This is a genomic window from Pseudoalteromonas sp. SWN29, from assembly GCF_015864465.1.
Classification (GTDB): domain Bacteria; phylum Pseudomonadota; class Gammaproteobacteria; order Enterobacterales; family Alteromonadaceae; genus Pseudoalteromonas.
Genome location: NZ_JADYXE010000037.1, coordinates 1 through 49,703, shown reverse-complemented (window position 1 = coordinate 49,703; position 49,703 = coordinate 1). Strand labels below are relative to the sequence as shown.

Here is a 49,703-nt window from a genome sequence, read left to right as displayed (position 1 = left end):
ATTGAATTGACTGTGCCGAATAATTACCGAAATAACTATTCTGTTGGTCACTCAGTTTTCAATTGAGACTCTAATTTGTTTGCCTCGCTACCTAAGTAGGTTGGCTGTTAGAACTCAATCTGTACGAGTGCCCACACAGATGATTGCTTTATATTGTTAAAGAACGTTTTGAGACGCTTTAGCGTCTCAAGGGATGCGAATAATACACCCTTTATTTTTCGAGTCAACACTTAGTTTTAAACTTTCTTTCGACAATTTAAAACCGAAGTTTTATTTAACTCTCTGAGGTAGTTCGTGCCTCGCTATGCGTTGTCCGCTGCGCGTCGCCATATCCCGTCTCAGTGGGGTCGCATTATAGGGAGCGACGGATTTTACGCAAGCGTTATTTGCATTAAATAGTAATTAAAATTAAGCCCCAAGCAAGCACACATGATAAGCACAAGTTACCCACAAAACCCTGTTGATAACTCTGTTTTTACATAGCTAAACCATGCTAAAGCTTTTAATTAAAACCCTAAAAATGCAAAAAGCACCTTATATAGGTGCTTCTCAAAAGTAATAGTTAGTAGAGTCTAATATAAAATACTATATAACTTGCGACGATATTTCGCTGCAAGTGCATCGCCATCGGGTAAAGAGGCGATAATTGCTAAAAAGCTTGGTTTTGCTTCGTTGAAGTTCAGATCTTTTTGTAGCACTGTAAATAGTATATCCAATGCTTCTTCTTTTCTGCCTGCTTCATTGAGTAAAATACTGAGCTCTTCTTTTAATTCTAAGTCATTTGGATACTTTTCTACTTGTTGTTGCTTTTCTTTAATCTCTGGTGAGTCTTTTGCTTCAAGCGCAGCTTCGCATTTTGCTTTTATATTATTAAAGTAAGCATCTTGCTCTTGTACGTCTATTGTATTTATAAGCGCTTGCGCTTCATCTACCTTGTGAATTTGAATACATATGTCTGCAAGCACTAATTTGATGCGTGCGTTACCGCTGTCTATTTCATAAGCTTGCTTTGCATAGTTAAATGCAGCATTTAGATCCGACTTTAATAACGCTTGCTTCGCTTGCTCTAACAGTAAGTCTTGTTGCGCAGGTAAATGCTTTGCTAGGGCTTCGCGTATTTGTACCTCACTTTGAACACCTGCAAGTAAATCTACTGGTGCAGAGTCTTTTAATAGTACAAGCGTAGGCAGAGTTTGAAGACCAACTTGTTGCGCAAGTTGAGAAGCGAGTGCTTGCTCTGCATCGCAATCTAGGTTTGCTACTACTATATAGCTTGCATATTCAGCCGCTACTTTATCTAAAATTGCAGCCTGTCCGATGCAGTCAGGACTTTGAGGAGAGAAAAAATTAAGCAACACCAATTTTTGCTGTGATGTTTCACCGAGTACTTGTTGAAGGTTTTGCGCATTAATACTAACTATGTTGCTCATTGAATTGATTGCCATATTCATCTATTTAGGTTTTTATATGGTGGTGAACATAATAATTACAAGTCATATACCTAAATCACTCGGTATACATATTCAACTATGAGGGAAAACATGAAATTAACTTACCTAAGTGCAATACTTTTATTAGCAAGCCCATTTGTACAGGCAAATGGGCTTGATTTAAATTTAAGCAAAACCATGCCAGCTATAGAAAAGTTTTACCTCGATTTACACCAATCGCCAGAGCTTTCTTATCACGAACAAAAAACGGGTAATAAAATAGCGAATAAATTAACTCAGCTGGGTTTTAAAGTAACAAGTAATGTAGGTGGTTTTGGTGTTGTTGGCATTTATAAAAACGGAAGCGGTCCAACCGTGATGATCCGTACTGACACCGATGGTTTACCTATTATAGAGCAGACAGGAAAGTCCTATGCCTCAAAAGTTAAAGTCATAGACGAGCATGGTGCGAAAGTAGGTGTAATGCACGGTTGTGGCCACGATATTCACATGAGCTCTTTTATTGGTACTGCTGAGCAATTAATAGCACACAAAGATCAATGGAAAGGCACTTTGATGATGGTTGCACAGCCTGCCGAAGAAGTGGGCGGTGGTGCTAAAGCAATGCTAAGCGAAGGACTATTTAGTAAATATGAAAAACCTGATCATATAATTGCTTTGCATGTAAGTGCTAGCGTCCCCGCTGGTAAGGTATCAATGAAAAATGAATACACTATGGCAAGTGTAGATTCTGTTGATATTACAATAAAAGGTAAAGGTGGTCATGGTGCTTATCCGCATACAACTATAGACCCTGTGGTTATAGCTGCACGCACTGTACTTGCTCTACAAACAATTACTTCCCGAGAACTGTCACCGCTAGAGCCTTCAGTTATTACGGTTGGTTCTATTCATGGTGGCTCAAAACATAATGTTATTTCGGATGAAGTAAAGTTACAACTCACTCTCAGAAGCTATAACCCCGATGTAAGAAGCGCTCAAATAGCTGCAATAAAACGAATCACGGCAGGTATTGCACAAAGTGCTGGCCTAAATGAATCAAACTACCCTGTAGTATATGTACATGAAGATGAATCTATTCCATCTACTTATAATAACCCTGCACAAACAGACATTGTTAGACAGTCTATCGCAAGCGCAATTGGTGATACTAATGTGCTTGAAACACAAGCTGTAATGGCTGGTGAAGACTTTGGCCTATACGGACGCACCAATGAAAACATCCCTATTACCTTATTTTGGCTAGGTGGTGTAAACCAAGCACAATACGCGGATTCAATAAAAACAGGTGAAATACTCCCTTCCCTACACTCTAGTAAATTTGCACCTGATTACAAAGTTGCAATTCCTACCGGAATAAAAGCAATGAGTAACGCTGCTGTTGCTTTGTTTAACCAATAAAACGTTGTTTTAAATAGCTCAGCGTTAAGTTGCTGCTGAGCTTTTTTTATAACTCGATTTTTTAGACGTTGCTTTTCCACTTCGTTTAGCAAAACGTTTTTTAGCTGAGGTTTTTGGTAACCTTGCGAATGCATTGCTATCGCAGTTTGCTGCTAATTGTACAAACCCATTTAGCTCAGCAAGTAAAGGCTGTAAAAATTGCTGATAACTCATTACTTGCTGCGCGATATCACCTAAGCTCGATTCCCACTTTGCGGTTAAATCAGGACTCGCTAAACCTTGTGGTAATACGCTAATAAGGGCAAGTCCCGTTTCGGTCGCTCTAATTGACTTACCTTCACGTTTTAAAAAGCGCCGCTTGAATAGCAACTCGATTATTCCCGCACGTGTTGCCTCAGTCCCTAAACCATCAGTGTCTTTTAATACTTTTTTAATTTGTGGATCTTTAACATAACGGCTAATGCCCGTCATCGCAGCCAATAATGTAGCGTCGGTAAAATAAGCAGGAGGTGATGTATGCTTTTCGACCACTTCGCCTTGCTCACAAAAAAGAGGCATACCTTTAGTTAAAGGAGGTAACGTAGCTTCATCTTTTAATTCAGACTTACCCATTAATACCTTAAAGCCCAGGCTTACATCTTGTTTTGCATTTGCTTTAAATAATCCGCCAGCGATTGTTATCTCTGCTTTAGTTTCGTTATATATATAGTCGGGATAAAACTGAATTAGGTAATGGCGGCTTATTAATTGATATACCTTCGCTTCGTCACCGTTCAAACTCGCTGACTTTAACTGCTTAGCCGTAGGCACAATGGCATGATGCGCAGCCACTTTTGAATCGTTAAAACATTTACTACGCTTTTTTACATCAGCCCCGTTTACTAATTCACTGCTTTGCCCACCATTAGCACTTATAGCTTTAAAAATAGCTGATGCATCTTGATGGTGATCTTTAGGTAAATAACGATTATCCGAGCGTGGGTAAGTAATTAATTTATGACGTTCGTAAAGTATTTGGCAAATATCCAACACTTTTTGAGCTGGCATACCAAATGCTTTAGCCGCATCTATTTGCAGTGCAGATAGGTTATACGGTAATGGAGCACTTTGTTTTTTTTGTTTTTGGTCAAGTGAAGTAAGCTCAGCACTTTGCTTTGTAATGCGTGAAGCAACATTTTGTGCGAGTGCTTTGTTAAGTATTCGCCCTTCTTCATCTTGATGTGGCTCACATGCTTTACTAGGAACCCACTTAGCTATGAATGGCTGGTTATCTGGAGTAAGTAAATGCGCCAGTACATCGTAAAAAGGCTTAGATACAAAGTGTGCTATTTCGTTATCTCTATTAACAACAAGACCTAAAATAGGGGTTTGTACTCGCCCTACCGAAAGCACATTACCAAACCCTGCTTTTTGCCCAGCTAGTGTGTATGCACGTGTTAAATTCATACCAAATAGCCAATCAGCACGAGAGCGCGCTAAAGCAGATACACTTAACGGAATAAAATCTCGATTAGAACGCATAGTACCCAGTGATTTTTTTACCGCCGATAAGTTTAAATCACTAATGAGTAAACGTTGCGTACTCTGCTTTTTAGCCTGACTTATTTTAGCTTCTTCAATTACTTGATCGACTAGTAGCTGGCCTTCACGGTCTGGATCGCCAGCGTGAATAAGTTGCGAGGCTTGTTTAATTAATTTTTTTAAAACAGTGAGCTGTTTGCGAGTTTTGGTTTTGGCTTTTAACTTCCACTGTTCAGGTATTATAGGTAAGTGTTCAAACTGCCACTTTTTAAAGCGCTCATCGTAATCATCGGGTTCTGCTTGTTCTAGCAAATGTCCAATACACCACGACACACAATCGCCATTAGCGACTTCTATATAACCATCATATTTTTTATGTGGTTTTGGTAACGCATCAGCAATAGCGCGTCCAAGTGAAGGTTTTTCTGCAATGTAGAGTTTCATAGCCTGCTCATCACTGTTTATATAAACAGTAGTCTAGCACAGCTATTTTAAAGGAGGGAACTTTTTGTAACTATTGGCTAGCTGGGCTTTTTTTGTCTTTTGTTAAAATATAAATAAGCGGAAGATAACAAACAACAACGGTGCCTATATTAATAAATGGCAATAAGGTTTTATAAATGTATGTACTATAAGAAAGATCCCATAAATGGCGGTCGACTAATCTAAATAGCTGTAAAATTGGTGCCATAATAACAACCAATTGACCTAATACGCATTGCCATAAATAAACCTTATCTTTTAAACCCAGATATGCGATGAGTGCCATCCAAGCAATATCATTAAAGGCCCAAACAAGGTATCGATAAACATAAATCCCATTATCAAACTCTTTCAAGTAAGGATGAATAATGGTTCCATATAAAAAAAAAGCGGCTGTAATTAAAGCGAAACGCAGGGCCAAATAATCTTTTCTAAAATAAAAGATGAAAATAGCAGGGCTTAAAATAAACACCCAACTAGTATCTAATATCAATATAGTCTTTAAAAACCATTCAGGCATTAGAGTTAATCAAGTTTTTTTTCATCATCGTCATTACCACCGCCATTTCCTGGCATATGACCAAACTTATCGACCTTTTTCATAAACTATTCCGTTACATTTGTTAAAGAAAGCATACTTTATGATAAATAAGTGTGTTTGCCAATAAAAGTTATCTTACATCTATAGGAGCTGACTCTTTTGCTTTACCTTGTAATATAGATATTTCTACTCGGCGATTCCTGCGGCGATCTTCATCGGTGTCATTAGGCACTAATGGCCTTGTTTCAGCTCGACCAACCACCATCATTCGGGTTTTATCAAAGCCTTGAACTTTTTGCAGTTCACTTGCAACGGCTACTGCCCGTTTTGACGATAAATCCCAATTGTTAATATATAACTCATTCGACACCTGAAAATCATCAGTATGGCCAGATACTGTTATTTCACCAGGTACATCTTTTAACAGCACACCAATATCTTGAATTATAGGTTTAAACTTAGGTTGTAAAAATGCACTACCTGAAGGAAATGAACCATTTTCCCTAATTCGAATAATTATTTGCTGCCCTAATGATTCAAGTTCTATTGCGCCATCAATTATTTGCTTTTCAAGCTGTTGTGCAATTTTTTTAACAAGCTCATTAGTTTGTTCCTGATCGGCTGCTGAGGTTGCTTGCTCCGATGATTGTTCTTGAGAAGTACTACGAGACTCGCCACCGCGTTTATCTCCGCGTTGCTCTTGCCTGCCGCCAGCTGAGCTTTCATCGCCAGCCTGAAACTCTAACATTTGTTGAGTCATTTCGACTGTTTGCTGCTGAATGGTTTCTATTGGGGTTGGCTCTGGTTTACCTGGGGTAAACTCCATGGCAATAACAGAGGTCCCTTTAGGGATGTCTTTTACTTCAATTTTATTCTGCACACCAAAAGCAAACTTCATAGAGCCCGCAATTTGTTTAAACTTAAGTACATCCATTTCTGAAAACGCGAGCAAGAGTACAAAAAAGCACATTAACAGTGACATTAAATCGGCAAACGTTCCCATCCATGCAGGTAGACCTGGTGGTGGGCATTTGCACTCTTGATCAGACATAGTTACTCCTCGGTATCTACTTTGCGTTTAGATTCAGCTAAGTAATTTTTCAAAATACCTTCGATTACTTTTGGATTCTGACCATCTTGTATACCTAAAATAGCATCCAAAATTAAACGCTGATTCATAGCTTCCTCATCTTTACGCAGTTCAAGTTTTACCTGAATAGGAATTGCCACTACATTGGCTAAAAACGCGCCATATAAAGTTGTTAATAGTGCTACTGCCATTGCAGGACCAATTGCCTTCGGGTCATCCATGTTAGACAACATTGCAACCAAACCAATTAGAGTACCAATCATGCCCATTGCAGGCCCTATATCAGCTAACGACTTAAATAAACCCGCGCCCAATTCATGGCGAGTCGTAGTTAGAGAAATATCTTTTTGAAGTGTAGCGCGAACTACATCTGCGTCGTGGCCATCAACGAGCATATCGACGCCTTTGCGCATAAAGGGGTTTGGAATTTCAGCTTCTTCGAGTGCTAAAAAACCGCCTTTACGAGCTGAATCAGCAAGTTCTACTGCTTTTTCGATAAGTATTTCTGGCGTTTCGATTTTAAACATAAACGCTTTGGCAACAACTTTACCTATCCCCAAAAATTGCGACATAGTGAAGTTTGATAAAACAATAAAGAGTGAACCACCAAATACAATAACCACAGACGGGGTATTGTAAAACATAGCCATTTCACCGCTACTACTCATAAACATAGACATGACAATTAAGCCAATTGCGCCTAGGATCCCGATTATGGTTGCTAAATCCACATTTCCTCCAGAAGTTTCATGCTTAATGGCCTTATCATAAACTTTTATTATTAACTGCTTATCGGCAACATATTGAATTGCTTAAGCCATTTTTATAAATAAACATAAAAAGCAGCCTTTAGCACTATCTTAGATCAAGTTATAAGGGCTACCTAATTATCAATTGATTTATTAAACCAACAGACCGCTATTAAGGCTTTATTAATGCACTTGAAATATAATTTAACGTTATAAAGGTAAAAAACCAATATCATCCTTTGACCTAGTTTAGCATTCCCCCTAAAATTGACCCTAAATTTATTATGTAAGCTGAAATAAAGATGGCGACTAAAAAACCTGAAAACTTAAGTTTCGAACAAGCACTAGAAGAATTATCTACAATCGTTAGTGACATGGAACAAGGTGACTTATCGCTTGAGCAATCGTTAAAGCAATTTGAGCGTGGAATTGCATTAGCAAGTGCTTCATCAGGGAAATTACAGCAAGCAGAACAAAAAGTATCAATTTTGATGGGGAATGGCGAAAAGTCAGTACTTACAAATTTTGATAATGATATGGAATAGCTGTGAGCATAAAAAATCATATTGAACGTGCTCAAAAAGATGTAGTAGCGACCTTACAACAGCATTTTAACCAGCCTCTAGATACAGAAGAAACGGTAAAGAACGCCACCCAGTATGGATTATTTAATGGCGGTAAAAGATTACGTCCATTTTTAGTTTATGCCACAGGTAAAATGCTCGGCGCAAACCATCAAGACTTAAACGTACTTGCTGCTGCAATTGAGTGTATTCATAGCTATTCGTTAGTCCATGATGACTTACCAGCAATGGATGATGACGACTTACGCCGCGGACGCCCTACTTGTCATATAGAGTTTGGCGAGGCAAATGCAATTTTAGCCGGTGATGCTCTTCAAACTCTTGCTTTTGAGCTTATTGCGAATCACAAATTTGAATGCTCATCGCAAACACAAGTAAAAATGATTGCTACACTTGCCCATGCATCAGGCCTTCAGGGTATGGTTGGCGGACAAGGCCTTGATATAGCAGCAACTGATAAAGTAATTACCGTACAAGAGCTTGAGCGAATACATAAGCTAAAAACCGGGGCTCTAATTAATTGCGCAATTACACTTGGTGCACTGTGCAGTGAAAAGGCTGATCAACAAACCTTAGAAAATTTAAGTGTTTTTGGGTATGCTATAGGGCTAGCATTTCAAGTACACGACGACATTTTAGATGTTGAAGGCGATACAGTTATTTTAGGAAAGCCACAAGGCTCCGATATTGCCGCGAATAAAGCGACATATCCGGCGTTATTAGGTATGCTAGGCGCTAAAGAAAAGGCGCAAAATTTAATACAACAAGCCCATGAAGCGTTAGCAAATATAGATGCTGACACAACACTTCTTGCGTCGCTAGCAAATTACCTAATTGAGCGTGACCACTAATTTTTGCTCATACGTATTGCAATTAGCACTGACATTATTACTCAACATTAATTATCCGTAAAAGCTTTGAATTAATTAATGTTAGCGAAGGATATATATAAAACCATGACACTTGATAGTAGCAAGTATCCATTACTTAATTTGGTTGACGAGCCAGCCCAATTGCGTGACTTAGCGCAAGACAAACTCCCTGCATTTAGCAATGAGCTGCGCGATTATTTACTCAACTCAGTATCGCAAAGTAGCGGTCATCTAGCGTCTGGTTTAGGGACGGTTGAACTAACCGTTGCGCTGCATTATGTTTATAACACTCCAGACGATCGCCTAGTTTGGGATGTGGGTCATCAAGCTTATCCGCATAAAATTCTTACTGGTCGTCGCGAGCAAATGCACACCATTCGCCAAAAAGACGGTTTACACCCTTTTCCTTTTCGCGATGAAAGCCAATACGATACGTTTAGCGTAGGCCATTCAAGCACCTCTATTTCAGCTGCCTTAGGTATGTCTATTGCTGCACAAAAAGAAGGTAAAGGTCGAAAGTCTGTAGCCATTATTGGTGACGGAGCTATAACCGCAGGCATGGCATTTGAAGCGATGAATCATTTAGGTGATGTAAAATCAGACATGCTTATTATTTTAAATGATAACGAAATGTCGATTTCTGAAAATGTTGGCGCATTAACAAATCACTTTGCTCGAATTTTATCAGGTAGCTTTTATACTAACATTCGTGAAGGTAGTAAAAAGTTACTCTCAGGAGTGCCTCCGGTAAAGCAACTTGCCAGTAAAATGGAAGAGCACATTAAAGGCATGATGATCCCGGGTACCTTCTTTGAAGAATTAGGCCTAAATTACATTGGTCCCATTGATGGTCACGATGTAAACATGCTTGTAGATACATTACGTAATATGCGTAATTTAAAAGGCCCACAGCTTTTACATATAAAAACGCAAAAAGGTAAGGGCTATAAACCGGCTGAAGCCGATCCTATTGGCTATCATGGTGTACCAAAATTCGATCCGAGCACAACTAGCCTACCTAAATCTAAACCTAGTGCTGCTACTTTTTCAAAAGTATTCGGCGATTGGTTATGTGATATGGCCGAACAAGACAGCAAGTTAATGGCTATCACGCCTGCAATGCGCGAAGGTTCAGGCATGGTACGTTTTTCTAAAGAGTTTCCAGATCAATACTTTGATGTGGCCATTGCTGAGCAGCATGCGGTTACTTTAGCTGCTGGCTTTGCCTGTGAAGGTTTAAAACCTGTTGTTGCTATTTACTCAAGCTTTTTACAACGTGCGTATGACCAATTAATACATGATGTTGCACTGCAAAACTTACCTGTATTATTTGCCATTGACCGCGCTGGTATTGTGGGAGCCGATGGTGAAACTCACCAAGGTGCGTACGATTTAAGCTTTATGCGCTGCATTCCAAATATGGTAATTATGGCACCAAGCGATACCAACGAGTGCCGTCAAATGCTGTACACCGGCTATAAAGCAAATTGCCCAGTTGCTGTTCGTTACCCTCGCGGTAGTGCAGGTACTGCAGACATTGAAAGCACTATGCAACTGCTTGAAATAGGTAAGGCAGATACAATTAAGAACGGCAGTAAAATTGCCATTTTATCGTTCGGTACATTACTTGAAAATGCACAGCTTGCTGCAGATGAATTAGATGCAACGCTTGTTAATATGCGTTTTATTAAACCACTTGATACCGCACTTTTAAATGAGCTTGCAACTAGCCACGATGTAATTGTTACGCTTGAAGATAATGCGATTGCTGGCGGTGCCGGCTCTGCAGTTAACGAATTCTTAGCAACGCAAAAAGCTGATATTAATATCCTTAACTTAGGTATTCCTGATGAGTTTATTAAACACGGCACCCAAGATGAAATGCACGATGAAATGGGGTTAGGCGAGCAAGGAATATTAACCGCTATTAAAGCGTTTATTAATTAACTTCCTATACATCTAAAGTTGAGCATATTAAAAAAGGAGCCTAGGCTCCTTTTTTAATATCAAATATTGCTGATCAGCGCATCCACACTTTAATATCAGCTAGGCCATTGCTTTGTAAAATACCTAATTGTTGATCAACGTTAGAATTTTGTTCAAACTCAAATGCATCAAGCTGATCATCAAACGTAATATTTGCAACACCATCACCACCGCGCTTTTTAACTTGGTGTAGTGAAATATCAGCTAGGTTAATAGATGTTTCCCAGCTAATTACCTGCCCACCCAAAAGTGGTAATGGATAAAATGACCAACCAATTGATGCCGTGATATTAGTTGTTTTTCCATTTGGTAATTGGAATAAATTAGCCGCTATTACTTTACAAAGATCTGAAGCATAGCTGTCTATTTTATTGCATTTAAAATCACGTAATAATAGTAAAAACTCATCACCACTCCAACGTGCCACATAGTCAGAGCCCTGCGTACGCGAATTTAATAATGCAGCCATTTGCTGTAAGCAGCTATCACCTGCAATTGGGCCATAGGCATCATTGATACGGCTGAAATTATCAAAGTTAATAATTACCAGCACCAGTGACTTGCCTTGTGCCTGCAGCGATTGTGAATTACGTTGAAAGTGTTCAATATCTTTTGGAAGTTGATCAAACAAAAAGCGGCGGCTACGCAGCCCCGTTAGCTCATCTGAGTGACTAACTAATTTAAGCTGTGAATTCACTTGCCCTAATTTATCATTAGCTTGACGAAGCTCTAAGGTACGCTCGGTGATCAAGCCCTCTAATGCTTCTTGTTTTCTACGCTCTTGCGCTCTAAATACCCAAAAAATGAGATAAAAAAGCAAAATAAAGCCACTGGTAATTAAAAGCCTAAAGTAAATAGTTTCGTCAAAGCGCTCAGGCACTACAAAACCGTATTCTACTTCTTGCGCTTTAGTCCAATCTTCACCTTGGCGCTTCGCTTCTAATTGAAACAAAAACGAGCCTGGAGGCAAGTTAGTATAAATAGCTTCACGTCGCGTATTAGCATAGCGCCAGTCACTATCTAAGCCACTTAGTTTATATCTAAATTCAATACTGTTTGGTGCATAGTAATCAATAGCTGTGTAAGTTAGCGTTATATCACGCTCGTCTGTTTCTAATGATGGTTTTTTACCAAGCGCAGCGGTGGTTAAATGACGAAGTGGTGTTGTTATTGTTTCTATTGTTGGCTTTAATGCAAGCACACCAAATAGCTCTACATTTTTAGGTATTTCAACAACACCTTGTAAGCTTGGGTACCAAATAGAATTACCGGTGTCTGCTACCGCATCATGCCCAAGTCCACTACAACATTGATTTGCTTTACCATCGAGTTGACGGTCAAAAGATGAAATTACTTCTTCTACTTTTAAGCTTTTTATCTCTGTTTTAAATTGCTCTACAGGCATTCTGTAAACACCTTTCATGGTGCTTACCCAAACATGCTTTAACTTTTCATCATATTCTAGGCTAAATATAGAACCATACGGTAAACCATTAGCTGCATCGAGTTGACGCCATTGCCCTTGCGTACTTCTGTAAAAAAGCCCATCGTTAAGAGAGCCGATTAAAATACCCACGCCATCTATATGTAGCACGCTAGTTACGTATGCGCTTTCAAGTGTTGTTTGGTCGCCAATTTTTTCAATGCCACGGTCTGTAAAATAATATGCGCCTTTACTAGTACCAATTACACCAAAGTTTGTTTTATCCAACACGTAGGTAATAAACTTACTACCTAAAAATGCGTTATAAGCAAAAGGCGTTAAACCAGCATAGTTTAATCGATATAAACCGCGTCCGGTGCCAATCCAAAACCCGCCTTTACTAGAGCGACTTATTGCAAATACCGGATTATCGCGAAGTGCTCGACCTGGAACGGTATAAAGTGTCTTGTTTTCAAAAACAAATAATCCACGTCCTGTAGCTATATATAATCGTTCACCATCAAATTGTAGATCGTGTACTGACGCGTACCCATATTTACTACTTGGGACTAAATTAATAAAACTTTTATCTAAATCGAAATAACCGATGCCGCTTTTGTTAGCAACCCACAGTTTTCCATCAGGAGCTTGACTGATAGCCATAACAGATTCGGTCATATCTGAAACCGCAGAATGCCTTTCCACTCGCCCTTCATGAGCAAGCCATAAACCTTCACTAAAACTTGCTAACCAAACGTTATTTTTATCATCTCTAAAAATATCAGCAAACCATATACTTTGATCAAGCTGGCTAGGCTCAACCCACTGCCACTCACCGGTTTTATCTCTGAATAATAAACGTCCATAAGTCGAAACCCATAAGCCACCATCGGTATCACTCATAAACTTATAAACGGCTGAGTTATTTGCATTAGGTAAAGGAAAAGGTCTTAGTTCGTCATCTAAATCTAAAAAGTATGCACCTAGCTCAGAGGCTATATACAAATTACCGTTTAAGAATGATAAATCGTGCACTATGGTTTGCGCTAAGCGCTCTGGTAACGATATTTTAGCGGTAAGCTCTAAACGTAGTTTAGAAAAATCTGATGAATTTTTTGTAAGGCGTAATAAATGACGATCGTTAACCAGCCAAATACCTTCAGGAGAGAGTGCCATTTGGCTAACAGAGCCCACAATTTGGGTAATTACTGTAGCATTTACAATAGGTAGGGGACCATTTACTTCAGTGCGTAAATCAACTTGCCCTCTATCTACATAGTATAAGCCGTTGGCCGCAATCCATATACTGCCTTTAGAGTCCTCAAGAATATCTCTTACAGGACCTTTAATATTAAATTCTTGTGCTGCAAATGTGGCAGGGTTAATAACTACCAAGCCACTTTTAGTGCCTACCCATAACAAGCCACTAGAATCGACTAAAAGCTTATTAACAGCGTTACTAGGCAAAAATGGGCTATTTTGCGTGTTGTAGTTTGTAAATGTTGTACCATCAAAACGACTTAAACCAAATTGAGTACCAAGCCACATATATCCTTGCTGGTCTTGTACTACGCTTTTAAGCGACTGTGATGGCAAACCATCTTTTATATTCCATTGCTTAACTACGTAATCAGTAATTGAAGCCCAACTTGGCGTCGCGCACAACATAAGTACACAAACCAGTAAAAATCGCATCATATTGCTGCCACCTAGTTAAACAAATCAAATATAAAAATTAAAAGGGTAATAAACCCGCTTTTATTAACGCTTGTAAACATATAAGCGAAAAAATACCCGCCAGTATATCGTCGGCCATTATACCTAAACCGCCATGCACTCGCTTGTCTAGCATACGGATTGGGCCAGGTTTTGCTATATCAAAAAAGCGAAATAACAAAAAGCCAACGAGTAATGTTTGCCAGCTAAGTGCTGCGCCAATCATGGTAATGTAATAACCTGCCACTTCATCCCATACAATAGCAGGATGGTCATGCACGCCTAAATCATCAGCCGTTTTACCACACGCCCATATACCAAATATGCTGATCACTACAGCAAATACAATTTGCAGCCATAGCGGATAATACATAGTCATAAAAATGAATGGCAGTGCAGCAAAAGTGCCAAATGTACCAGGCGCTTTAGGCGCAAGCCCAGTACCAAAACCCAAACCAAAAAACTGGTGTGGACGCTTTAAATTAAACTTTCGGTTATTGTTCAAACCAGCTCCTTTGCAAAGTGCTCAAAACCTTGCTGCTTAAAATCAAACTTTTCACCGTTGTGTAAAAGTTCAATTTGGCCATCGCCACTCTTAATTTGGCCTATGCATGTTGCATCTACACCATATTGACGCAGTTTTATATCTAGCATACTTTTATTACTATCAGGTACAGTAAAAATTAATTCGTAATCATCACCGTAACTTAGAATAAATGGAAGTTGCTGATTAAAATCAAGGCTTGCTTTCATTGCGTCTGAAGTCGGAATACTTTCAATATTGACCACTGCATTTACTTGCGACATATCAAGTATATGGCTTAAATCAGCGATTAAACCGTCCGATACATCAATAGCCGATGATGCAAGGCCTCGTAACACCTGCCCTGCAGCAACTCGTGGTGTTGGAAAGTCAAAGCGTTTATTTAAGTACTTTAAGTGCTCAGGCTCAATACTTATATCTTGTTTGCGAGACTCAATTGCAAGTCCAGCGTCACCAAGCGGACCCGTAACATAAATCCAATCACCCACTTTTGCGCCACTACGACGAAGTGCAGTACCTTCGGGCACAGTCCCTTTTGCACAAATAGTAATAGTTAATGGGCCTTGCGTGGTATCGCCACCAATGATTTGCACATTAAAGTATTCTGCAATTTCATGCATGCCTTCAGTAAACTCTTCAATCCACTGTGGGTCAATACTTGGCAAGGTTAACGCAACTGAAACCCACGTTGGCTCAGCGCCCATTGCCGCTAAGTCACTTAAATTAACAGCAAGCGCTCTGTGACCTAATGCACGAGGAGAAATATCATCAAAAAAGTGTACGCCAGCAACAAGAGTGTCTGTTGTAACGGCAAGTTGGCAGTTTTGTGGAACGGTTACTAAAGCGCAATCATCCCCTATACCTAGGTTTACATCACGACGGGTGATCCCGCGACCTTTAAAGTAGCGGTTAATTAATTCAAATTCCTTCATACACAAAAAAGCCGGCCTATGCCGGCTCTCCTCTTTAACGGTTTACTTACTTGCGTAAATGCTTAACAGCTTTATCAAGTACACCGTTTACAAATTTATGGCTGTCTTCAGCGCCAAATATTTTGGCCAGCTCAATACCTTCGTTGATAGCAACTTTATAAGGTACATCTTCACGGAACTTAAGCTCATAGCTGCTTAAACGTAAAATTGCGCGCTCAACCATATCTAAGTCATTAAACGGACGTGTTAAATGTGGTGATACAGCTTCGTCTAGTTGCTTATAATTTACAGCAACACCCGTCGCTAAATCTTTAAAGTATTCAACATCAATTTTAGTAACGTCTGTTTCGATCAACATTTGTTGTTCGATATCGGCAATTAAATTGCCACTTATTTGCCAAGAATAAACGGCTTGGAGTGCTAAGATACGTGCTTTACGTCTTGCTGCTGGTTTCACAAAAATTCCTTAAACTTAAATTTTATCTAACACATTAACCATTTCAAGCGCGCCTAAAGCAGCTTCGCCGCCTTTATTGCCCATTTTGGTGCCAGCACGCTCAATTGCTTGTTCAATGCTTTCTGTGGTTAATACGCCAAATGCAACCGGGATATCATACTCAAGTGATACTTGCGCAAGACCTTTGTTTGATTCGCCAGCAACTAGGTCAAAGTGTGGTGTACCACCTCTGATCACTACGCCTAATGCGATGATTGCATCATACTCTTTTTTTGCCGCAACGCGTTTAGCCGCTAAAGGTAATTCTACCGCGCCTGGTACATAAACAACGGTAATGTCGTCATCAGATACGCCACCAGTGCGTTTTAGCTCATCAACAGCACCTGCAAGGAGGCTGCTGCCAATAAAGTCATTAAAACGAGAAATGACAATGGCAAACTTTTTGCCAGGAGCATACTTACTACCTTCAATAATTTTCATTTGATAACCCTAAAAATAAGTTCAAGCGGTTGCGATTGCGCAAAAATTGCTGCGCATCATACCATAAAAATAAAATAATAGCCTAGTTTAAGCGTGATGCTTATTGTGGCTCAATGTAATCAACAACTTCTAAATGAAAGCCCGAAAGTGCATGATACTTTTTAGGACGACTCATTAAACGCATCTGTTTAATTCCCAGATCGGCAAGTATTTGCGAACCTACGCCTACAGTACGAGATGTACCTTTGAATTTACGTGGCGTAACGCTTTCGCCCGCATCAGCTGCTGCAAATGCTTTTACAGTTGCCTCTAACTCTTCAGTGCTTTCTTGCTTACCTAAAATAACTAAAGCACCTTCATTTTTAGCAATATAGGCCATTGCTTCAGAAAGGCCCCAGCTGCGGTCAGCACTTCTGTCTGAAAGTAGGATATCGTTAAAAGTGCTTTGCAAATGTACACGTACATTTGTCGGCTCTTGCTCTTTTATGTCGCCATTAAGCAATACGTAATGTAATTGGCCGTCAATTGTGTCTTTGTAAGTCATTAAATCAAACTCACCGTGAACAGTAGGCAACTTACATTTTGCAACTTGCTCAATTGTCGTTTCATTTAAGTTACGGTATTCAATTAAATCAGCAATAGTACCAATTTTAATATCATGCTCTTTCGCAAAAACTTCTAAATCAGGGCGACGCGCCATGGTGCCGTCAGCATTGAGTATTTCAACAATAACAGATGATGCTTCAAGCCCAGCTAAACGTGCTAAATCACAGCCAGCTTCAGTGTGTCCTGCGCGAGTTAATACGCCACCAGGTTGTGCCATAATTGGAAAAATATGACCAGGCTGAACAATATCAGTTGGAACTGCGCCTTTTGCTATAGCCGCTTGCACTGTACGCGCTCTATCAGCAGCAGAAATACCGGTTGTAACACCTTTTGATGCTTCTATCGACATTGTAAAGTTAGTCGAAAATGCAGCACCATTGTTTTTAACCATTAACGGTAAATCAAGTTGCTCGCAACGATCTTGCGTCATAGTTAAACAAATTAAACCACGGCCATGAGTCGCCATGAAGTTAATCGCTTGTGCGCTAATATGCTCAGCAGCTATTATTAAATCGCCTTCATTTTCTCTATCTTCATCATCCATTAAAATAACCATTTTACCGGCTTTAATATCATCGATGATTTCTTGTGCGCTGTGTAAATTCATAAATTTGCTCGTGTAAGTTATCAGTTTCGTTATTTAATAAAACCCGCTTTTGCGAGTAAGCTCATCGAAATATCAGAGCCCGTTGGTTGCTCTGCACCTTTTATAAGGCGCTCTAAATAACGTGCAATTTGATCGACTTCTAAATTAACTTGAGTACCTACTTTAAAATGAGCAATTGTGGTTTGCTCACTCGTATGTGGGACAATTGTTAATTTGAATTTATTACCTTCTACAGCGTTTACTGTCAGGCTTATACCATCAATACATACCGAACCTTTGTACGGAATGTATTTCATTAAATTTTCGTCGGTTGTAAGCCAATATTCTGTTGCTCTAGCGTTTGCTGTAATACTTGTGATAGTCGCAATGCCATCAACATGGCCAGATACTAAATGACCGCCCAAACGCGAAACCGGTTGCATGGCTTTTTCAAGATTAACCGTTTGCCCTAAAGCATAGTGAGCAAAACCGGTTAAACCAATCGTCTCGGTAGATAAATCAGCACTAAAGCCGTCAATATGTTTATCAACTACGGTTAAGCAAACGCCATTGGTTGCAATGCTGTCGCCTAGCTTTACGTCTTCCATATCAAGGTCAGTACTTTGAATGCGAATAGCTAAGTCGCCCTGTTTTTTTTGTAATAAAGCAATTTTGCCTGTGGCTTCTATTATTCCAGTAAACATAGCGCTACTCTTTTTTATTAAGTGGTTTTAATGAGCTTTTAACGCGGTGATACGTAAATCGTCACCAATGCGCGCACATTCATTAAATGTTAAATCAACGGTGTTTTGCATACTCGTCAATTCAGAAAAATTAACTAAACTGTTTGCATCATGGCCCATTAATTTAGGCGCCAAATAAAAAACAAACTCGTCAACTAAATTAAGCTCTGTCATTTTACCAGCAAGTGTTGCTCCGCTCTCAAGCCAAACATTATTAAACTGCAGTTGCCCAAGCTTTTCTAAAACAGCCTGTAAATCAACTTTACCGTTACTTTCACTTACTTCAATATGCTTTACAAAATGCGGCCATTGCAGTGATTTATCAACCTTATTCGTAAATATTATTACATCACTTTGGATTTTAAATAAAGCAAGATTGGGCGTTAAACGATTCTGTGAATCAATTATAACACGCACGGGCTGGCGAAGCGGTAAATCGGTAGGTAGCGTGCAAGGCAACTCGCTTGGTCGTACATTAAGTTTAGCATCGTCTACTAACACGGTATCGGCACCGGTTAAAATAGCGCAGCTTTGCGCTCGGTATAATTGTACGTCTTGGCGAGCAGCGGGACTTGTGATCCACTTACTTTTCCCATTTTTAAGCGCTGTTTTACCATCTATGCTTGCTGCCATTTTACAGGTCACATAAGGTAAGCCTTGCTCCATTCGCTTAAAAAAACCTAAATTTAATGCACGAGCTTGCGATTCAAGTAACCCATAAGCAACGTCAATACCGGCATCGCTCAGTATTTTAAGACCTTTACCTGCAACTTGTGGATTTGTATCAACCATTGCGGCAATCACTTTTATCACCCCTGCGGCTTTTAAGCCTTCAGCGCACGGTGGCGTACGTCCATAATGACTGCAAGGCTCGAGCGTTACATAAGCAGTTGCACCTTGTGCATTATCGCCAGCTATTGCTAGCGCATTGACTTCAGCGTGACCTTGCCCTGCTAACTGATGAAAACCCTCACCAATTATTTGGTTATTTTTAACTAATACACAGCCAACATTAGGATTAGGCGTGGTAGTAAACCGCCCTTTTTTGGCAAGTTCTATGGCGCGTGCCATATACATTTCGTCATGTTCGGTAAAAATAGTTTGGCTTTGCATTGTTACTCCCCTAAACGGGCAATTTCTTCGCCAAATTCGCGTATGTCTTCAAACGAACGATAAACAGAAGCAAATCTTACGTACGCTACTTTATCGAGTTTTTTAAGTGCTTCCATAATACATTCACCCACCAAATGGCTTGAAATTTCTCGCTCACCCGTTGCGCGTAGTTGTGATTTTATTATATTTACAACTTCATCTACTTGCTCGGTACTCACTGGGCGTTTTTCGAGTGCGCGATTTAAGCCATTTAAAAGCTTATCTTCGTTAAACGGTTCCCGGCTGCCATCTTGCTTAACAACGCGAGGCATAACCAGTTCAGCGCCTTCAAATGTAGTAAAGCGCTCGTGGCAATCGTTACATTCACGACGTCTGCGAACTTGATGGCCTCCGCCTACAAGGCGTGAGTCAATTACTTTAGTATCTTTTGCGGTACAAAATGGACAATGCATAACTCGGTACTTCCGTTTTAAAACAAAAAAGACCGCTAAATAGCGGCCTTTTATCTTAGCAAAAAACTAAACAGTTGTGATCTAAATTACTACTGCTTATGCAATTAAGCGTATACAGGTAATTTTGCACAAATTGCTTTAACTTTTTCTTTAACTTGCGCCTGTACAGATTCATCAGTGATGTTATCTAGTACGTCACAAATCCAGCCAGCTAGTTCTTTAGACTCAGCTTCTTTAAAGCCACGACGAGTGATTGCAGGTGAACCAATACGCAAACCAGAAGTAACAAACGGTGAACGTGGATCGTTTGGTACAGAGTTTTTGTTAACTGTAATGTTAGCGTTGCCTAGGGCAGCGTCCGCATCTTTACCAGTGATATCTTTATCGATTAAATCAAGTAAAAATAAGTGGTTTTCAGTTTTGTCAGATACGATTTTGTAGCCACGTTCTTGCATAACTGCAACCATTGCTTTTGCGTTTTTAACAACTTGTGTTTGGTATACTTTAAACTCTGGTTGAAGTGCTTCTTTAAATGCCACTGCTTTTGCTGCAATAACATGACATAAAGGACCGCCTTGGCCACCAGGGAAAACAGCGCTGTTAAGCTTTTTGTAAATAGCTTCGTCGCCACATGCAGAAATAATTAAACCACCACGAGGGCCTGCAAGTGTTTTATGCGTAGTTGTTGTTACAACGTGTGCATGAGGAACTGGGCTTGGGTAAACGCCTGCCGCAATTAAGCCGGCAACGTGAGCCATATCAACAAACAGGTAAGCACCTACTTTATCAGCAATTTCACGGAACTTAGCCCAATCAACAATACCTGAGTACGCTGAGAAACCACCAATGATCATTTTTGGTTTGTGCTCAAGTGCTAGCGCTTCAACTTGTGCGTAATCAATTTCGCCTGTTGCTTCATCTAGTCCGTATTGGATTGCATTGTAAAGCTTACCAGAGAAGCTTACGTGAGAACCGTGAGTTAAGTGACCACCATGAGCTAAGCTCATACCCAGTACAGTATCGCCAGCGTCTAATAATGCTAGAAAAACAGCAGCATTTGCTTGCGAACCAGCATGTGGCTGTACGTTAGCATAGTCAGAACCAAATAATTCGTTAGCACGGTCAATTGCTAATTGCTCAACAACATCTACATGCTCACAACCGCCATAATAACGTTTGCCAGGGTAACCTTCTGCGTATTTGTTTGTAAGCTGTGAACCCTGCGCTTCTAGTACGCGTGGGCTACAGTAGTTTTCTGAAGCGATTAGTTCGATATGCTCTTCTTGGCGAGCAGTTTCTTTGGTTATCGCGTCAAATAACTCTGGATCAAAATCCGAAATATTCATGCTACGTTCTAACATTGGGGTCTCCTAGGGCAACGTGTATGGTGTTTTTTAGAGGCTTTATTGTACGCTTTAAACGACTCTTTGCCTACGCTCTTAAGTTGAGGATATTTAAACAGGGATTGAAAGTATTTCACAGCCCTTTTAAGATGATATTTCTTAATAAACACATAACTATTTTAAATGAATTTTATTTCCTACATTTAATTAGCTAATGAAAGCGGCTTGTTTTTATTATTTACAGTTATAAAAAAAGCGGCCTAAGCCGCTTCAATTACTCTTTTTCACTAACCTAACTTAGCGAGCATTTCAGTGCGTAATGCGTCGTAATCGGCGTTCATATCGCTTGCTAGGCATGGTTTTGCTAGTGCATCAGCAAGTGGTTTTGGCATACCTAATTCAATATTTAAAATATCTTCTACGCTTTCCTTAAACTTAGCGGGATGAGCTGTCGCTAAAAAGATACCCGCTGCACCCAGAGCACGATTTTCAACAAGACCTTGGTAAGCAATCGCCGTATGAGGCTCTGCAACATAGCCAGTTTGTTGAATTTTTTTCATCACGGCTTGCGTGTCTTGCTCGTTTACGCTTGTTGAATAAAAATTATCGTAGCTAAACCAGTTATTATCTAACATTGTTTGTACACGCGGCCAATTGTTTGGCTTACTTACATCCATCGCATTCGAAAGCGACTCAAGCGTTGCGTTTGGCGTCCACGTTTTATCAAGCATAAAGCGCGGCACAGTATCGTTTTGATTTGTTGTTGCGCTTAATTTACCCACAGGCAAACCAATAACAGCACCAATCATTGCGGCGCACACATTACCAAAGTTACCACTAGGTACTGATATGTGAGCGGTTGCGCGTTTTTCTTTTGGTAGCAGTGCAATTGCCTCAAAGTAATAACAAACCTGAGCAACTAAACGGCTAATATTAATTGAGTTTGCAGAGTTAAGCCCAAGTGTTGATTTAACTTCTTCATCTAAAAAGGCGTTTTTAACTAGCTCTTGGCAATCATCGAAGCTGCCTTCAACGGCATAACAATGAATATTATTACCTAGCGTAGTAAATAGCTTTTGCTGAGCAAGAGAAATTTTGCCTTTAGGGTATAAAATAACAACATCGATATTTGGTTTATTGTAAAATGCATGCGCAACTGCCGCGCCGGTGTCGCCCGATGTTGCAGTTAAAATAGTTACTTTTTCATCTTTATTAAACTGCGCTAAACACTCTGCCATAAAGCGACCGCCAAAGTCTTTAAACGCAAGTGTAGGGCCATGAAACAGCTCTAAACAGTATGTATTCTCTTCAACTTCCACCAGCTTAACTGGAAAGTTAAATGCATTTTTAACCATTTGTGTCACAGTGTCGCTTGGCAGCTCATCACCAATTAGGTGAGATAATATTTTACCACTGCGTGTAACAAAGTCCATATCAAGCAATGCATCAACATCGGACAGTGGGGCAAGGGATTCAGGGAAAAACACACCTTGATTACGACCCAAACCTGTTTTTACGGCTTCAACGAACGACACTTTTTGTGAGCTATCTTTTAAATTATGTAATTGCATGACTACCTATCCTATAAAACTGTTAATTGACGCGTGCCGTCGTTATCTAATTTACAAATGTGGCAAAAGCCTTGCTCGTTAATGTAATTGGTTTCTAACCACTGCGCGCATTGCTGTGCAGCTTCAAGTGTTTTACACACACTAAATAAGGTTGGTCCTGCGCCCGAAATACTGACTATTTCAGCGCCCAGCGCTGGCAAGCTTGCTTTGGCTTCACTAAAGCCTTTTATAAGCGGTGCGCGGTAAGGTTCTGCTATTTCATCTTTCATTATGCTTAGCGCATCGTCAAAACGATTAGTTAACAGCAAGCTACTAAATGCCGACAAACGCTGAGCAAACTCAACACTTGCATGCATGTTCAACTCTTTTGGTAAAACAGAGCGCGCTTTTGCAGTGTTGAGTGAAAAACCAGGAAACGCAGCAACGTAGTACCAGTTTTCATCAACAGGCAGTGCAATCGATTTATCAGGAATTAAATCACCTGTTAACTGCAAGCCACCTAAATAACATGGCGTGATGTTGTCGTAATGACGACCGCCACTTACTACAGCTTCAAAGTCAGCCATCAGTTCAATAAGCTCAACCTGACTTAAATTAGTTTTTGCAAACTTATCAAGGGCAGCAAAAGTAGCCACGACCGAACATGCACTAGAGCCAAGCCCAGAGCCAATTGGTAAGTTCTTTTTAAGCTCGAGCTTTACGCTTGGCATAGTAGGCGCAACATGCGCTCTAAAATGCACTAAGCACTGGTACGCTAAATTTTCATTAGCATCACTTGGTAACTTGTGAGCGTACTCGCCTGTGCAAATAAATTCGTCGCTTGGTGCTGCGCTTACAACGGCTACATCACCTAACAAACTGCCATCAATTGGCGCAAGCGCTGCGCCAAGTGCATCAAAACCCACTGCAAAATTACCAATAGACGCCGGAGCATATACTTCAATCATAACGAGCTCCTAGCGCGATAACGTTTTTAAAATATCAGCAAATACACCCGCGGCTGTTACTTCCGAGCCGGCGCCATAACCACGAATTACAAACGGACGTGGCTGGTAGTATTGGCTTAAAATAGCCAGTGCGTTTTCACCATCACGAATGACACTAAGCGCATGCTTTGCATCTACCGCTTCAATACCTACTTTACAGTGGCCTTCTTTAATTGTGCCTACATAGCGAAGTACCCTACCCTCGCTCGCAGCGCTTTTGATACGGTCGTTAAAATCAGCATCTAAGCTTGGTAGTTTTGCCATAAACTCATCAACATTATCACCTTGTGCAAAACCTGGTGGTAATACTGACTCAACTTCAATATCGCTTAGCTCTAATTTCATACCGGCTTCGCGAGCGATGATCAATAACTTACGTGCTACATCGGTACCCGATAAATCATCACGAGGATCTGGCTCAGTAAAGCCACTTTCTTTGGCTTTAATAGTTGCCTCAGAAAGTGACAAACCATCTTGAAGTGCGCCAAACATATACGAAAGTGAACCTGATAAAATACCGCTAAACTCTAATAACTCATCACCGGCACCAAATAATGACTGTAAGTTGTCGATTACTGGTAAGCCTGCACCAACGTTCGTTTCGTATAAAAATTTACGATTATTCTTTTGCGTTGCTGCAATTAAATCTTGGTAATACGTGTATGAGCTTGTTGTTGCTTTTTTATTGGCAGCAACCACATGAAAACCTGCATTTAAAAAGTCTACATACTGCGCAGCAAGTGCATCCGACGACGTACAGTCAACAAGCACAGGGTTTACTAAATGATTTTGCTTAACAAACTGCTCTACTAGTTTTAAATCAAACGCCTGCTCAGATGAGGCCAATTTTTGCTGCCAATCACCAAAAGCAATACCTTCACTATCAAGGTGTAATTGGCGAGAGTTAGCAACACCATACAAGTTGAGTTTAATATTACGTTTTTCAAGCCACGCTTGCTGGCGCTCAAGCTGATTAATAAGCTCTTGCCCTACTAAGCCACAACCTAGTAAAAACACATCAATTGATGGCACATGCGTAAAGAAGTTTTCATGGCATATTTTAACTGCGTCGTTACACAGCTCGCCGTCAATCACGGCTGAAATAGCGCTTTCAGTAGAATCTTGCGCAATGGCAACAATGTTTACTTGAGCTTGTGCAAGCGATGCAAAAAACTTAGCTGCTAAACCACGATGCGCGCGCATGTTATCACCTACTAACGTAACAATCGCTAAATTGCGCTGTACTTGTACAGGTTCAATAAGTCCAGCTTGTAACTCTAGTTCAAACGCAGTTTGTAGCGCATCGAGTGCAAGTGCTAAATCAGTTTCATGTACACAAAAGCTAATGCTAAATTCACATGATGACTGTGTAATTAATACTATTGATACGTTATCGTGAGCAAGTGCATTAAATACCTTAGACGCCATGCCCACTTTACCTTTCATACCTGGGCCTGAAACAGTTAGCATTGCAAGGTCTTGTAAGCTCGAAAGCGCTTTTACTGGCTCATCTGATGAATAATCGTTACCAATTAATGAACCTTGTGCGTCTGGATTATGTGTATTTTTAATTTCGCACGGCACACCCGCTTTAGCACACGGCAGTATTGTTTTAGGGTGAAGTACTTTTGCACCAAAGTAAGAAAGCTCCATCGCTTCTTTATAAGATAAAAAATCTACTTTAGTCGCTTTTTTGATGTAACGAGGGTCAGCGCTATATACGCCATCAACGTCAGTCCAAATTTGGCAAATTTCAGCTTCTAAACATGCTGCTGCAATTGCTGCTGAGTAGTCTGAGCCATTACGGCCAAGCGTTGTAAGCTCACCTTTATCATTACTCGCTGTAAAACCAGGCATGATATAAATAGTTGCAGGGTTTTCTTTAAGCACAGCTTGAAAGCGAGCTTTACTTGTTACTAAATCAGCCTCGGCGTCGATATAACCGCCAGTTGAAGCGATACAGCTTGTTGCTTCTAAGTATCTTGCATCGTGCGAGTTCAATAAAGCCTGCATTAAAGAAACGCTAACGCGCTCTCCAAAGCTAATCACAAATGCGCGAACTTGATCAGGGCAACATTGTATAAGTGACACGCCATCTAGTTTATTTTTAAGCTCGCCTAAATTTGGCCAGTGTGTAACTACCGCACCACTTTCTTCAACGTTAGCTTTCAAACCTTCACAGCGGCTTACCAATGCTTGCCATTGCTGCGAAAAATCTAACCCTTGCTCTGCAGCACTTGCAAGTGCAACTAAGGAGTCGGTCATTCCACCTGGAGCAGAAAGCACCAATAACATTTCATCTTTTAATTGTGCTTTAACTAACTGAGCTACCTGTTGTAAGCATGCAAAGTCGGCAAGCGAAGAGCCGCCAAATTTTAAAACTCGCATTGTTTATGTTCCTCATCCCATAAAACGAAAAAAGGCCTGTGTTCTAAGTGAACACAGGCCTTTAAATTTGTTGCACCGACCTATGCCACTATCCAGTAAGAATGATGGTTGTAATAATAATGGTCAGTACGCGATTAATTGTTTTCATATGTTAAGACTGCCTTAACAAAGGCTATGCTGTCAACCCTAAATTAAAAGATAAAACAGCCTTTTTTAACATGAAAAAACCTAATGAATGCCAAATTTATGCAATATTTCATTCAAGCTTGATTTATTAATAGGTTTATCAATAAAATCAATTGCGCCAAGTTGGGCGACTCTTTGCTTCATTTTCTCCTGTATATCAGCAGAAATAACTAAAACAAAGCACTCTATTTTTTCTGTTTTTATAGTTTCAAGTACTTGTATACCATCAACCTCTGGCATGGTGAGGTCTAGGCACAGTAAATCAAAGTTTTGTGCTCGCAAAAGCGCTAAAGCCTGCGCCCCATTTGCAGCTTGTTGTATTTGAGCGTCTATACATTCATTTAAACACCGTACGACTTGTTTACGGGCAACTGCAGAATCATCACAGACTAATATCGAGAATTTCATCATGTTTACTACTATACAACCATCAAAGTTATTGAAAGACCGCCCTCCTTGCATTTTATACACTTTAACACGTTCCTAAATACTCAACACATTAATAATTTAATACCATGATAAATATAGAGTAAGTCCATATTAAATAAAAATCGAAATCAAATATCAGCTAAAGTGATAATACTTAACATGTAACAAATAGACTACTTTATAGCTTAGTTTAATTACTTTGGTACTACACGCCTATTTTTTAGGTTTATCTTATTAAATTTTAACTTTTTTATTTATTTTTAGAGGTTTATTGACTAACTTTTAAGTAACTACCGTAACGTTATAAAAATAATAATGGATGAACAAGTCACTTATGTTACAAAAGAGCCTTTCTAAGAAGTTACTAACTAGCGTTTTGTCCGTTTATTTTTTACTTACCTTTGTAGTGACTTGCGGACAAGTGCTTGCTGAATACGTTAATACTAAAGATTACATTCGCAATGAACTCAGTACCTTGCAAAAAACATTTAGCCGCAGCTTAACGCGTGCTATTTGGGAACTTAATACCAAACAAACAATTACAACGGCAGAAGGTCTACTCGCCATCCCTATGATTGAAGGGATTATTGTTCGTGACGACAGTGGCGAAATTATTTCACAGTTAGGGCGATCACTTGACATACACAAGCTATACAATCAACAACTTGTTCAAGAAGAAGTTATTTTAGAAGATACTAAATCTGGTTTATTTGGTTACACTTTTCCACTTATTTTTGAATTTTCAGGACGCGCAACCCAAGTCGGTGACGTTACGCTATTTTCTAGTCGTGAAGTTGTATTTAGTCGCATTATGGTATCAATCTATTTTTTGATTGGTAATGCGATGATCAAAACAACATTTCTGATCATTCTGTTTTTAATGGCATTTAGAAAACTCCTAACAGAGCCTTTAACTGAACTCACTGAACAACTAGAAAATTTAGAAATAGATGAGCTAGAAGGCCAGCACATAGAAATAGAAACAGAAGAGCATAACGAACTAAAAGTAATGGAGCAGTCGTTTAACAAACTAATAGATAAAGTAGTTCAGTATAGAAAAGAACTTGAGCATACCCAAAAAGAACTCATTATTAGTAACGAAAAGCTTGACCATCACAACATACAGCTTGAACAAGACGTAGCTCGTAAAACATCAAACTTAAGCCAAGCAATGATGGATTTACAACAGCAAAAGTACGAACTCGAAAAGCAAAAAATTGTCCTCACCGAAGAAGTAGACTTACGCCGAAGTACAGAGCAAGAGTTAATTACAAAACAAACTGAATCTCAGCGATATATCGAAGAGCTCAGCCTTGCACAGGAGCGTTTGTTAGGCACAGAAAAAATGGCTGCGCTAGGCGGGCTGGTGGCAGGTATTACGCACGATATAAATACTCCCATTGGCATTGGTGTAACAGCAATCTCGTTTTTACAAGAGCGTTTAAATAAACTCGAAAATGCTTATACCGAAAAAACGCTTTCACCAAAAGCACTAGAAGAATTTATTAATGAGGCCAAGCAAAGTGCCAGTCTTTTAACAACCAATTTAGATAGAGCTTCAGAGCTTATTGCTAGTTTTAAACAAATAGCGGTCGATCAAGCTAGTGAAGCAGTAAGAACCATTAACTTTAAAGATTACGTTAACGAAGTAATACGCTCACTGCACCCACAACTAAAAAAGACATCCCACACTATAAAATTAGAATGTCCTGATGATTTAGTTTTAAATTTACCCGCAGGCGCTATAAGCCAAATTTTTACTAACCTAATTATAAATTCACTCATTCATGGCTTTGAAGGTAAAAGCAACGGTGTTATGGATATTAAAATAAGCGCTGATGACACTAACTTAACTATTGATTACAAAGATGATGGTAACGGTGTTACCAACGAGCAATTAAAAAAATTATTTGACCCATTCTTTACGACTAAACGAGATGAAGGCGGTAGCGGATTAGGCACCCACATAATGCTTAATTTAGTCAAGCAAACCCTTAGTGGCTCTATTGATACAACGAGTGAACTAGGCAAAGGCTTGCGTTACTATATTCAATTTCCAAAGAACATGGCTAAGCCTCTGCCTATTTTTGATAAATATGAATAAATAAAAGTACATGCGTTAAATTTGTTCATATTCAACAGTAACAAATCAGTCATTTCGAGATACTGTTTTTATTGCTATGATTGTACAAATTTTTCAAATGGATTAATTCCCCTATGTGGTTTAGTAACCTTATTTGTTACCGCTTTAAGCAAGACGTTTCATACACTCAAGAAGATTTTGACAAAGCATTAGAGCAAGATTTATTTCGCCCATGTACGGGCCAAGAGCTTGCTACATTTGGTTGGACAAAAGCGTTTGGAAAGCATGGCGATACGCTATCGCATTTTTCTCAAAAAAGTATTTTAGTTTGCGCTAAACGTGAAGAAAAAGTACTTCCGGCTTCTGTTATTAACGAGCTAGTCGCTGAGAAAATTGATCTGATAGAAGCCGAAGAAAACCGCCCTGTTAAAAAGAAAGAAAAAGACGAATTAAAAGAAAACATTCTTCATACTCTTCTACCTCAAGCATTTAAAAAGTCGAGCTTACAATTTGCTTTTATTGACCAAGAAAACGGTTGGGTTGTTGTAAATAGCGGAAGCTTTAATAAAGCAGAAGAGCTACTGGCATTACTTCGCAAATCGCTAGGAACGCTTCCTGTAGTACCTGCGTTTGCTAACTACGACCTAGATGTATTTTTAACTGATTGGTTAACTAACTTTAGTACACCAGAGGGCTTTGCTATTGGCTCAGACGCTGAGCTTGAAGAAGCTGACGACAGCGGCGCACAAGTAAAGCTTAAAGGCCATGACCTATCATGTGATGAAGTAAAATCGCATTTAGAAAGTGGTAAACGCGTAACTAAACTTGCCCTTGATTGGCAAGAACGCCTTAAGTTTATGCTGCAAAACGATGGTTCTATCAAACGTTTAAGCTACTCTGAAACTCTAAAAGAAGAAAACGCAGATATTCCTAAAGAAGATATGGCTTTAAAACTTGATGCTGACTTTATTTTAGCTTCTGAAGAAATAAAGCAATTACTTGAAGAACTAACTGCAGGTTTAGGTGACGTTGAAGATTTAGAAAAAGCGTAAATACCTAAATACCAACCTACATAAATATTTAAGCAATTTAACAAATTAAATAGCATATAAGCAGGTTGGTATAACAGATAAAAATCCGATAGCAGTAAACTGCTATCGGATTTTTTTATGAAATTTAGAAGCACTTATTTATATATTTACACCAATTCCATTAAGTATGTGATCTAAATTTTACGCCGAAAAAATAATTCAGTTCTAGGCGTAAATTGATATAAATGGTTGTTCCCTTTGCGAAATTTACAACAAAGAAATGGGTTGTTTTAGCAAGTAAAATAGATCAGCTATTTATTGGAATTGGTATTATTAACCGCGAACAGAGTTTATACCAATCTGCTTATATACGGGTCTATTTAACGTTGAGAAAATTACGCTAGAACTAGGCGAAAATTTTTGTATCTAGTTGTTCTAAATAAAAAATTTTTAACGACGTTATAGTGCAATTTAATTCGTTAAATTGATCAAAGATTTATGCAGGTTGGTATTAGCTAACGAATGACGTATTAAAACCTAAGGTAATCATCTTTTAAGTAGGAGATTAAAGCATGGTTCAGAGGTAAGTTATGTAGAGTGATATGAGATTGTCTATATACGCATCAAGCTGGACTGCACAATAACTGAAGTTTTTGATTTTAATTAAAACCATTAACTTACTTTGTGCAGATAACTTATTTTAGCTTTTAGCGTCTTCAACTTTAGGTTGGCGATATATTTTTATAATGTGGTATAAATTTACAAGCGACAACAAGCCGTTAGTAAAAATCACAGGTGTTGCGTCAATGGCAACACCGTATGCAGTAAACACCATACAACCAAACATGTTATACCAACGTAGTTTTACTACATCTGTCATTGTTAACGATGCAACCAATAAAGCTGATGCAATATAACCTAAATATTCCCAACTCAATTGTTCTCTCCTGGCCTTTAGGTTAGCATTACATGTACTGCTAGCTTATGGCACTTGTAAGTATTGCAAAGTTACAACAAAATAAAAAAGCTAACCTGCTTAAAAAACCTGAAAAAGTTTGCCGGAAAATACCAGCAAATTCTTAAATCATTACACGGGAAATGAAGGTAAAATAATACTCTTAGCAAAGCTAATAATATTAGTAGCAAGTTAGCGTAAATTCTTAGTGTCTTAATGCTATCGTCATTAAGATGTAATAAATAGGACAAATGTCCGAAGAGCACATTGATGTTTCAATACCATTTTTCTAGTTACCTTGTTGATCAGCTTTTAACCTTTGCCGGTAGTAGCTATCAACAATCAAAAAAAGAAGTTCTGATCCATCAAGATCAGCCTTTAAGCAAGCTTGTGCTTGTACGCAGTGGCACTGTGTCGTTTAGTTACGACGTAGGTAATGGACGACGCCTGCTGTTAGGGCAATTGGATTGTAACAACACCCTTATTGGTGAAATAGAAGCGCTAAATAATAATCCGTGTATTTATACGGTCACATGCTTTAGCGATGTAACTTATAACCTTATTGAATTAAGGCATTGGCGTGCTCTGCTGCTTGAAAAGCCGGAACTAAGCTTATACACAGCACAAACCATTGCGGCTAAGTTTCAAGAGAACCAAAAAATCAATTTAGATAAGTTATTACTACCACTTAGCTATAATATAGCTAAAGATTGCTTACTAAGAGCCGAGAACAACAACCCTACGCTACTTAGAGCCTACCCAACTGTAAATGCTGAAGCCGAACGCTTTGCAACCACTGAGCGAGCTTACAGACGTGTTGTTACTGAACTCGTAGAAAAAGGCTTGGTACTTAGAAGTAACGATGGTTTACTCGCGGTCGATATACCAATGCTCAGTGAATACGTAGATAGCTTTGCCCAACTTTAATTTATTGATTAAATAATAAGTTAAGCAACGCGCTCAATTTTACGCATAAAAAAAGGCCTTAACGGCCTTTTTTTATTTATGCAAATTACTAATTACTTCTCTAGCAAAATGTCATGAATTTTCGCAAGGTCAGATTTACCAGCAATAATTTCATCTGGTGTTAAACCAGATAGTTCATGCGGGAACACTAACCATTCTTCAGACTCATGAATATAATAATCTGGAACAGTGTCTACTTTTGAATTTTTAGGCTTGTAATACGGGCACGCAATACGAATATCACGTGGTAAGTTTAAGCGCATAAGTTCAGAAAGCTTTTCTTTTAATGCAACAATACTACGCCCTGAGTCAAACACATCATCAACAATTAACAATGAATCGCCTGCATTTGCGTTCTCTACAATATAATGTAATCCGTGAACTTTAATTTCTTTTGATTGCTTACCAATACCGTAATAAGACGATGTACGTACCGCAATATGGTCAGTCTCAATGCCTTTGTAATCGTAATACTCTTGAACAGCAATACCGATTGGTGCACCACCTCGCCAAATACCAATGATAAAATCAGGACGAAAGCCATCTTGGTATACTTGTGCCGCTACGCGGAACGAATCTTCAAGCAGCTGTTGAGCTGTGATGTAGCACTTATCTGACATAATTAGAAACCCCAGTGGTGGATATAACATTTGAGCGCAGCTTAGAGTTAAGCAAAAAATTAAACTCAAACAGGTATTGGCGACAGATTTTACCGTAAATCAAACTAAATTGCTTGTCTGCAAATCAAAAAATAGGCACCAAGTGGTGCCTATTTTGTATATTAAAAGCCTATTTTACGTATTATTAAGCTTTTTCTAACAATGTACGTGCAACAGTACGCATACCTTGAGTTGTTGCGCCAGCAGCCCATTGGCTTGTGCTGCCCATGTTAAATGCAGCTGCTAAATCTATGTGTACCCAACCTTTGCCATCGTTTGGCACAAAGCGTGATAAAAAGCCTGCTGCATTTGATGCACCGCCGTAACCGCCACCTTTTTGTGCGCGGCTATTTGCCGTATCAGCATAAGGAGATGGGCAGTTTTGTTGATGCCATTTTTCAAGAGGAAGTGGCCAAGCAGCTTCCATTTCTTGAGATGCAAAACTCTCAACTTCACGTACAAGTTCTTTATCAAGTGCAAATAATGCATTGTACTCTTGACCAACAGCAACAAGCGCTGCGCCAGTTAGTGTTGCTGCATCAATAATAAGTGGAGCGCCAGTCTCACCTGCGGCCATTAGGCCATCTGCAAGTACTAAGCGACCTTCAGCATCGGTGTTTACTATTTCAACTGTTGTGCCATTTTTATAAGTAAGAATGTCACCTAATTTGTATGCATGACCCGAAATCAAGTTCTCTGCACAACATAAAAACAGCTTAATACGCTTTTCAATACCACGGTTAATAGCCAATGCTAAGCCTGCAGTTACTGTTGCCGCGCCGCCCATGTCGCATTTCATACCAAGCATACCTTCGCTTGATTTGATTGAGTAACCACCTGAGTCAAACGTAATACCTTTACCTACAAGCGCTGCACTTACTGGTGCATTTTCGTCGCCTGTTGGGTTGTAATCAAGCTCAAGTAATACAGGTGGGCGAACACTACCGCGACCAACAGCATGAATACCAATCCATTGCTGCTCAAGTAACGCATCGCCTTTAATAATTTGGTAACTAACGTGCTCAGGCGCTAGTGATTGAATAAACTCAGCGGCTTTTTCAGCAAGGCTTTCTGGGTAAATGTCATCGGCCGTACCGTTAACCATTTCACGTGCCCAAATTGCTGACGTTTTTAAATGAGCAAGTTCTTTAATATCTGATTGTGCGTTATCAACAAACTCAACACCATTTAACGATTTTGGTGTTACAAAGCCTTGATAAAAAGCCCATTGGCTTTCTGTGCACCAAGCATCACCTGCTAGTTCAACGTTTTTAATACCTTGGATTGCAATAGTACGACCAGCTTTTTGAACATTTTTCAATGTTTCTTGCTCAGACAAATGAACAGTTGCACCGCGCTCGTTAAAAGACAACGACGCATTATCGCCCCAATGGCTAGCTGCCGCTTGTTCGCTTAGTTGAACAACAAATTTTTCACTCATGTTAGAATACCCTTGCACTTAAATGTGCCACCGAGTTTACTATAGAGCGCTTAAGTTCCCAACAGCTTGAGATAAATAACATAAATCACACTGCTGTGCAGTATTTACACTTTGGAAGTTATTATGAAGTACACGCCAGCGCTGCAACCAGCCACTTTATTAAAACGCTACAAACGTTTTTTAGCTGATTTACAATTAAATGATGGCAGCGAATTTACCGCCCACTGTGCGAATACAGGTAAAATGACCGGATGCGCAGAGCCAGGCTTCGCTGCTTTTTATTCAACAAGCGATAACGCAAAACGAAAATACCCGCATTCATTAGAGCTTACGCAAAATAACTTATCGCAGCTTATTTGTGTAAATACAGCGGTGGCAAATAAAGTAGTAGAAGAAGCAATAAACAATAATGTGATAAGCGAGCTACTCGACTACAGTCAATTACAAAGCGAAGTAAAGTACGGCAGCGAAAACAGCCGAATCGACTTTTTACTCACAGACAAAAATAAACCTGATTGCTATGTAGAAGTTAAATCAGTCACATTATTAAGCGAAGATGCTCCACAAAGTGGGCAAGGCTACTTTCCTGATGCGCAAACACTGCGCGGACAAAAACATATTCGCGAACTAATAGAAATGATCGAACAAGGCCACCGAGCAGTATTACTGTTCGCAGTTTTGCATGAGGGAATAAATACGGTAAGTGCAGCAGCACATATTGATGAAAAATATGCCTCGTTATTAAGCCAAGCAATAGCAGCCGGTGTTGAAGTATTAGCATACAAAGCGACTATTTCGGCGGATGAAGTTTTACTTCATAAAAAAATAGCATTTATAGAATAGTGTATTGAGGTGTGTTTATTTAAACCAAAGGATTGAACTATTCGTAATTTGCAAAGTAAGTAACGAGCTCAAAATACAGAAAGTTACAAAAATGAATTATTTAAATTAACTTGTTTTTAAAGTTTTTGCCCATATAACAAGGCAAGTTTTAGAAAGCGAATATGTGAATTAATTAAAAGTGTAAACAAACTATTAATACACCTTTTACTCAGTAAGCATGGTTGAAGCTAATTCGATTAATTAAAAATAAATTTGCCTAGGGTATAAGATTCTGTTATTTATACCGCCGGCTAATGCTGAGGCATTAAATTAAGGATTTAGGAGAGAGTTATGCCAGACCAAAAGAAACATGGTTTATTGGCTCAAGCCGGTTTAGAACCATACCAAGAAAAACCAGGCGAAGAGTACATGAATGATGCACAACGTGCTCATTTTAGAACGATTTTAGAAACTTGGCGTAATGATTTACGTAACGAAGTTGATCGCACTAAATCGCACATGCAAGACGAAGCTGCTAACTTTCCTGACCCAGTTGACCGCGCTGCACAAGAAGAAGAGTTCTCTTTAGAACTTCGTACTCGTGACCGCGAACGTAAATTAATCAAAAAAATTGAAAAAACAATTAATTTGATTAAAGAAGATGATTTTGGCTTTTGTGAGTCTTGTGGCATCGAAATTGGCATACGTCGCTTAGAAGCACGTCCTACTGCCGATTTATGCGTAGACTGTAAAACACTTGCGGAAATCAAAGAAAAGCAATCTGGACGCGGCTAATTAATACTTATTAATTAGTTATGTCTCCTACAGCCGTTACTGCGCCTATGCGTAAATATCGCGGTCGTTTTGCACCGTCTCCTTCTGGGCCATTACATTTTGGCTCACTTGTAGCGGCTGTGGGTAGCTATCTAGATGCAAAAGCTAACCAAGGAAAGTGGTTAGTTCGTATAGAAGACATAGACACTACGCGCGTGGTCAAAAATGCCGACTCCGATATTCTTAATACCTTACATGCCTATGCCCTTCATTGGGACGAACCTGTTGTATATCAAACGCAGCGTCTGCCTTTATATCAAGATATTACCCACTCACTTTTAAAACAAAACCTTGTTTATGGTTGCACCTGTACTCGCAAGCAAATAAAAGCTATTGGCGGTATTTATCAGGGGCATTGCAAGGCACTTAATCACAACACCCAATCCGGTGCGCTTCGTTTAATTCAGCAACATCCAACGACTCAATTTAGTGATTTAATTCAAGGTGACATAAGCGTTAATAGTGCCCTCGCCCATGAGGATTACTTAATTAAACGCAGCGATGACTTATTTGCCTATCAACTTGTTGTGGTCGTCGATGATATTGACCAAGGGATTAATCGAATTGTTAGAGGCGCTGATTTAATTGAGCCAACAGCACGACAAATTAGTTTGTTTAAACAGCTCAACAGCCCTGTACCTGAATTTGCTCATTTACCTTTAGCGGTTGCCAAACCTGGTTTTAAACTGTCTAAACAAAATTATGCCCCTGCTATCAGCAAGCAAAACCCAAAACCAGCTTTAATTAGTGCATTTGAATTTTTAGGGTTGCCTGTAATAGCTGATTTAATCGATTTAAATATTGAACAATTAATCGCTTGGGGCGTTAAAAACTTTAGCTTAAAGCAGGTACCACACGTATCCGAAATACAAATTTCTCAACATCCACATAGTCAAAAAGTCCAATTTACACATTTAAGTAAATAAAATAGCTAAAAACGGCTTAATTTCAACACATCAACTTAATTTTTAAACCCTGCTGGTATATGATAGCCGCCTAAATATATGCTAATTAAGCTAAGCAGCTTGTGCTGGGTTATAACCGCCCTATTTGCTGTAACTTTTGATTGCAATACAGTGTCAATCATACCTTCTAGGAGACAGATTATTATTTCCAAGCTTTTTCAATTTTGCCGACAAATAATCGGCCCGAATACCAGTGCCGAAAGCGCTTCTGTAAGCAGTGAACCTATTGTTGTCACTCGTGGTGAGCATGGTATTTCTCGCAAACAATTTAGCCCAAATGCAATCAAAGTATTATACCGCTTAAAAGACGGTGGTTACGACGCCTACCTTGTTGGTGGTTGTATTCGCGATATATTGTTAGGCCAACAGCCAAAAGATTTTGACGTAGTTACTAATGCAACACCCGATCAAGTAAAAAAACTATTTAGAAACTGTCGCCTTATTGGCCGTCGCTTTCGTTTAGCACATATTGTATTTGGTCGTGAAATTATTGAAGTGGCGACTATGCGTGGTCACCACGAAGCGCAAGAAGACAAAAATCAAATAAGTCAATCAAGTGATGAAGGCCAACTGCTACGTGACAACGTATTTGGCAGTATTGAAGAAGATGCTGAGCGCCGCGACTTTTCAATCAATGCACTTTATTACTCAATCAAAGATTTTAGTATTCACGATTACGCCAACGGCTTAGCGGCAATTAAAGCTAAACAAATTGAGCTAATCGGCGACCCCGAAACGCGTTACCGCGAAGATCCTGTTCGTATGTTACGTGCAGTACGTTTTGCCACTAAACTTGATATGAGCATTGCGCCTAAAAGCGAAAAGCCAATTAGCGAGCTTGCAAGCTTGCTTGATAACATTCCGCCGGCTCGTTTATTTGAAGAAATTCTTAAGCTGTTTTTAAACGGCAAGGCAGAAGCTAACTTTTTAATGCTGCGTAAATACGGCTTATTCCGCTCGCTGTTCCCTGATCTTGATAAAATTTTAGATAAAAACCCAAGTGGCTTAGAACACACGCTTATTCAGCAAATGTTTCAAAATACCGACAAACGTATTAATGCAGATAAAAAAGTAACCCCAGCGTTTATTTTTGCTGCCCTACTTTGGTTCCCGCTGCTTGAACGTACTAAAAAGATTCAAAGCCAAGAGCAACTTGCAGAATACGATGCTTTCGCACAAGCAATGAATAAAGTACTAAGCGATAACTCACAGCATATTGCCGTACCTAAACGCTTTACTTTAGGTGCACGCGATATTTGGCATATTCAGCATCGTTTAGATAAACGTGCTGGCCAACGTGCTTACCGACTAACGCAGCAACCTCGCTTTAAAGCCGCTTACGACTTTTTATTATTACGCGTAAATGCAGGCGAAACGCAGCATACTGAGCTTGCACAGTGGTGGACACAGTACTTAAGCCAAGATATAAACGGCCAAAAAGAGATGGTTAAAAGCTTAGGTCATCAAGGTGGTCCTAAACCACGAAAACGCCGTCGTCCAACTAAAAAGCCAACTGAGTAATAACATGCACTGTGTTTATTTGGGTTTAGGTGCCAACCTAAACTCACCAAAAGAGCAGCTTGATAACGCGGTAATCGCGCTTAAAAAGCTGCCCAATTGTGAATTTATAAACGTATCGCATTACTATGCTAGTAAGCCTATGGGCCCACAAGATCAACCTGACTATATCAATGCAGTAGCGTGCATTAAAACGACTCTTGAGCCAGAGCAATTACTTGATTTAACACAAAGTATTGAGCTTGAACATGGCCGAGTAAGAAAGGCTGAGCGTTGGGGTCCACGCACGCTTGATATAGATACCCTATTATTTGGTGATCAAATTATAAATACGGCGCGCTTAACTGTGCCTCATTATGGTTTGAGTAATCGCGAGTTTGTGGTTTACCCACTATTAGAGCTTGCACCTGAACTTATTTTACCTAGCGGCATTGCATTAAAAACCATTGCAAATAATTTACCGCTCAACGACTTACAACAATTACCTCTGTAATTAACCTAGGCTTTTGCCTGCGAGGATATTATGTCTAAAATAACCGTTTCTACTTTAAATAAAATGAAAGCAGAAAATAACAAAATTACTGCATTAACAGCCTACGACGCTAGTTTTGCAAAGTTATTTCATGATAACGGCGTTGAAGTTATTTTAGTGGGCGACTCCTTGGGCATGGTACTACAAGGCGGCGATGACACCCTTGGCGTAACCAATCAAGATGTTGCATATCATACCCGCTGTGTACGCGCTGGTAGCCGCGAATTGTTTGTAATTGCTGACTTACCTTTTATGACCTACTCGAGCGTAAGTGATACCTGTAAAAATGCAGCTGAGCTTATGCGCGCTGGCGCAAACATGATTAAGCTTGAAGGCGGAGAATGGCTTTACGAGAGCATTAAAACGCTTACTCAACAAGGTATTCCAGTTTGCGGGCATTTAGGCCTTACACCACAGTCAGTACATGTATTTGGTGGCTTTAAAATACAAGGTCGCGAAGAAGACAAAGCACAAAAAATGATTGATGACGCGAAAGCACTTGAAGCTGCTGGCGCGCAATTATTAGTACTTGAGTGTATTCCAAGTGCACTGGCAAAACGCATTACTGACGCACTTAGCATTCCAACTATTGGTATTGGTGCTGGCAGCTTAACTGATGGCCAAATATTGGTAATGCATGACCTTGTTGGTATTTCGGCAGGTTACATTCCTAAATTTTCTAAAAACTTTTTGCTCGAAACAGGCAATATGCCTGCAGCCGTTCAAAAATATTGTACAGACGTTAAAAATGGCGCGTTTCCAAGCGCTGAACACGAGTTTAAATAATGCAGTCAATTACTGAAATCAGATCGTTACGTAGTCAAATTAAAGCATGGCGCCAAGCGGGTCTTAGCGTAGCGCTTGTGCCAACAATGGGCAACTTGCACCGTGGGCATTTTTCGCTAGTAGAAAAAGCAAAAAACTTAGCCGATAAAGTCGTTGTGAGTATTTTTGTTAACCCAATGCAGTTTGGTGCTAACGAAGATTTAGATAACTATCCTCGTACGCTAAACGAAGACAAACAAGGCCTTGCTGAACTAGGCACAGACATTGTATTTACGCCAAGTGTAGACACAATCTACCCAAACGGGCTTGGTGCACAAAGCTTTGTAGATGTACCTGATATTTCATTAGGTTACTGTGGTGGTTCACGCCCTGGACATTTTAGAGGCGTTGCCACAATAGTCACTAAGTTATTTAACCTAGTACAGCCAGATTACGCCTGCTTTGGTGAAAAAGATTTTCAGCAACTGCAAGTAATTAAAACTATGGCACGCGACCTATCAATTCCGGTTGAAGTTATTGGTGTACCTACAATGCGAGAAGTTTCTGGCCTTGCTATGAGCTCACGTAATGGTTACTTATCTGATGATCAAAAAGCGACTGCAACCGTATTATTTAAAGCGCTTAATACGTGCGCAGAGCAACTTAAAAGTGGCGAAAAAGACTTTGCAGAACTTGAAGCCGCAGCTAAAGTGAGTTTAGAACAAGCGGGTTTAAAACCAGACTATTTTGAGATTGCTCAACGAGATACATTAAAAACTGCTACAATCGAAGATACTCAATTTGTTATTTTAGCCGCAGCCTATTTTGGTGGTGTTAGATTGATCGACAATATTCAGGTCGAAATTTAATATTATAGCAACTCACTTTTAAGGATTAAGCATGCACACATTAATAAAAACAAGCGTAGTCGCCCTTACATTTGCACTATTAGCGGGTTGTCAAAACCAAGTTGAAAACCCTGAAATGAATCAGTGTGCTCAACAAAATTACCAATGCGAAAGCAACTGTGAACAGCAAACAACTGCTGAGGGCTTAAAGCAACAAGTATGCTCTGCAAAATGTGTTGATAATTATAATCAATGTAAAGCACAAGCTGAAAAATTAGGTAATATTTAATCGTTTAAAATACTGGCTCTGTTTATATTTCAGGTCTTCAATTTTAGGCACAAAAAAACCGCTCAGTGAGCGGTTTTTTATTGCTTATGGTTTATTAGTTCAAACCAAGCTTTTTAAGTTCTGTTTCTACTAGCTTTGCAGAAAGTGGTACATAACCATCTTTTTCTACAATTTGCTGACCATCTTTTGAAAGTACCATTTTTAAGAACTGTTCTTCCATTGGTGATAGCGGCTTATTTGGATGCTTATTTACGTAAACATATAAAAAGCGCGATAGCGGGTATTTACCTTGCGCAACGTTATCAAGTGTTGCATCAACAAAATTATCGCCTTTTTTAGCAAGCGGTACTGTACGTACGCCCGATGTTTTATAACCAATACCAGAGTAACCAATTGCATTTAATGAAGATGAAATTGACTGTACTACCGACGCTGAACCTGGTTGTTCATTTACGTTATTACGGAAATCACCTTTACACAGTGCTTTCTTTTTAAAGTAACCGTAAGTACCTGATACAGAGTTACGCCCGTATAATTGAACATCTTTAGCTGCCCAGTCACCTGTTAGGCCAACATCGCTCCAACGGTTTACTTGCTCTGGTGCACCACACTTACGAGTAGATGAAAAAATAGCATCTACTTGGTCAATACGAAGACCTTCAATTGGATTATCTTTATGTACATAAACCGCTAGTGCATCAATAGCAACGCGTACTTCAGTTGGTTTATAACCGTAGCGTCTTTCAAACGCTTCGATTTCTTTAGATTTCATTTTACGGCTCATTGGACCAAGGTTAGCAGTACCTTCGGTCAGTGCCGGTGGAGCAGTAGAAGAACCTGCCGCTTGAATTTGAATATTTACATTTGGGTAAATACGTTTGTACTCTTCAGCCCAAAACGTCATCATGTTGGCTAAAGTGTCAGAACCTACTGATGAAAAGTTACCTGAAACACCACTAATTTTTTGATACTCAGGAATATCTTGGTCTAAAGCAACTGCTTGTGCAGATACGAAAGTTGTAACAGCCACACCCATTGCGGCAACTAAGTTTTTAAATTTCATGTAGGGTTCTCCGGTTTGTTCGTCCCATTTTCTAACTGCTACCCACTCTAAAGTGAGTACATGACAGTTACATTACTCTTAAATGACACTTTTATGACTTTGCTTTTCAGCCTAATTACTTAGCTAGCGAAACTATCTTATCTATTGAAAATTCGAAAGAAAAACACGAACCTTTGTTAACTTCACTGCTAATATTTAATTTACTATCGTGGCGCGTTAGTACATGTTTTGTAATCGCAAGCCCTAAACCTGAGCCACCTGTTGTTCTGCTGCGGGCTTTATCAACACGATAAAAACGCTCAGTTAAACGGTTAATATGCTCTGGCGCAATACCATCACCATTATCGGTAACACTAAAACACGCTTTATTGTTTTTGCGCTGCCAACATACTTCCACTTTGCCACCGGGTTTAGTGTAATGAATGGCGTTAAATACTAAATTAGAAAACGCACTACGCAGTTCATCCTCAGAGCCTTTAATATCAAGGGTTTTATCAATATTAAAAATAAGCTCATGGCCTTTGTCTTGATTAATTGAGTTTGCCTCAGTGTGAATATAACCAAGTAATTGCGGTACGTTTATGGCTTTATCATTGTCTTGGCGACGAGCACCTTCAATACGCGAAAGCGATAATAATTGGCTAACTAAGCTATCCATGCGCTTGCATTGTTCAAGCATAGTATTTTGCGCTTTGTTCCACATTGCTGGCGGCGGCATCATGTCGCCATCCATCATCTCAAGATAGCCAGTAACCACAGTAAGCGGTGTACGTAGTTCGTGTGACACATTGGCTACAAAGTCTTTACGCATCTGTTCTAGCTGTTTTAAGCGCGTTACATCACGTACAACAACCATAAGTTGTGTGCTTGCATAGGGCATTACCCTAAACTCTAGTACTTGCTCAATGCTATGGCCGTTATCAAGCTCAAGCGCGTCGTCAAATTCGCCTCTGTGCATGTATTTAGCAAACTTAGGTTCGCGAATTAAATTATCAAGACGCTGACCATGATCGGTTGGCCACTGCAAACCAAGCACTTTAAGGGCTAATTGATTACACCACACAATACTTAAATCATTTTGCAGTACCACTACCGCATCAGGTACTGCTTCAGCTCCATCGCGAAAGCGACGAATTAAATCAGCAAGCTCATTACGTTTTTTACGATTACGGTGCTGTAGATGATAAATACCTTCGAACACTTGCTCCCATGCACCCTCGCCCTCAGGTGGATTAAAGCTACGTTGATTAAGTAGCCAATCGCTCAAACGATAAAGTTGATGGTAGTGCCAAATAAGGAGGGAAAAAGATCCTAAAAATAAAAGCAAAAATGGCGCGCCAACCAGCACACCAATTAATAGTAAGGGTAAAAAATAGATAAACAGGCGCTTTACTAACGCCTGCTTATTAACAACTCGATACATACACTCACTTTACCTTAGAGTAGTAATACATGCGTATTTCATACATTAGCTAAGCTTTAAGCTGATCACAGCTTACTTGAAAAACGATATCCAGCACCACGTACAGTTTGCACCAAACGGTCATGTCCAAGTGGGCCAATTGCTTTACGCAGACGACGAATGTGCACATCAACCGTACGATCTTCTACGTAAACATTAGTTCCCCATACATGATCAAGCAGTTGTTCACGGCTATAAACACGCTCTGGGTGAGTCATAAAAAAGTGCAGTAATCTAAATTCGGTTGGCCCCATATCAAGCTCGTTACCTTCTGAGGTAACACGATGCGAAATAGGGTCTAAACGCAGGCCATGTACTTCAATAGCTTCTTCTAATGAGGTTGGCGATACACGGCGAATAACCGCTTTAATACGCGCCATAAGCTCTTTAGGAGAAAACGGCTTAGTTACGTAATCGTCAGCACCTACTTCAAGACCACGTACTTTGTCTTCTTCTTCGCCACGGGCTGTAAGCATAATAATTGGGATTTGGCGGGTGTGTTCGTTTTGCTTAAACTTTTTAGCAATTTGAATACCGCTTCCACCTGGTAACATCCAATCAAGTAAAACCATATCTGGGTAAGGTTCAACCATAGCTGCAATAGCAGAGTCGTAATCTTCTGCTTCAATTGCTTGAAATCCATTTTGCTCTAAAACAAAAACCAACATCTCCCTAATAGGAGCTTCGTCATCTACGACTAGTACTTTACGTGACATTCCAATTTATCTCTTACGCTATCGAATTAGTTTTCATTATTATGACTAAGTATGACATTTTTATGAAAGTGTAACGTGTAAATTAAAATCGTGGTAAAAAAAACACAAATTAGTGACAAAAAACCTCATTAACGTCATATTTTTAAAACTTTTTTAATATTTAACGTAATAAAAAGAGATTTACGATAAATTTTTAAAATGTCATATTTTTTAAATTACCTGCTTTTTTGCCAGTATTTAAATTACGACATAATAGCGAATTAGCTGGGATCATTGTTTTACTAACCCATACCTTTTTACAGATCGACGGCTTAAAAGTAACTTTAAAGCCATTTTAAAATCAACTAACCCGCCTGTGTCGCCATTAATACGTTTAAAAATAGATCTAAATTTTACTAAGCCTAAATTAAAGGATCAGATTTTTACCAAGCTGATCTATTCTCAGATCAGAGTTGTACCTAGTTAAAGTCATAAGTTGTTGATTGTTTATACAAATAAATAACGATCAAATTATTTCAAAGCCTGAAATAGCGCCAAAGTGTAGTTGGCTTAGTAAAGTAATGATCCGAAAAGGCTATGTTAGTAAATGCGTGATCCCAAAGTGCGGTATTGGTAGTACAGTGATCAGATCGATAAAAGCCGTACCCGTAATATAAAAGCGCAGGCATTAAAAAAGCCAGCAACAAAGTTACTGGCTTAAATGATCAATTATAAACGATCTATTATCTAATTTTAGGGTCTAGTTCGCCGCTTAAGTATTTAAGGTGCATTTCATCAAGTGAAATTGGCTTAATTTTACTAGCCTGACCAGAAGTACCAAACGAGTTGTAGCGTGCAACACAAATCTCTGTCATTGCTTTAGTTGCTTCAGCTAAGTATTTACGTGGATCGAAGTTAGATGGGTTTAATGCCATATGACGACGAATTGCACCAGTAGATGCTAAACGTAAATCGGTATCAATATTTACCTTACGAACACCAAATTTAATGCCTTCAACAATCTGTTCAACTGGCACACCGTAAGTTTCTGGGATTTCACCACCGTACTGATTAATAATTTCTAACCACTCTTGAGGAACAGAAGACGAACCATGCATCACTAAATGCGTGTTAGGAATACGCGCATGAATCGCTTTAATGCGATCAATCGCTAAAATGTCATCTGTTGGTGGGCGAGTAAATTTATAAGCACCGTGCGAAGTACCACAGGCAATTGCAAGTGCATCAACGTGTGTTTTATTTACAAAGTCAGCCGCTTCTTCAGGATCTGTTAGCATTTGCTCAGTGGTTAATATGCCTTCTGCGCCAACACCATCTTCTTCGCCAGCTTCACCTGTTTCAAGTGAACCAAGTACACCTAACTCACCTTCAACCGATACGCCACAAGCATGCGCCATAGCAACAGTTTCGCGCGTTACTTCTACATTATATTCGTAGCTTGAAGGGGTTTTACCGTCGCTCATTAACGAGCCATCCATCATTACAGATGAAAAACCAAGCTGAATTGAACGCTGACATACACCTGGCGATGTGCCGTGATCTTGGTGCATAACAACGGGGATATGTGGCCATTCTTCAACGGCTGCTAAAATCATATGGCGAATAAATGGGGCACCGGCATAAGCACGTGCACCTGCTGATCCTTGAACAATTACAGGGCTGTTTGTTTTGTCAGCCGCTTCCATTATTGCGCGCATTTGCTCTTGGTTATTAACGTTAAAAGCAGGTACGCCGTAACCATGCTCAGCGGCATGATCTAAAAGTTGTCGCATACTGATTAAAGCCATTGGGTATTCTCCAATTTATCGACAGTAGTTCCCTACCATCTAGTTTGAACGGATGTGTTAGTTTGGCGTTATAACAACGCCACGAAAAACCACTGCTTTGCAGTAATATTCCGTCTAAATTAATTATTAAATTAGGGTGAGAGGTATTTAATAATTAATTGTCGGTGAGGGCTATTACCCCCTCACCTTACGCTACTAAAATTACTTAGCGCGCGATTCTAGCATTTCAACTGCTGGAAGTTTTTTGCCTTCTAAAAACTCTAAGAACGCACCACCACCAGTAGAAATATAAGAAACTTTATCGGCAATGCCGTATTTATCAATTGCAGCTAAGGTATCACCACCGCCGGCAATTGAAAACGCATTTGAGTTAGCAATTGCTTGTGCAATAGCACGTGTACCATTACCAAACTGGTCAAACTCGAACACGCCAACTGGGCCATTCCATACAACAGTGCCCGCATTTGCAATAATTTTTGCAAGCTTGCTCGCTGTATCAGGACCAATATCAAAAATCATATCGTCGCTTGTTACTTCGCTTACATCTTTAAGCGTAGCTACAGCAGATTCCGAAAACTCATTACCAACAACTACGTCAGTCGGTACAGGAATTTCACCATTATTAGCAATCGCTGCTGCACATAAACGGTTCGCTTCGTCCATTAAATCAGGTTCGTAAAGCGATTTACCAACAGGGCTGCCTGTTGCAGCAATAAAAGTATTAGCAATACCGCCACCGGTAACTAACTGGTCAACAATTTTAGAAAGTGAATCTAAAACAGTTAACTTAGTTGAAACTTTTGAACCACCTACAATCGCCACTAATGGACGCGCTGGGTTATCAAGTGCTTTACCTAATGCTTCAAGTTCAGCTGATAATAACGGACCTGCACATGCCACATCGGCAAATAAGCCAACGCCATGGGTAGATGCTTGTGCACGGTGAGCCGTACCAAATGCATCCATTACATATACATCACACAGTGCTGCTAGTTGCTTAGATAACGCTTCGTCGTTTTTCTTCTCGCCTTTGTTAAAGCGCACGTTTTCAAAAACAACCACTTCGTTATCAGCAATATCAACACCGTTTAGGTAATCTTTTTCTAAACGTACAGTTTGCTCAAGGGCATCGTTTAAGTAATCAGCTACAGGTGCAAGCGAAAACTCTTCATCATATTCACCTTCCGTAGGACGGCCAAGGTGTGACATAACCATTACTTTAGCACCCATCTCAAGCGCTAATTTAATAGTAGGTAGTGCTGCACGAATACGCGCATCTGACGTCACTTTACCTGCTTTAACTGGTACATTTAAATCTTCACGAATTAATACGCGTTTGCCGTTTAAATCTAAATCTGCCATTTTTATGACCGACATGAACATCTCCTTAGTTGACGATACTGAATCTGAAAAATACGTTTAAAATTATTATATTAATAAATTACTTATTCACTGCCATCATAGCACGCGCTGTGTCGAGCATACGATTAGCAAAACCCCATTCGTTATCACACCATACTAATAACTTTATCAGTCGTTTGTGACTAACACGTGTTTGTGTACCATCAATAATACAAGAATGTGGGTCGTGATTAAAATCAACCGATACAAGCGGCTCTTCGGTATAACTTAAAATACCTTCTAAGCGGTCTTTTGCTTGCGCTTTAAGTGCATTATTTACTGCATTTAAATCTACGTCGGTATTAACCGTTACACTTAAATCCATTGCCGTTACATTTATAGTAGGTACGCGTACAGCGATGGCTTCAAAACGGCCTTTAAATTTAGGTAAAATACGGTCTATACCACGGGCGAGCTTTGTATCAACTGGAATAATTGATTGGCTTGCAGCGCGAGTACGACGTAAATCATGATGATAACCATCAATCACTTGTTGATCATTCATCGACGCATGAATAGTCGTAATAGCGCCCGATTCAATACTAAATGCATCATCAAGTACTTTAATAACCGGCACAACACAGTTAGTTGTACACGACCCGTTAGACACAATTGTGTGCTCGCTTTTAAGCTCATCGTCGTTTATGCCATACACAATAGTGGCATCAACATCGTTATCAGCCGGATGCGAAAACAACACCTTTTTAGCGCCTGCAGTAATATGTAACTGTGCGTGTTCACGCGAGTGATAAACCCCCGTACATTCAAGTACAACGTCTACATCGAGCGTTTGCCAAGGTAATTCAATTGGGTTTTCTTCACAAAAAAGTGCAATGGTATCGCCTGCAACATTAATGGTGTCTTCACCAAGTTTTACAGGAAAAGAAAAACGACCGTGGGATGTGTCGTATTTTAATAAATGAGCAATAGCTTCAGGATCAGCAAGTTCGTTAATCGCAACAATTTTTATATCGTCGCTCAAACCAGACTCGTATAACGCGCGGACAATATTTCGACCAATACGACCAAAACCATTAATTGCAAGTTTGATTGCCATGAAATATAAAATCCACTCTTTTAGCGTGCAGATAAAGGCAATACGCCTTTTAGATGGCTGTATTGTAATCGACCTTGAGTATGATTATAAGAGGGTAGCATTAGAAACTTTAAATTAAGAGTAAAGAGCTTACGCGTTGCAAGCTCTTTAATGGCTCTGGGCTTTTAGATTAAGCCTTGTAAATTAAGCTTTTTAAACTAGTTTTTTTAATGCATTAATTATATCTTCTGGCTCAGAGCGAGTACGGTAATCAACATCAACATAGCGCCAAGTCACTTTACCTTGTTTATCTAAAACAAAGGTGGCAGGAATAGGTAAAATACTGCCATTTCCGTTATTCAGCGACTCTAAATCTAGGCCTCGATCTACTCGCATATGCTCTAGTAAAAATGTAGGTACTTGCCATGCTACGCCGTAGCTTGCTGCTACATCCGCATTTTGATCCGACAGTACTACAAAATCCATTTTACTTATTTCGTTTTCGCTCATTGAGCCATCGGGTACTTGCGGGCTAATAGCCACCAGCTGCGCACCTAAAGCATGAATTTCAGGTAAACGTGACTGCAGTGCTTTCAGTTGTAAATTACAGTACGGACACCAACTACCACGATAAAAAGTAATAACCACAGGGCCTTGTGCAAGTAACTCGGTTAACTGCACCGATTGACCATGTTGATTTGGTAACTCAAAACTTGGTGCGCTTTGGTTTAAATCAAGTGCATTAGCACCTTGCTGAAACGCTTTTGCTTGTGCAATCGTTTCATCAACACCTTTCATAAAATCAGGATTACCTTTTCGCCCAGCGGCTACTTTTGCCTCGGTTTGTACTTTTAATGTGTTGCTTTCATCGCTTATAGTATCGCTACCTTCAAATTAATCAAAAACGTAAAGCCAGCTTACAGTACGAAAGTGTATTTGAAATGAAAATTTTAGTTAGTTATTTCTAAATCAAACACCACGTTTATTGATGATTTAAAGCTTACCGTTGGTTGTAAATAATTTTTGCGAGCTTTAGGAAATGAATCGCTCATTGGATTTACTCTATCTATTTTTTTAACCGCTGCACCAAAGCCACTGTAAACGCTTTTTTGAGTTAAGCTAATAGTGCGTACTTCACCCACTTTTGTACCAAAGGAGTTAGCAAGCACATTTGCTTTTTCTTTTGCGTTATTAAGTGCTTGTTGTGTGGCTTGCGCTTGTAACTGCTCAGCTTTTGAAGATAAAAACTCAGTATTTTGAATCGTATTTATTTTTAAACTCAATAAAAAATCACTTAAATCATTCACTTTTTCAATGTTTTTTAGTGTTACTTCAAAGGTCCTTATAGCTGCATATTCAGCGGGAGCCTGATGCCCTGTTTCAACGTAATCCATACCCGTTTTTTCAACTTTAACACTTGAGGCAACTACATCATCGGCAGTTATTTCAAATTGATTTAGTCCGCCAATTAGTAAATTAACTTTATTATCAAGATCGTTCTTAGCTGCTAAAGGTTCGTTTTTAATACTTATAATTTGAAATAGTATTTTAGCGATATCAGGATTGGCAAGCACCTCTGCAGTACCTTGAACCGCAATATGGCGATTGGGAGGCAAGCTTGAATTAGCAAAAGTGATGAGTGGGAATAAGGTTAAGAAAATAGTAGTAATGAGTTTCATGTTCGTTCCTTGAAGTGGTTAGTTAAATAGTAATGATTACGTAAGCGTACCTATAATTATACAGGTAATAATAAAAGTAAACTGTCCTTTATTGTAGGCGGGAGTTTATCTCTCGCGGCATAAAGCCGCGCCTACAGCCAACCTTGTATCTCTTCTTGATGAGTGTTTAGCTAGCACTTGTCACATCGGGAAGACAGTGAGCTCGTACCCAACCAGAG

45 protein-coding genes are annotated in these 49,703 nt (G+C 39.5%); 15 read left to right on the top strand and 30 right to left on the bottom strand.

Annotated elements, in window-relative coordinates:
• Nucleotides 1-572: 572 nt before the first annotated feature.
• Nucleotides 573-1,430: a tetratricopeptide repeat protein gene (locus I6F53_RS14395; protein WP_197239993.1), complete on the bottom strand. Its 858-nt coding sequence runs from the start codon at nucleotides 1,428-1,430 to the stop codon at nucleotides 573-575.
• A gap of 111 nt (nucleotides 1,431-1,541) precedes the next feature.
• Between I6F53_RS14395 and I6F53_RS14390 the strand changes: the two genes are divergently transcribed.
• Nucleotides 1,542-2,852, top strand: a complete 1,311-nt coding sequence (locus I6F53_RS14390; protein WP_197239992.1) for a M20 metallopeptidase family protein — start codon at nucleotides 1,542-1,544, stop codon at nucleotides 2,850-2,852.
• A 24-nt stretch (nucleotides 2,853-2,876) separates the two neighbouring features.
• Here I6F53_RS14390 and I6F53_RS14385 read toward each other — a convergent pair whose 3' ends face one another.
• The 4 genes from I6F53_RS14385 to pomA form a co-directional block, all read right to left on the bottom strand.
• Complete coding sequence (locus I6F53_RS14385) at nucleotides 2,877-4,817, bottom strand: DNA topoisomerase III (protein WP_197239990.1); 1,941 nt, start codon at nucleotides 4,815-4,817, stop codon at nucleotides 2,877-2,879.
• A 70-nt stretch (nucleotides 4,818-4,887) separates the two neighbouring features.
• Nucleotides 4,888-5,376, bottom strand: a complete 489-nt coding sequence (locus tag I6F53_RS14380) for a hypothetical protein (protein WP_024593682.1) — start codon at nucleotides 5,374-5,376, stop codon at nucleotides 4,888-4,890.
• A gap of 151 nt (nucleotides 5,377-5,527) precedes the next feature.
• The gene (locus I6F53_RS14375; RefSeq protein WP_149594079.1) at nucleotides 5,528-6,448 is read right to left on the bottom strand and encodes a flagellar motor protein MotB; all 921 of its coding nucleotides are present in this window, start codon (nucleotides 6,446-6,448) and stop codon (nucleotides 5,528-5,530) included.
• A 2-nt stretch (nucleotides 6,449-6,450) separates the two neighbouring features.
• Complete coding sequence (gene pomA, locus I6F53_RS14370) at nucleotides 6,451-7,218, bottom strand: flagellar motor protein PomA (RefSeq protein ID WP_007587114.1); 768 nt, start codon at nucleotides 7,216-7,218, stop codon at nucleotides 6,451-6,453.
• A gap of 320 nt (nucleotides 7,219-7,538) precedes the next feature.
• Between pomA and I6F53_RS14365 the strand changes: the two genes are divergently transcribed.
• The 3 genes from I6F53_RS14365 to dxs all read left to right on the top strand — a co-directional run bounded on the left by I6F53_RS14365 (nucleotide 7,539) and on the right by dxs (nucleotide 10,639).
• On the top strand, nucleotides 7,539-7,781 hold the full coding sequence (locus I6F53_RS14365; RefSeq protein WP_002961738.1) for an exodeoxyribonuclease VII small subunit: 243 nt from the start codon (nucleotides 7,539-7,541) through the stop codon (nucleotides 7,779-7,781).
• Between the two features lie 2 nt (nucleotides 7,782-7,783).
• Entirely contained in the window at nucleotides 7,784-8,671 is an 888-nt protein-coding gene (ispA, locus tag I6F53_RS14360; protein ID WP_007587115.1) for a (2E,6E)-farnesyl diphosphate synthase, read from the top strand.
• A gap of 105 nt (nucleotides 8,672-8,776) precedes the next feature.
• Nucleotides 8,777-10,639: a 1-deoxy-D-xylulose-5-phosphate synthase gene (gene dxs, locus I6F53_RS14355; protein WP_169045060.1), complete on the top strand. Its 1,863-nt coding sequence runs from the start codon at nucleotides 8,777-8,779 to the stop codon at nucleotides 10,637-10,639.
• Between the two features lie 73 nt (nucleotides 10,640-10,712).
• Here dxs and I6F53_RS14350 read toward each other — a convergent pair whose 3' ends face one another.
• The 14 genes from I6F53_RS14350 to I6F53_RS14285 all read right to left on the bottom strand — a co-directional run bounded on the left by I6F53_RS14350 (nucleotide 10,713) and on the right by I6F53_RS14285 (nucleotide 26,615).
• Nucleotides 10,713-13,799, bottom strand: a complete 3,087-nt coding sequence (locus tag I6F53_RS14350) for a ligand-binding sensor domain-containing diguanylate cyclase (RefSeq protein ID WP_197239989.1) — start codon at nucleotides 13,797-13,799, stop codon at nucleotides 10,713-10,715.
• A gap of 37 nt (nucleotides 13,800-13,836) precedes the next feature.
• Complete coding sequence (locus tag I6F53_RS14345) at nucleotides 13,837-14,322, bottom strand: phosphatidylglycerophosphatase A family protein (RefSeq protein ID WP_197239988.1); 486 nt, start codon at nucleotides 14,320-14,322, stop codon at nucleotides 13,837-13,839.
• Nucleotides 14,319-15,293, bottom strand: a complete 975-nt coding sequence (gene thiL / locus I6F53_RS14340; protein WP_197239987.1) for a thiamine-phosphate kinase — start codon at nucleotides 15,291-15,293, stop codon at nucleotides 14,319-14,321. The genes I6F53_RS14345 and thiL overlap by 4 nt, the downstream gene beginning before the upstream one ends.
• Before the next feature lie 46 nt (nucleotides 15,294-15,339).
• The gene (gene nusB / locus I6F53_RS14335; RefSeq protein ID WP_007587129.1) at nucleotides 15,340-15,750 is read right to left on the bottom strand and encodes a transcription antitermination factor NusB; all 411 of its coding nucleotides are present in this window, start codon (nucleotides 15,748-15,750) and stop codon (nucleotides 15,340-15,342) included.
• 15 nt (nucleotides 15,751-15,765) lie between these two features.
• Complete coding sequence (gene ribH, locus I6F53_RS14330) at nucleotides 15,766-16,230, bottom strand: 6,7-dimethyl-8-ribityllumazine synthase (RefSeq protein ID WP_197239986.1); 465 nt, start codon at nucleotides 16,228-16,230, stop codon at nucleotides 15,766-15,768.
• Nucleotides 16,231-16,330: 100 nt separating this feature from the next.
• Nucleotides 16,331-17,443: a bifunctional 3,4-dihydroxy-2-butanone-4-phosphate synthase/GTP cyclohydrolase II gene (ribBA, locus tag I6F53_RS14325; protein ID WP_197239985.1), complete on the bottom strand. Its 1,113-nt coding sequence runs from the start codon at nucleotides 17,441-17,443 to the stop codon at nucleotides 16,331-16,333.
• 29 nt (nucleotides 17,444-17,472) lie between these two features.
• Nucleotides 17,473-18,126 (bottom strand): riboflavin synthase, encoded by a 654-nt coding sequence (locus I6F53_RS14320; RefSeq protein WP_197239984.1) that lies wholly within the window; start codon nucleotides 18,124-18,126, stop codon nucleotides 17,473-17,475.
• A gap of 27 nt (nucleotides 18,127-18,153) precedes the next feature.
• A complete protein-coding gene (gene ribD / locus I6F53_RS14315; RefSeq protein WP_197239983.1) occupies nucleotides 18,154-19,278 on the bottom strand; it encodes a bifunctional diaminohydroxyphosphoribosylaminopyrimidine deaminase/5-amino-6-(5-phosphoribosylamino)uracil reductase RibD in 1,125 nt (374 codons plus the stop codon).
• A 2-nt stretch (nucleotides 19,279-19,280) separates the two neighbouring features.
• Complete coding sequence (gene nrdR, locus I6F53_RS14310) at nucleotides 19,281-19,730, bottom strand: transcriptional regulator NrdR (protein WP_006794272.1); 450 nt, start codon at nucleotides 19,728-19,730, stop codon at nucleotides 19,281-19,283.
• A gap of 104 nt (nucleotides 19,731-19,834) precedes the next feature.
• Nucleotides 19,835-21,091: a serine hydroxymethyltransferase gene (gene glyA, locus I6F53_RS14305; protein ID WP_197239981.1), complete on the bottom strand. Its 1,257-nt coding sequence runs from the start codon at nucleotides 21,089-21,091 to the stop codon at nucleotides 19,835-19,837.
• A gap of 269 nt (nucleotides 21,092-21,360) precedes the next feature.
• Nucleotides 21,361-22,644, bottom strand: a complete 1,284-nt coding sequence (gene thrC / locus I6F53_RS14300; RefSeq protein WP_197239980.1) for a threonine synthase — start codon at nucleotides 22,642-22,644, stop codon at nucleotides 21,361-21,363.
• Between the two features lie 11 nt (nucleotides 22,645-22,655).
• Nucleotides 22,656-23,591: a homoserine kinase gene (thrB, locus tag I6F53_RS14295; protein ID WP_165741379.1), complete on the bottom strand. Its 936-nt coding sequence runs from the start codon at nucleotides 23,589-23,591 to the stop codon at nucleotides 22,656-22,658.
• A gap of 9 nt (nucleotides 23,592-23,600) precedes the next feature.
• Nucleotides 23,601-26,018, bottom strand: a complete 2,418-nt coding sequence (gene thrA, locus I6F53_RS14290) for a bifunctional aspartate kinase/homoserine dehydrogenase I (protein WP_197239978.1) — start codon at nucleotides 26,016-26,018, stop codon at nucleotides 23,601-23,603.
• Between the two features lie 228 nt (nucleotides 26,019-26,246).
• The gene (locus I6F53_RS14285) at nucleotides 26,247-26,615 is read right to left on the bottom strand and encodes a response regulator (protein ID WP_197239997.1); all 369 of its coding nucleotides are present in this window, start codon (nucleotides 26,613-26,615) and stop codon (nucleotides 26,247-26,249) included.
• Nucleotides 26,616-26,967: 352 nt separating this feature from the next.
• Here I6F53_RS14285 and I6F53_RS14280 point away from each other — a divergent pair, with 352 nt between their 5' ends.
• Both I6F53_RS14280 and rdgC read left to right on the top strand, forming a co-directional pair.
• Nucleotides 26,968-28,737 carry an ATP-binding protein gene (locus I6F53_RS14280; protein ID WP_197239996.1) on the top strand — a complete coding sequence of 590 codons (1,770 nt, stop codon included), beginning with the start codon at nucleotides 26,968-26,970 and terminating at the stop codon, nucleotides 28,735-28,737.
• 113 nt (nucleotides 28,738-28,850) lie between these two features.
• Nucleotides 28,851-29,768 (top strand): recombination-associated protein RdgC, encoded by a 918-nt coding sequence (rdgC, locus tag I6F53_RS14275; protein ID WP_024589755.1) that lies wholly within the window; start codon nucleotides 28,851-28,853, stop codon nucleotides 29,766-29,768.
• Between the two features lie 679 nt (nucleotides 29,769-30,447).
• Here the strand turns inward: rdgC and I6F53_RS14270 are convergent.
• Nucleotides 30,448-30,684 carry a uroporphyrinogen decarboxylase gene (locus I6F53_RS14270; protein WP_197181400.1) on the bottom strand — a complete coding sequence of 79 codons (237 nt, stop codon included), beginning with the start codon at nucleotides 30,682-30,684 and terminating at the stop codon, nucleotides 30,448-30,450.
• A gap of 288 nt (nucleotides 30,685-30,972) precedes the next feature.
• Between I6F53_RS14270 and I6F53_RS14265 the strand changes: the two genes are divergently transcribed.
• Nucleotides 30,973-31,629 carry a Crp/Fnr family transcriptional regulator gene (locus I6F53_RS14265; protein WP_197181401.1) on the top strand — a complete coding sequence of 219 codons (657 nt, stop codon included), beginning with the start codon at nucleotides 30,973-30,975 and terminating at the stop codon, nucleotides 31,627-31,629.
• 92 nt (nucleotides 31,630-31,721) lie between these two features.
• Here the strand turns inward: I6F53_RS14265 and I6F53_RS14260 are convergent, their stop codons facing one another.
• Together I6F53_RS14260 and pepB are read right to left on the bottom strand one after the other, a co-directional pair.
• Nucleotides 31,722-32,288 (bottom strand): phosphoribosyltransferase, encoded by a 567-nt coding sequence (locus tag I6F53_RS14260; RefSeq protein ID WP_007377478.1) that lies wholly within the window; start codon nucleotides 32,286-32,288, stop codon nucleotides 31,722-31,724.
• A 184-nt stretch (nucleotides 32,289-32,472) separates the two neighbouring features.
• On the bottom strand, nucleotides 32,473-33,768 hold the full coding sequence (pepB, locus tag I6F53_RS14255) for an aminopeptidase PepB (protein WP_197239976.1): 1,296 nt from the start codon (nucleotides 33,766-33,768) through the stop codon (nucleotides 32,473-32,475).
• A 123-nt stretch (nucleotides 33,769-33,891) separates the two neighbouring features.
• Here pepB and sfsA point away from each other — a divergent pair, with 123 nt between their 5' ends.
• The 8 genes from sfsA (at nucleotide 33,892) to I6F53_RS14215 (ending at nucleotide 40,341) form a co-directional block, all read left to right on the top strand.
• Complete coding sequence (sfsA, locus tag I6F53_RS14250) at nucleotides 33,892-34,611, top strand: DNA/RNA nuclease SfsA (protein WP_197239975.1); 720 nt, start codon at nucleotides 33,892-33,894, stop codon at nucleotides 34,609-34,611.
• Nucleotides 34,612-34,941: 330 nt separating this feature from the next.
• On the top strand, nucleotides 34,942-35,385 hold the full coding sequence (dksA, locus tag I6F53_RS14245; RefSeq protein WP_024611520.1) for an RNA polymerase-binding protein DksA: 444 nt from the start codon (nucleotides 34,942-34,944) through the stop codon (nucleotides 35,383-35,385).
• Between the two features lie 20 nt (nucleotides 35,386-35,405).
• Entirely contained in the window at nucleotides 35,406-36,350 is a 945-nt protein-coding gene (gene gluQRS / locus I6F53_RS14240) for a tRNA glutamyl-Q(34) synthetase GluQRS (protein WP_197181404.1), read from the top strand.
• A 78-nt stretch (nucleotides 36,351-36,428) separates the two neighbouring features.
• Nucleotides 36,429-37,910 carry a polynucleotide adenylyltransferase PcnB gene (gene pcnB / locus I6F53_RS14235; protein WP_231616601.1) on the top strand — a complete coding sequence of 494 codons (1,482 nt, stop codon included), beginning with the start codon at nucleotides 36,429-36,431 and terminating at the stop codon, nucleotides 37,908-37,910.
• 4 nt (nucleotides 37,911-37,914) lie between these two features.
• A complete protein-coding gene (gene folK / locus I6F53_RS14230; protein ID WP_166419243.1) occupies nucleotides 37,915-38,400 on the top strand; it encodes a 2-amino-4-hydroxy-6-hydroxymethyldihydropteridine diphosphokinase in 486 nt (161 codons plus the stop codon).
• Between the two features lie 30 nt (nucleotides 38,401-38,430).
• Nucleotides 38,431-39,225, top strand: coding sequence for a 3-methyl-2-oxobutanoate hydroxymethyltransferase (panB, locus tag I6F53_RS14225; RefSeq protein ID WP_166419244.1), 795 nt, complete (start codon nucleotides 38,431-38,433; stop codon nucleotides 39,223-39,225).
• Entirely contained in the window at nucleotides 39,225-40,073 is an 849-nt protein-coding gene (gene panC, locus I6F53_RS14220; protein WP_197239973.1) for a pantoate--beta-alanine ligase, read from the top strand. The genes panB and panC overlap by 1 nt, the downstream gene beginning before the upstream one ends.
• 31 nt (nucleotides 40,074-40,104) lie before the next feature.
• A complete protein-coding gene (locus I6F53_RS14215; protein WP_197239972.1) occupies nucleotides 40,105-40,341 on the top strand; it encodes a hypothetical protein in 237 nt (78 codons plus the stop codon).
• A 94-nt stretch (nucleotides 40,342-40,435) separates the two neighbouring features.
• On the opposite strand, the gene I6F53_RS14210 is transcribed toward I6F53_RS14215, so the two are convergent.
• From I6F53_RS14210 to I6F53_RS14175, 8 genes are all read right to left on the bottom strand, one after another.
• A complete protein-coding gene (locus I6F53_RS14210; protein ID WP_166419247.1) occupies nucleotides 40,436-41,404 on the bottom strand; it encodes a PstS family phosphate ABC transporter substrate-binding protein in 969 nt (322 codons plus the stop codon).
• 115 nt (nucleotides 41,405-41,519) lie between these two features.
• The gene (phoR, locus tag I6F53_RS14205; RefSeq protein ID WP_197239971.1) at nucleotides 41,520-42,827 is read right to left on the bottom strand and encodes a phosphate regulon sensor histidine kinase PhoR; all 1,308 of its coding nucleotides are present in this window, start codon (nucleotides 42,825-42,827) and stop codon (nucleotides 41,520-41,522) included.
• 65 nt (nucleotides 42,828-42,892) lie between these two features.
• Nucleotides 42,893-43,582, bottom strand: coding sequence for a phosphate regulon transcriptional regulator PhoB (phoB, locus tag I6F53_RS14200; RefSeq protein WP_006791869.1), 690 nt, complete (start codon nucleotides 43,580-43,582; stop codon nucleotides 42,893-42,895).
• Between the two features lie 722 nt (nucleotides 43,583-44,304).
• Nucleotides 44,305-45,369 carry a class II fructose-bisphosphate aldolase gene (gene fba / locus I6F53_RS14195; RefSeq protein ID WP_007377491.1) on the bottom strand — a complete coding sequence of 355 codons (1,065 nt, stop codon included), beginning with the start codon at nucleotides 45,367-45,369 and terminating at the stop codon, nucleotides 44,305-44,307.
• Between the two features lie 201 nt (nucleotides 45,370-45,570).
• On the bottom strand, nucleotides 45,571-46,746 hold the full coding sequence (locus tag I6F53_RS14190) for a phosphoglycerate kinase (RefSeq protein ID WP_197176255.1): 1,176 nt from the start codon (nucleotides 46,744-46,746) through the stop codon (nucleotides 45,571-45,573).
• 64 nt (nucleotides 46,747-46,810) lie between these two features.
• Entirely contained in the window at nucleotides 46,811-47,827 is a 1,017-nt protein-coding gene (gene epd, locus I6F53_RS14185) for an erythrose-4-phosphate dehydrogenase (protein ID WP_197239970.1), read from the bottom strand.
• 192 nt (nucleotides 47,828-48,019) lie between these two features.
• A complete protein-coding gene (locus I6F53_RS14180; RefSeq protein ID WP_197239995.1) occupies nucleotides 48,020-48,682 on the bottom strand; it encodes a peroxiredoxin-like family protein in 663 nt (220 codons plus the stop codon).
• Between the two features lie 74 nt (nucleotides 48,683-48,756).
• Nucleotides 48,757-49,485 (bottom strand): SIMPL domain-containing protein, encoded by a 729-nt coding sequence (locus I6F53_RS14175; protein ID WP_197239969.1) that lies wholly within the window; start codon nucleotides 49,483-49,485, stop codon nucleotides 48,757-48,759.
• Between the last annotated feature and the right edge of the window lie 218 nt (nucleotides 49,486-49,703).

Bases quoted from the DNA above. Each gene is read 5' to 3' on its own strand.
- dxs (WP_169045060.1), top strand. From the start codon at position 8,777: ATGACACTTGATAGTAGCAAGTATCCATTACTTAATTTGGTTGACGAG.
- I6F53_RS14375 (WP_149594079.1), bottom strand. From the start codon at position 6,448: ATGTCTGATCAAGAGTGCAAATGCCCACCACCAGGTCTACCTGCATGG.
- folK (WP_166419243.1), top strand. From the start codon at position 37,915: ATGCACTGTGTTTATTTGGGTTTAGGTGCCAACCTAAACTCACCAAAA.
- glyA (WP_197239981.1), bottom strand. From the start codon at position 21,091: ATGTTAGAACGTAGCATGAATATTTCGGATTTTGATCCAGAGTTATTT.
- I6F53_RS14190 (WP_197176255.1), bottom strand. From the start codon at position 46,746: ATGTCGGTCATAAAAATGGCAGATTTAGATTTAAACGGCAAACGCGTA.
- ribD (WP_197239983.1), bottom strand. From the start codon at position 19,278: ATGCAAAGCCAAACTATTTTTACCGAACATGACGAAATGTATATGGCA.
- I6F53_RS14280 (WP_197239996.1), top strand. From the start codon at position 26,968: ATGTTACAAAAGAGCCTTTCTAAGAAGTTACTAACTAGCGTTTTGTCC.
- I6F53_RS14380 (WP_024593682.1), bottom strand. From the start codon at position 5,376: ATGCCTGAATGGTTTTTAAAGACTATATTGATATTAGATACTAGTTGG.
- I6F53_RS14260 (WP_007377478.1), bottom strand. From the start codon at position 32,288: ATGTCAGATAAGTGCTACATCACAGCTCAACAGCTGCTTGAAGATTCG.
- thrB (WP_165741379.1), bottom strand. From the start codon at position 23,591: ATGATTGAAGTATATGCTCCGGCGTCTATTGGTAATTTTGCAGTGGGT.
- I6F53_RS14395 (WP_197239993.1), bottom strand. From the start codon at position 1,430: ATGAGCAACATAGTTAGTATTAATGCGCAAAACCTTCAACAAGTACTC.
- thrA (WP_197239978.1), bottom strand. From the start codon at position 26,018: ATGCGAGTTTTAAAATTTGGCGGCTCTTCGCTTGCCGACTTTGCATGC.
- gluQRS (WP_197181404.1), top strand. From the start codon at position 35,406: ATGTCTCCTACAGCCGTTACTGCGCCTATGCGTAAATATCGCGGTCGT.
- ribBA (WP_197239985.1), bottom strand. From the start codon at position 17,443: ATGAATTTACACAGCGCACAAGAAATCATCGATGATATTAAAGCCGGT.
- fba (WP_007377491.1), bottom strand. From the start codon at position 45,369: ATGGCTTTAATCAGTATGCGACAACTTTTAGATCATGCCGCTGAGCAT.
- dksA (WP_024611520.1), top strand. From the start codon at position 34,942: ATGCCAGACCAAAAGAAACATGGTTTATTGGCTCAAGCCGGTTTAGAA.
- I6F53_RS14390 (WP_197239992.1), top strand. From the start codon at position 1,542: ATGAAATTAACTTACCTAAGTGCAATACTTTTATTAGCAAGCCCATTT.
- ribH (WP_197239986.1), bottom strand. From the start codon at position 16,230: ATGAAAATTATTGAAGGTAGTAAGTATGCTCCTGGCAAAAAGTTTGCC.
- nrdR (WP_006794272.1), bottom strand. From the start codon at position 19,730: ATGCATTGTCCATTTTGTACCGCAAAAGATACTAAAGTAATTGACTCA.
- rdgC (WP_024589755.1), top strand. From the start codon at position 28,851: ATGTGGTTTAGTAACCTTATTTGTTACCGCTTTAAGCAAGACGTTTCA.
- I6F53_RS14265 (WP_197181401.1), top strand. From the start codon at position 30,973: ATGTTTCAATACCATTTTTCTAGTTACCTTGTTGATCAGCTTTTAACC.
- phoR (WP_197239971.1), bottom strand. From the start codon at position 42,827: ATGTATCGAGTTGTTAATAAGCAGGCGTTAGTAAAGCGCCTGTTTATC.
- thiL (WP_197239987.1), bottom strand. From the start codon at position 15,293: ATGAAGGAATTTGAATTAATTAACCGCTACTTTAAAGGTCGCGGGATC.
- I6F53_RS14210 (WP_166419247.1), bottom strand. From the start codon at position 41,404: ATGAAATTTAAAAACTTAGTTGCCGCAATGGGTGTGGCTGTTACAACT.
- panC (WP_197239973.1), top strand. From the start codon at position 39,225: ATGCAGTCAATTACTGAAATCAGATCGTTACGTAGTCAAATTAAAGCA.
- pepB (WP_197239976.1), bottom strand. From the start codon at position 33,768: ATGAGTGAAAAATTTGTTGTTCAACTAAGCGAACAAGCGGCAGCTAGC.
- phoB (WP_006791869.1), bottom strand. From the start codon at position 43,582: ATGTCACGTAAAGTACTAGTCGTAGATGACGAAGCTCCTATTAGGGAG.
- I6F53_RS14320 (WP_197239984.1), bottom strand. From the start codon at position 18,126: ATGTTTACTGGAATAATAGAAGCCACAGGCAAAATTGCTTTATTACAA.
- I6F53_RS14175 (WP_197239969.1), bottom strand. From the start codon at position 49,485: ATGAAACTCATTACTACTATTTTCTTAACCTTATTCCCACTCATCACT.
- sfsA (WP_197239975.1), top strand. From the start codon at position 33,892: ATGAAGTACACGCCAGCGCTGCAACCAGCCACTTTATTAAAACGCTAC.
- thrC (WP_197239980.1), bottom strand. From the start codon at position 22,644: ATGCAATTACATAATTTAAAAGATAGCTCACAAAAAGTGTCGTTCGTT.
- epd (WP_197239970.1), bottom strand. From the start codon at position 47,827: ATGGCAATCAAACTTGCAATTAATGGTTTTGGTCGTATTGGTCGAAAT.
- I6F53_RS14385 (WP_197239990.1), bottom strand. From the start codon at position 4,817: ATGAAACTCTACATTGCAGAAAAACCTTCACTTGGACGCGCTATTGCT.
- I6F53_RS14350 (WP_197239989.1), bottom strand. From the start codon at position 13,799: ATGATGCGATTTTTACTGGTTTGTGTACTTATGTTGTGCGCGACGCCA.
- I6F53_RS14215 (WP_197239972.1), top strand. From the start codon at position 40,105: ATGCACACATTAATAAAAACAAGCGTAGTCGCCCTTACATTTGCACTA.
- I6F53_RS14365 (WP_002961738.1), top strand. From the start codon at position 7,539: ATGGCGACTAAAAAACCTGAAAACTTAAGTTTCGAACAAGCACTAGAA.
- I6F53_RS14285 (WP_197239997.1), bottom strand. From the start codon at position 26,615: ATGATGAAATTCTCGATATTAGTCTGTGATGATTCTGCAGTTGCCCGT.
- panB (WP_166419244.1), top strand. From the start codon at position 38,431: ATGTCTAAAATAACCGTTTCTACTTTAAATAAAATGAAAGCAGAAAAT.
- pcnB (WP_231616601.1), top strand. From the start codon at position 36,429: ATGCTAATTAAGCTAAGCAGCTTGTGCTGGGTTATAACCGCCCTATTT.